The sequence below is a fragment of the Streptomyces sp. NPDC046887 genome (assembly GCF_040644755.1).
Classification (GTDB): domain Bacteria; phylum Actinomycetota; class Actinomycetes; order Streptomycetales; family Streptomycetaceae; genus Streptomyces; species Streptomyces lichenis.
On record NZ_JBEYXH010000009.1, the window covers coordinates 115,343 to 173,013 of the forward strand.

The 57,671-nt window shown below is 74.5% G+C and carries 43 protein-coding genes and 1 tRNA gene (2 of these 44 running past the window's edge); 16 read left to right on the plus strand and 28 right to left on the minus strand.

The genetic code is table 11. The features are described 5' to 3' along the window. Together ABZ945_RS12045 and ABZ945_RS12050 are read left to right on the plus strand one after the other, a co-directional pair. On the plus strand, positions 1–1,579 hold the 3' end of the coding sequence (locus ABZ945_RS12045) for a S8 family serine peptidase (RefSeq protein WP_361267303.1). Its footprint begins 1,769 nt before the window's first position; 1,579 of the gene's 3,348 nt are visible here — the last part of the coding sequence; the start codon falls outside the window, past its left edge; the stop codon is at positions 1,577–1,579. Positions 1,580–1,825: 246 nt separating this feature from the next. Next, on the plus strand, positions 1,826–2,845 hold the full coding sequence (locus ABZ945_RS12050) for an aspartate-semialdehyde dehydrogenase (protein ID WP_361267305.1): 1,020 nt from the start codon (positions 1,826–1,828) through the stop codon (positions 2,843–2,845). 120 nt (positions 2,846–2,965) lie between these two features. On the opposite strand, the gene ABZ945_RS12055 is transcribed toward ABZ945_RS12050, so the two are convergent. Continuing rightward, positions 2,966–3,196: a ribbon-helix-helix protein, CopG family gene (locus ABZ945_RS12055; RefSeq protein WP_361267307.1), complete on the minus strand. Its 231-nt coding sequence runs from the start codon at positions 3,194–3,196 to the stop codon at positions 2,966–2,968. Between the two features lie 220 nt (positions 3,197–3,416). Between ABZ945_RS12055 and pepN the strand changes: the two genes are divergently transcribed. Continuing rightward, on the plus strand, positions 3,417–5,984 hold the full coding sequence (gene pepN, locus ABZ945_RS12060) for an aminopeptidase N (RefSeq protein WP_361267309.1): 2,568 nt from the start codon (positions 3,417–3,419) through the stop codon (positions 5,982–5,984). A 203-nt stretch (positions 5,985–6,187) separates the two neighbouring features. On the opposite strand, the gene ABZ945_RS12065 is transcribed toward pepN, so the two are convergent. The 3 genes from ABZ945_RS12065 to ABZ945_RS12075 form a co-directional block, all read right to left on the minus strand. Then, positions 6,188–7,102 (minus strand): LysR substrate-binding domain-containing protein, encoded by a 915-nt coding sequence (locus ABZ945_RS12065; protein WP_361267311.1) that lies wholly within the window; start codon positions 7,100–7,102, stop codon positions 6,188–6,190. A 10-nt stretch (positions 7,103–7,112) separates the two neighbouring features. Next, complete coding sequence (locus tag ABZ945_RS12070; protein ID WP_361267468.1) at positions 7,113–8,099, minus strand: DMT family transporter; 987 nt, start codon at positions 8,097–8,099, stop codon at positions 7,113–7,115. 158 nt (positions 8,100–8,257) lie between these two features. Further along, the gene (locus ABZ945_RS12075) at positions 8,258–9,214 is read right to left on the minus strand and encodes an EamA family transporter (RefSeq protein ID WP_361267313.1); all 957 of its coding nucleotides are present in this window, start codon (positions 9,212–9,214) and stop codon (positions 8,258–8,260) included. A 117-nt stretch (positions 9,215–9,331) separates the two neighbouring features. Here ABZ945_RS12075 and ABZ945_RS12080 point away from each other — a divergent pair, with 117 nt between their 5' ends. Next, positions 9,332–9,886, plus strand: coding sequence for a MarR family transcriptional regulator (locus ABZ945_RS12080; protein ID WP_361267315.1), 555 nt, complete (start codon positions 9,332–9,334; stop codon positions 9,884–9,886). A gap of 119 nt (positions 9,887–10,005) precedes the next feature. Here the strand turns inward: ABZ945_RS12080 and ABZ945_RS12085 are convergent, their stop codons facing one another. Genes ABZ945_RS12085 through ABZ945_RS12095 form a run of 3 tightly spaced genes read right to left on the minus strand, consistent with a single transcriptional unit; the run spans position 10,006 to position 12,981 of the window. Next, positions 10,006–10,248, minus strand: a complete 243-nt coding sequence (locus ABZ945_RS12085) for a hypothetical protein (RefSeq protein ID WP_361267317.1) — start codon at positions 10,246–10,248, stop codon at positions 10,006–10,008. A gap of 20 nt (positions 10,249–10,268) precedes the next feature. Continuing rightward, the gene (gene malQ, locus ABZ945_RS12090; protein WP_361267319.1) at positions 10,269–12,638 is read right to left on the minus strand and encodes a 4-alpha-glucanotransferase; all 2,370 of its coding nucleotides are present in this window, start codon (positions 12,636–12,638) and stop codon (positions 10,269–10,271) included. A gap of 1 nt (position 12,639) precedes the next feature. Next, positions 12,640–12,981: a hypothetical protein gene (locus tag ABZ945_RS12095; RefSeq protein WP_361267321.1), complete on the minus strand. Its 342-nt coding sequence runs from the start codon at positions 12,979–12,981 to the stop codon at positions 12,640–12,642. Positions 12,982–14,071: 1,090 nt separating this feature from the next. Here ABZ945_RS12095 and ABZ945_RS12100 point away from each other — a divergent pair. Further along, the gene (locus tag ABZ945_RS12100) at positions 14,072–17,050 is read left to right on the plus strand and encodes a beta-N-acetylglucosaminidase domain-containing protein (protein ID WP_361267323.1); all 2,979 of its coding nucleotides are present in this window, start codon (positions 14,072–14,074) and stop codon (positions 17,048–17,050) included. A gap of 16 nt (positions 17,051–17,066) precedes the next feature. Here the strand turns inward: ABZ945_RS12100 and ABZ945_RS12105 are convergent, their stop codons facing one another. After that, complete coding sequence (locus ABZ945_RS12105) at positions 17,067–17,660, minus strand: HNH endonuclease (RefSeq protein WP_361267325.1); 594 nt, start codon at positions 17,658–17,660, stop codon at positions 17,067–17,069. A gap of 270 nt (positions 17,661–17,930) precedes the next feature. Between ABZ945_RS12105 and ABZ945_RS12110 the strand changes: the two genes are divergently transcribed. Beyond that, a complete protein-coding gene (locus tag ABZ945_RS12110) occupies positions 17,931–19,016 on the plus strand; it encodes a mechanosensitive ion channel family protein (RefSeq protein WP_361267327.1) in 1,086 nt (361 codons plus the stop codon). 83 nt (positions 19,017–19,099) lie between these two features. On the opposite strand, the gene ABZ945_RS12115 is transcribed toward ABZ945_RS12110, so the two are convergent. The 3 genes from ABZ945_RS12115 to ABZ945_RS12125 form a co-directional block, all read right to left on the minus strand. Next, a complete protein-coding gene (locus ABZ945_RS12115; protein ID WP_361267329.1) occupies positions 19,100–19,330 on the minus strand; it encodes a hypothetical protein in 231 nt (76 codons plus the stop codon). Between the two features lie 169 nt (positions 19,331–19,499). Beyond that, positions 19,500–19,862, minus strand: a complete 363-nt coding sequence (locus ABZ945_RS12120) for a hypothetical protein (protein ID WP_361267331.1) — start codon at positions 19,860–19,862, stop codon at positions 19,500–19,502. 34 nt (positions 19,863–19,896) lie between these two features. Continuing rightward, positions 19,897–20,154: a YrhB domain-containing protein gene (locus ABZ945_RS12125; protein ID WP_361267333.1), complete on the minus strand. Its 258-nt coding sequence runs from the start codon at positions 20,152–20,154 to the stop codon at positions 19,897–19,899. A gap of 427 nt (positions 20,155–20,581) precedes the next feature. On the opposite strand from ABZ945_RS12125, the gene ABZ945_RS12130 reads away from it, so the two are divergent. The 7 genes from ABZ945_RS12130 to ABZ945_RS12160 all read left to right on the plus strand — a co-directional run bounded on the left by ABZ945_RS12130 (position 20,582) and on the right by ABZ945_RS12160 (position 32,014). Further along, on the plus strand, positions 20,582–21,856 hold the full coding sequence (locus ABZ945_RS12130) for a hypothetical protein (RefSeq protein WP_361267470.1): 1,275 nt from the start codon (positions 20,582–20,584) through the stop codon (positions 21,854–21,856). A gap of 17 nt (positions 21,857–21,873) precedes the next feature. Then, positions 21,874–22,959, plus strand: coding sequence for a glutamate ABC transporter substrate-binding protein (locus ABZ945_RS12135; RefSeq protein ID WP_361267335.1), 1,086 nt, complete (start codon positions 21,874–21,876; stop codon positions 22,957–22,959). A 63-nt stretch (positions 22,960–23,022) separates the two neighbouring features. After that, positions 23,023–24,315, plus strand: a complete 1,293-nt coding sequence (locus ABZ945_RS12140) for a hypothetical protein (RefSeq protein WP_361267337.1) — start codon at positions 23,023–23,025, stop codon at positions 24,313–24,315. Beyond that, positions 24,312–27,074, plus strand: a complete 2,763-nt coding sequence (locus ABZ945_RS12145; RefSeq protein ID WP_361267339.1) for a tetratricopeptide repeat protein — start codon at positions 24,312–24,314, stop codon at positions 27,072–27,074. Before ABZ945_RS12140 ends, ABZ945_RS12145 begins: the two co-directional genes overlap by 4 nt. A 3-nt stretch (positions 27,075–27,077) precedes the next feature. Beyond that, positions 27,078–28,775, plus strand: coding sequence for a protein phosphatase 2C domain-containing protein (locus ABZ945_RS12150; RefSeq protein WP_361267341.1), 1,698 nt, complete (start codon positions 27,078–27,080; stop codon positions 28,773–28,775). Positions 28,776–28,895: 120 nt separating this feature from the next. Next, on the plus strand, positions 28,896–30,278 hold the full coding sequence (locus tag ABZ945_RS12155; RefSeq protein WP_361267343.1) for a VWA domain-containing protein: 1,383 nt from the start codon (positions 28,896–28,898) through the stop codon (positions 30,276–30,278). Between the two features lie 77 nt (positions 30,279–30,355). Further along, entirely contained in the window at positions 30,356–32,014 is a 1,659-nt protein-coding gene (locus ABZ945_RS12160) for an FHA domain-containing protein (RefSeq protein ID WP_361267345.1), read from the plus strand. Positions 32,015–32,135: 121 nt separating this feature from the next. On the opposite strand, the gene ABZ945_RS12165 is transcribed toward ABZ945_RS12160, so the two are convergent. Beyond that, a complete protein-coding gene (locus tag ABZ945_RS12165) occupies positions 32,136–33,218 on the minus strand; it encodes a methyltransferase domain-containing protein (RefSeq protein ID WP_361267347.1) in 1,083 nt (360 codons plus the stop codon). Positions 33,219–33,282: 64 nt separating this feature from the next. Beyond that, entirely contained in the window at positions 33,283–33,945 is a 663-nt protein-coding gene (locus tag ABZ945_RS12170) for a lysophospholipid acyltransferase family protein (RefSeq protein WP_361267349.1), read from the minus strand. Between the two features lie 485 nt (positions 33,946–34,430). Here ABZ945_RS12170 and ABZ945_RS12175 point away from each other — a divergent pair, with 485 nt between their 5' ends. After that, positions 34,431–34,835 carry a globin gene (locus ABZ945_RS12175; RefSeq protein ID WP_361267351.1) on the plus strand — a complete coding sequence of 135 codons (405 nt, stop codon included), beginning with the start codon at positions 34,431–34,433 and terminating at the stop codon, positions 34,833–34,835. Between the two features lie 10 nt (positions 34,836–34,845). Here the strand turns inward: ABZ945_RS12175 and ABZ945_RS12180 are convergent, their stop codons facing one another. From ABZ945_RS12180 to ABZ945_RS12210, 7 genes are all read right to left on the minus strand, one after another. After that, the gene (locus ABZ945_RS12180) at positions 34,846–35,517 is read right to left on the minus strand and encodes a hypothetical protein (RefSeq protein ID WP_361267353.1); all 672 of its coding nucleotides are present in this window, start codon (positions 35,515–35,517) and stop codon (positions 34,846–34,848) included. After that, entirely contained in the window at positions 35,514–35,948 is a 435-nt protein-coding gene (locus ABZ945_RS12185; protein WP_361267355.1) for a thioesterase family protein, read from the minus strand. Before ABZ945_RS12185 ends, ABZ945_RS12180 begins: the two co-directional genes overlap by 4 nt. A gap of 10 nt (positions 35,949–35,958) precedes the next feature. Beyond that, complete coding sequence (ettA, locus tag ABZ945_RS12190) at positions 35,959–37,623, minus strand: energy-dependent translational throttle protein EttA (protein WP_361267357.1); 1,665 nt, start codon at positions 37,621–37,623, stop codon at positions 35,959–35,961. A gap of 777 nt (positions 37,624–38,400) precedes the next feature. Next, positions 38,401–39,813, minus strand: a complete 1,413-nt coding sequence (locus ABZ945_RS12195; RefSeq protein ID WP_361267359.1) for a thioester domain-containing protein — start codon at positions 39,811–39,813, stop codon at positions 38,401–38,403. Positions 39,814–40,125: 312 nt separating this feature from the next. Continuing rightward, entirely contained in the window at positions 40,126–40,734 is a 609-nt protein-coding gene (locus ABZ945_RS12200) for a single-stranded DNA-binding protein (protein WP_361267472.1), read from the minus strand. Positions 40,735–40,929: 195 nt separating this feature from the next. Further along, positions 40,930–43,068, minus strand: coding sequence for a GTPase (locus tag ABZ945_RS12205; protein ID WP_361267361.1), 2,139 nt, complete (start codon positions 43,066–43,068; stop codon positions 40,930–40,932). Between the two features lie 5 nt (positions 43,069–43,073). Then, a complete protein-coding gene (locus ABZ945_RS12210; protein ID WP_361267474.1) occupies positions 43,074–44,711 on the minus strand; it encodes a dynamin family protein in 1,638 nt (545 codons plus the stop codon). Between the two features lie 443 nt (positions 44,712–45,154). Here ABZ945_RS12210 and ABZ945_RS12215 point away from each other — a divergent pair. Next, positions 45,155–45,227, plus strand: a tRNA-Arg gene (locus tag ABZ945_RS12215). 645 nt (positions 45,228–45,872) lie between these two features. Continuing rightward, positions 45,873–48,035, plus strand: coding sequence for an MMPL family transporter (locus ABZ945_RS12220; RefSeq protein ID WP_361267363.1), 2,163 nt, complete (start codon positions 45,873–45,875; stop codon positions 48,033–48,035). Positions 48,036–48,155: 120 nt separating this feature from the next. Here the strand turns inward: ABZ945_RS12220 and ABZ945_RS12225 are convergent, their stop codons facing one another. The 8 genes from ABZ945_RS12225 to ABZ945_RS12260 all read right to left on the minus strand — a co-directional run. Next, positions 48,156–50,120, minus strand: coding sequence for a GAF domain-containing protein (locus ABZ945_RS12225; protein WP_361267365.1), 1,965 nt, complete (start codon positions 50,118–50,120; stop codon positions 48,156–48,158). Between the two features lie 13 nt (positions 50,121–50,133). Then, entirely contained in the window at positions 50,134–51,528 is a 1,395-nt protein-coding gene (locus ABZ945_RS12230; RefSeq protein WP_361267367.1) for an MFS transporter, read from the minus strand. 145 nt (positions 51,529–51,673) lie between these two features. Further along, positions 51,674–52,417, minus strand: coding sequence for a 3-hydroxybutyrate dehydrogenase (locus tag ABZ945_RS12235; RefSeq protein WP_361267369.1), 744 nt, complete (start codon positions 52,415–52,417; stop codon positions 51,674–51,676). 150 nt (positions 52,418–52,567) lie between these two features. Then, positions 52,568–54,028 carry a tannase/feruloyl esterase family alpha/beta hydrolase gene (locus ABZ945_RS12240; RefSeq protein WP_361267371.1) on the minus strand — a complete coding sequence of 487 codons (1,461 nt, stop codon included), beginning with the start codon at positions 54,026–54,028 and terminating at the stop codon, positions 52,568–52,570. Positions 54,029–54,306: 278 nt separating this feature from the next. Continuing rightward, positions 54,307–54,942, minus strand: coding sequence for a class F sortase (locus ABZ945_RS12245; protein ID WP_361267373.1), 636 nt, complete (start codon positions 54,940–54,942; stop codon positions 54,307–54,309). A 271-nt stretch (positions 54,943–55,213) separates the two neighbouring features. Then, complete coding sequence (locus ABZ945_RS12250) at positions 55,214–55,921, minus strand: DUF4142 domain-containing protein (RefSeq protein WP_361267476.1); 708 nt, start codon at positions 55,919–55,921, stop codon at positions 55,214–55,216. A 195-nt stretch (positions 55,922–56,116) separates the two neighbouring features. Next, positions 56,117–56,578 carry an anthrone oxygenase family protein gene (locus ABZ945_RS12255; RefSeq protein ID WP_361267375.1) on the minus strand — a complete coding sequence of 154 codons (462 nt, stop codon included), beginning with the start codon at positions 56,576–56,578 and terminating at the stop codon, positions 56,117–56,119. A 178-nt stretch (positions 56,579–56,756) separates the two neighbouring features. After that, positions 56,757–57,671, minus strand: the 3' portion of a protein-coding gene (locus ABZ945_RS12260) for a von Willebrand factor type A domain-containing protein (RefSeq protein WP_361267377.1). The gene runs 675 nt beyond the window's last position; the window shows 915 of its 1,590 coding nt (coding positions 676–1,590); the start codon falls outside the window, past its right edge; the stop codon is at positions 56,757–56,759.

Consider the following 57,671-nt stretch of genomic DNA (forward strand, 5'->3'; position numbering starts at 1 on the left):
CGGGATGCTCCAGGGCACCTCGATGGCCTCGCCGCAGGCCGCCGGCGCGAGCGCGCTGCTGCTGTCCGCCGCCAAGCAGAAGAAGATCGACCTGCCGCCGGCCGACCTGCGCACCGCGCTGACCAGCACCGCGAAGAAGATCAACGGTGCCACCGCGCACGAGCAGGGCTCCGGTCTGATCAACATCGTGGGTGCCTGGAAGCAGATCCGCCAGGGCGCCACCCAGGTGCACGACTACGCGGTCAAGGCGCCGGTGGACACCGCCATCGACTTCGCGCTGAAGACCCCCGGCTTCGGCACCGGCCTGTACGACCGCGAGGGCGGGCTGAAGGTCAAGCAGCGCAAGGTGTACGACCTGGTCATCACCCGCACCGCCGGCCCCGACAAGCCGGTCCGGCACGAGCTGGACTGGAAGTACAACGACGGCACCTTCGAGCTGCCCGGCTCCGGCGCGGTCTCGCTGCCGCTGAACAAGCCGGTCACCGTGAAGGTCGCGGCCAAGCCCCTGTCGGCCGGGGTGCACAGCGCCATCCTGGAGGCGGACGACGTCAAGACGGTCGGCGTGGACAAGCAGATCCTCGCCACCGTGGTCGCCGCCAAGGAGCTGGCCAAGCCGTCGTACGCGGTGCACGAGCGCGGCTCGGTGCAGCGCAACGCCACCAAGAGCTACTTCGTGACCGTGCCGCAGGGCGCCAAGTCGCTGGAGGTCGCGCTCGGCGGGCTGACGGCGGGCTCGCAGACCCGCTTCATCTCGATCCACCCGTACGGCACGCCGGTGGAGTCCACCGCCTCCACGGCCTGCTACCCGAACTACGTCAACCCGGCCAACACCTGCCGCCCGGACCTGCGCTCGTACGCCAACCCGCAGCCCGGCGTCTGGGAGATCGAGGTCGAGGCGCGGCGCACCTCGCCGCACCTGGACAACCCGTACAAGCTGGACGCCACCGTGCTGGGCGCGGTCTTCGACCCGGCCGTGCAGACGGTCCCGGAGGCCAAGGTCGGCACCCCGGCGCCGGTGAGCTGGAAGCTGGACAACCAGTTCGCGGCGATCGACGGCCGGCTCAAGGGCGGCCCGCTGGGCTCCGCCAAGACCGCCACCCCGACCATCGCCAACCGCGCGCAGCAGGTGACCACGGTCACCGTGGGCGCGGGCGTGGACCGGCTGGACGTGGTGATCGGCAACACCTCCGACAAGGGCGCCGACCTGGACCTGAGCGTGAAGCGCAACGGTGTGGTGGTCGGTTCCTCGGCGGACGGTGACTCGGAGGAGGCCGTCTCGCTGGTGAAGCCCGCCGCGGGCACCTACGAGATCGTCGTGGACGGCTACGCGATCCCGTCCGGCTCCACCACCTACGACTACAAGGACGTGTTCTTCTCGTCCACGCTCGGCACGGTCAAGGTGGACGAGTCCAAGCCGGTGAAGCTGGCGAGCGGCGGCACCGCGCAGGCGTCCGCCGAGGTGCTGGTGAACGGCGCGGCCCCCGAGGGCCGGCAGTTCTTCGGCGAGGTCTCCCTGCTGACGGCCGGCGGCACCCCCGCGGGCAGCGGCAGCGTGGTGATCGGCAAGGTCACCCCGTAACCGCACATCCCGCAGCCGCGGAAGTACGGCAGTGAGGGCGGGCGTCCGACCGGGCGCCCGCCCTTCGCCGTCCCGGGAGCCGTTCCCGTCGCGGTTCCGGCCCGGTTCCGGTCCCCGAAGAGGTCCTTCTCACGTTGCGGACAATGCATTGGACAGAGCGGGTCCGGTGATACGCATCATGGAGACGGCACCAGGCCGCGAACCCAGCAGACCAGCACGACCAGCACATATGTACGGAGGAGTCCCGTGAAGGTAGGAATCGTCGGAGCGACCGGTCAGGTCGGCACGGTCATGCGCAGAATCCTCGCCGAGCGGGACTTCCCGGTCAGCGAGCTGCGGCTGTTCGCCTCCGCGCGCTCCGCGGGCAGCGAGCTGGACGGGGTCACCGTCGAGGACGCGGCCACCGCCGACTACACGGGCCTGGACATCGTGCTGTTCTCGGCCGGCGGGGCCACCTCCAAGGCGCTCGCCGAGAAGGTCGCCTCCCAGGGTGCCGTGGTGATCGACAACTCCTCCGCCTGGCGCCGGGACCCGGAGGTGCCGCTGGTCGTCTCCGAGGTGAACCCGCACGCGGTCAAGGACCGTCCCAAGGGGATCATCGCCAACCCGAACTGCACCACCATGGCCGCGATGCCGGTGCTGAAGCCGCTGCACCAGGAGGCGGGCCTCACCGCCCTGGTCGCCACCACCTACCAGGCCGTCTCCGGCTCCGGCCTGGCCGGCGTCGCCGAGCTGAACGACCAGGTCACCGCGGTGGCCGAGCGGGCGTCCGAGCTGACCCACGGCGGGGACGCCGTCCCGTTCCCCGAGCCCGGCGTCTACCGCCGCCCGATCGCCTTCAACGTGCTGCCGCTGGCCGGTGCCCTCGTGGACGACGGCTCGCACGAGACCGACGAGGAGCAGAAGCTCCGCAACGAGTCCCGCAAGATCCTGGAGATCCCCGAGCTGAAGGTCTCCGGCACCTGCGTCCGCGTCCCGGTCTTCTCCGGCCACTCCCTCCAGGTGAACCTCCGCTTCGAGCGCCCGATCAGCGTAGAGCGCGCCTCCGAGCTGCTGAAGGACGCCGAGGGCGTCGAGCTCTCCGAGATCCCCACCCCGCTCCAGGCCGCCGGCCAGGACGTCTCCTACGTGGGCCGCATCCGGGTGGACGAGACCGTCGACAACGGCCTGGCGCTCTTCCTCTCCGGCGACAACCTCCGCAAGGGCGCCGCGCTGAACGCGGTGCAGATCGCCGAGCTGGTCGCCGCCGAGCTGACCGGCCGCTGAGACCGGTGTGAAGGGGGCGGCCACCCGAGTCGGGCGGCCGCCCCCTTCGGCGTACGCGGGTACGGCCGTACGCCGCCGGGGCCGGGCGGCGGGTGCCCCTCCCCGCGTACGCGGGTGGCGTCAACGCGGCTCGTCGTCGATGCCGTCACCCGAGAACCGGTCCCGGAAGGCCGAGTCCGGACCGGCGTCCCATTCCGCGAACGCCGCGGTGTACGCGACGGCGAGCTCGGCCTCGCGTAGGCGGTCGATGGCCTCTCGGACGGCGGCCGAACGCGAGGTGACCGTGCGGGCGGCGTACCGGTCCAGGAAGGCGACGTCCTCCGCGGGGAGGCTCAGGTTGATCCTCTTCACGAGGCGAGAGTCTGCCAGCGCAGGCGCGTCCCGTCCGGCCTTTGGCGGTGGCGGCCCTCGGGGGCGGCCCCTGGGCAGGGCGGGCCACCCCCTTCGGCGTACACCGGTGGGCCCGGGGGCGGGTGCCGGGCGCGGGCCTGGGCGGTGGCCCACTGCGGCGGGGGCCGTCGTGGAAGGATGACCGCAGACCCCGCACAAGATCGCACAAGGAGATGACCGGGTGCCTGGCACGAACCTGACCCGTGAAGAGGCCCAGCGGCGCGCGCGGCTGCTGACCGTGGACTCGTACGAGATCGACCTGGATCTCAGTGGCGCGCAGGAGGACGCGGTCTACCGGTCGCGGACCACCGTGCGCTTCGACAGCGCCGAGGCCAACGCGGAGACCTTCATCGACCTGGTGGCCCCGGCCGTGCACCAGGTGGTGCTCAACGGCCACGACCTGGAGGTGGCCGCCGTCTTCCGGGACTCCCGGATCGCGCTGCGGCACCTGAAGGCGGGCGCCAACGAGCTGACCGTCGTCGCGGACTGCGCGTACACCAACACCGGTGAGGGCCTGCACAAGTTCACCGACCCGGTGGACGACCAGGTGTACCTGTACACGCAGTTCGAGGTACCGGACGCCCGGCGGGTGTTCGCCAGCTTCGAGCAGCCCGACCTGAAGGCGGCCTTCACCTTCACCGTGAAGGCCCCGGCCGGCTGGACCGTCATCTCCAACTCGCCCACCCCGGAGCCGTCCGCCGACGGCACCTGGGCCTTCGAGCCGACGCCGCGCATCTCCACGTACATCACCGCGCTGATCGCCGGGCCGTACCACAGCGTGCACAGCTCCTACGAGAAGGACGGCCAGACCGTCCCGCTGGGCATCTACTGCCGGCCCTCGCTCGCCGAGTTCCTGGACGCGGACGCCATCTTCGAGGTCACCCGGCAGGGCTTCGACTGGTTCCAGGAGAAGTTCGACTACGCCTACCCGTTCGCCAAGTACGACCAGCTCTTCGTGCCCGAGTTCAACGCGGGCGCCATGGAGAACGCGGGCGCGGTCACCATCCGCGACCAGTACGTCTTCCGCTCCAAGGTGACGGACGCGGCGTACGAGGTGCGGGCCGAGACCATCCTGCACGAGCTGGCCCACATGTGGTTCGGCGACCTGGTCACCATGGAGTGGTGGAACGACCTCTGGCTGAACGAGTCGTTCGCCACCTACACCTCCATCGCCTGCCAGGCCGCCGCGCCCGGCTCGCGCTGGCCGCACTCCTGGACCACCTTCGCCAACTCCATGAAGACCTGGGCGTACCGGCAGGATCAGCTGCCGTCCACCCACCCGATCATGGCGGAGATCAACGACCTGGACGACGTCCTGGTCAACTTCGACGGCATCACCTACGCCAAGGGCGCCTCGGTGCTCAAGCAGCTGGTGGCGTACGTCGGCCAGGACGAGTTCTTCACCGGCGTCCAGGCGTACTTCAAGCGCCACGCCTTCGGCAACACCCGCCTCGGCGACCTGCTGGGCGCCCTGGAGGAGACCTCCGGCCGCGATCTGAAGACCTGGTCCAGGGCGTGGCTGGAGACGGCCGGCATCAACATCCTGCGCCCGGAGATCGAGACGGATGAGGAGGGGATCATCACCTCCTTCGCGGTGCTCCAGGAGGCCCCGGCCCTCCCGGCCGGCGCCAAGGGCGAGCCCACCCTGCGCCCGCACCGGATCGCCATCGGCCTGTACGACCTGGACGAGGCCGGCGCCCTGGTCCGCACCGACCGGGTCGAGCTGGACGTCCAGGCCGCCGAGCGCACCCCGGTGGAGGCGCTGTCCGGCAAGCGCCGCCCGGCCGTCGTCCTGCTCAACGACGACGACCTGTCCTACGCCAAGGTCCGCCTGGACGAGGTGTCCCTGGCCAACGTCACCGAGCACTTGGGCGACTTCACCGAGTCGCTGCCGCGCGCCCTGTGCTGGGCCTCCGCCTGGGACATGACCCGCGACGGCGAACTGGCCACCCATGCCTACCTGGACCTGGTGCTGACCGGCATCACCAAGGAGTCCGACATCGGGGTGGTGCAGTCGCTGCACCGCCAGGTCAAGCTGGCCCTGGACCTCTACGCGGCGCCGGAGCGCCGGGACGCGGCCCTGGCCCGCTGGACCGAGGCCGCGCTGACCCATCTGCGGACCGCCGAGGCGGGCAGCGACCACCAGCTCGCCTGGGCCCGCGCCTTCGCCGCCACCGCCCGCACCCCGCAGCAGCTCGACCTGCTGACCGCGCTGCTGGAAGGCACCCAGACCATCGAGGGCCTGGCCGTGGACACCGAGCTGCGCTGGGCGTTCGTGGAGCGGCTGGCCGCCACCGGGGTCTACGACGAGGCGGAGATCGCCGCCGAGTACGAGCGGGACAAGACCGCGGCCGGTGAGCGGCACGCCGCCACCGCCCGGGCCGCCCGCCCGACCGAGGAGGCCAAGGCGGAGGCCTGGGCGTCGGTGGTGGAGTCCGACAAGCTGCCCAACGCCGTGCAGGAGGCGGTGATCGGCGGCTTCGTCCAGACCGACCAGCGCGAGCTGCTCGCCCCGTACGCGGAGCGCTTCTTCACCGCGGTCAAGGGTGTCTGGGAGTCCCGCTCGCACGAGATGGCCCAGCAGATCGCCATCGGGCTCTACCCCTCGCTCCAGGTCGCGCCGGAGACCCTGGAGGCGACGGACGCCTGGCTGGACTCCGCCGAGCCGACCGCGGCCCTGCGCCGCCTGGTGTCGGAGTCCCGCTCGGGCGTCGAGCGGGCCCTGAAGGCCCAGGCCGCGGACGCCTGACCCCTTATTGAGGGCTCGGTTCACCTCCGGGGCGCTTTGAGCGACTGTCGACGGTCACCGTGCTCGGTCGCTCGTACCTCGCTCCCTGCGCGCGGCTCTCTTTCGACAGCCGCGCGTCCCTTCGGCTCACTCGCCACTGGTAGGTGCCGTGAGAGTTTGGGCGCGCGTCCTCTGCCCGCTGTACGGGGCGGGGGCGCGCGCCCTCAGCGCGTACCGGCCGCCTCCCGTAGCGCGGCCAGCACCCGGGCGATGCCGGGGGCGTGTTCGGCGCCGCGCCGCACCGCCGCGACGACATGGCGGCGCGGCTGGTCGGCGTCCAGGACGCGCATCACGACCCCCGGGGCACCAGGGGTCGTGCGCTCGGCGGCGGCCATCCGGGGCACCAGGGCGACGCCCATCCCGGCCTCCACCATGGCCAGGATCGCGGTCCACCCGGCGGCCGAGTGGGCCTGCTCCGGGACGAAGCCGGCGGCCTCGCAGGCCGTGGTGGTGATCTCCGACCAGGGGCCGCTGCCGCCGAAGATCCACCGCTCACCGGAGAGGTCGGCCAGCCGCAGCCCGGGCGCGGCCGCCAGCGGGTGGGCGGCCGGCAGGGCCACGTCCAGCGGGTCGGCCAGCAGCGGCACCCGGTGGAAGCGGGGGTCCCGGGCGGTCGGGGCCTGGGCCGCCAGGGAGAGCGCGAGGTCCACCTCGCCGGCCGACAGCAGCGCGTACGCCTCGGCGGCCTCGGCCTCCCGCACCCGCACCTCCAGCCCCGGGTGGCCGGCCCGCAGCCGGACCACCGCGGGCACCACCAGGGCCGGGACCGCGGTGGAGAAGGCGCCCACCCGCACCTGGCCTCTCTCGCCCTCCAGATAGCCGGCGAGCGCCGCGTCAGCGCGCTCCAGCTGGGCGAAGACGTCCTCGGTGTGGCGGAGCACCAGCTGGGCGGCGTCGGTGAGCCGCACCCGGCGGCCGTGCGCCTCCAGCAGCCGCACCCCGAGCTGCTTGGCGAGGTTGGTGAGCTGCTGGGAGACGGCCGAGGGGGTCATCAGCAGGGCCTGCGCCGTCGCGGTGACCGTGCCGTGGTCCCGCAGCGCGCGGAGGATCTGGAGCTTGCGGATGTCCCACTCGGTCATGCCGGGCAACCTACCGGGGCCTGCCACCCGGGCCCGGTCCCCCTCCGGCCGCCGCCCGTCCCCTTCCGGCCGCCGTCCGTCCCCCTCCGGCCGCCGTCTGCCCTCCTCCGGCCGCCGTGCCGAGGACCACACCGCCCAGGATCAGCCCCAGGCAGAGCATCTCCCGTACGCCCATCGCCTCGCCCAGCAGCGCCCAGGACAGCAGCGCCACACAGACCGGCTGGAGGTAGTAGACGGCGCCCGCGCGGGCCGCGCCGACCAGGGCGATCGCCTTGTTCCAGGCGAAGAAGGCAAGCGCGGAGGAGAGGACCCCGACATAGACCAGTGGTCCGACCGTGCCGGTGGACGGGGTGAAGCCACCTTGGAGGGCGAGGCTGGCGGCATAGGCGGGCAGCAGCATCAGGGTGCCGAGGACGAAGGTGGCGAAGAGGAAGGCGAGGCCGCCGAGTTCGGCGGGGCGGCGCCTGAGCAGGGCGCTGTAGGAGGCGAAGCAGACGGCGGCCGCGCAGATCCACAGGTCCCCGGTGCCGAGTCCGCCGGCCCCGGCGGCGCCCGCGCCCGAGCCGACCAGGAGCAGCACCCCGGCGAAGGCGGTGAGCATACCGAGGGCGCGGCGCGGGCCGAGGCGGGCGCCGCCCAACCGTTCGTACAGCGCCATCAGCACCGGGGCGGCGGCCATCACCATGCCCATGGTGGCGGCCGGGGTGGTCAACCCGGCCTGGTTGACCAGGGTGTTGTAGACGGTGACGCCGAGCAGCGCGGCGGCGGTGGTGTACGGGAGGTGGCGCCGCAGCGCGTGCCGCTCGCGCCAGGCGGCGCGGGCGGCGAACGGGGCGAGGGCGATCAGGGCCACGATCCAGCGCCAGAAGGCGGCCTGGACGGGCGGCACGGTGTCGTGCAGGGCGCGCGAGGTGACGAAGCTGCCGGACCAGACGACGGTGGCCACGGCGGCGAGGAGCAGCCCGGGCCCGAGAGCGGCGGTCGTCCGCCGGGCCACCGGTCGCGGCCGCTCCCCGCCTCCCCGCTCCCCTGTCCGCCGGGGGAGCTGCTCCCCTATTCGCCGGGGGAGCTGCCTGGGGTGCTGCGGGGCGCGGACGCGGTCCTCGTCCAGGGTGGCCACGGTGGTCCTTCCTTGGGTGCCGGGGGTGTCGGGACCTACCGTGTCGCCGCCGCGCTCTTCACGTCCATCGAAACATTCTGACCGTTGTCTTCAGCATCGCTGAACGGTTGCGGCTGGGGGACGCGGCCGGGCACGGGGCGGGCGCCGGTGAGCTGGCCGAGCAGGGTGGCACCGAGGGCGATGACCATGCCGACCACCTGGACCGGGCCCAGGGCCTGACCGAGGGCGGCCCAGCCGATGACGGCGGCGGTGAGTGGGGAGAGCGGGCCGAGCAGGGTGACCGAGGTGGCGGGCAGCCGCTCCAGACCGCGGAACCAGAGCCAGTAGCCGACGGCGGTGTTGACGAGGGCGAGGTAGGCGTAGCCGGCCAGGTTGGTGCCGGTCAGGGCCGGAGGCGGACCCTCGACCAGGAGGGCGATCGGGGCGATGATCAGTCCGCCGGCGGTGAGCTGCCAGCCGGTGAAGGCGAGCGGACCGACGCCGGCCGGGCGCCCCCAGCGCTTGGCGAGGACGGTACCGGCGGACATCGCGAGCGAGGAAGCGAGCCCCGCGACCACGCCGACCAGGTCGAAGGCGGCTCCGGTCTTCAGCACCACCAGGCTCACCCCGAAGGCGGCGGCGATCGCGGCGAGCAGGGTGCGCGGGGTGGCCCGCTCGCCGAGCAGCAGGGCGGCGAGGCCGACGACGAACAGCGGCCCGACCGAGGTGACCACGGCGGCGACCCCGCCCGGCAGCCGGTACGCGGCGAGGAAGAGCAGCGGGAAGAAGGCGCCGATATTGAGGGCGCCCAGGGCCGCGGCCTTGCCCCACCAGGCCCCGCGCGGCAGCGTCCTGGTGAGCGCGAGCAGCGCCAGCCCGGCGGGCAGGGCGCGCATCAGCCCGGTGAACAGCGGCCGGTCCGGCGGCAGGAACTCGGTGGTCACGACATAGGTCGAGCCCCAGGACACGGGCGCGAGCGCGGTGATGGCGACGGTGACGGCCCTATGGGACATGATTCCCCCTCATTGGCTTAGCGGTAATTAGCTTACTACTAAGCTAGTTACTGACAAGAGACTTACCGGAAAGTGACTTACTTGCATGCCACGGGGAGGGGCGGCCAGACTGCCGCCATGAGCACCACTCCCGCATCCCCCGCCGGCGCCGACGCCGGTCACGGCCTCGACCCGGACACCGAGCCGGACCCGGTCGACGCGATCGTGGCCCAGTGGGCCGTGGTCCGCCCGGACCTCCAGACGGTGCCGATGGCGGTGTTCGGCCGGATCTTCCGGCTGGCGCACACCATGGGCGGGCGGATGGAGAAGGCGTATCTGGCCCATGGCATCGGCCGGGGGGAGTTCGACGTGCTGGGTACGCTGCGCCGCTCGGGTGAGCCGTACACCCTCTCCCCGCGCGAGCTGTCGGCCACGCTGATGCTGACCACCGGCGGGATGACCGGGCGGCTGGACAAGCTGGAGCGGGCCGGGCTGCTGAGCCGCAGCCCCGACCCGCACGACCGCCGCGGACTGCGGGTGACGCTCAGCGAGCGCGGCCGGGAGCTGGTGGACGAGGCGGTCGGCGCGGGCCTCGCGGCCCAGCGGGCGGCCCTCGCCTCGGCGCTGGACGAGCAGGAGGCGGCGCAGCTCTCGGCGCTGCTGCGCAAGCTGCTGAAGACCACCGGGTTCTGAGCCGCGGCCCCTCCGCAACGCACGACGGGCGCCGCCCGGTGGTCGAACCCACCGGGCGGCGCCCGTCAACGGCCTCTCAGCCGGCGGCCGTCAGACCGTCACACTGTTTCCGGCCTCGGTCAGACCTTCTTCGGCCGGTCCGTCGACCGGTCGAGCACCATCACCAGGCCGGCGATGACCGCGAACAGCACGATCGGGGCCAGCACGAACAGGCCGAGGGTGTCGAGCACGCTCAGGCCGGAGCCGGGGTCGTCGCCGTCGTCGCGGTGGAGCGCCGCGAACGCGGGGGACGACATGAGCAGCATCATCAGCGTCGTACCGGCCGCGACGGCGCCGGCGCGCAGGGCGTTCTTCTTGTCCACGGAGCAAAGTTAGCGAACGGCTACCGGCCCCGCGCGCCCGGGGGTGCCGTATCACCCGCCGGGCGGACCGCACCCGAGCCCCGGGGCGCGGCGGGCGGGATCGCGCCGGGCGCCTCGGACACCGTCGCCGCGGCCGTACCGGGCCCCGCCGACGCGGCCCCGGCCGCCGTACCGGACAGCTCCGAGACCGGCCCCGGGGAGCCGGGCACGGGGACGTCCGAGCCGCGGACCGCGTCCATCAGAGCCCGCAGCCGGGGCGAGGCGGCCAGCTCCTCCAGGGTGACCGGGCGGCCCTCGGCGTCGGCGATCGGCAGCCGCCAGTTCGGATACATGTCGCCCCAGGTGCCCGGGAGGTTCTGCGGGCGGCGGTCACCGACCCCGTCCGGCAGCCACACCCCGGTCATCCGGGCCGGGGTGCGGCGCAGAAAGGCGTACACGGCGCGGATCTCCGCCTCCTCGTCCCGCTCCGCCGCGCCCCCGGAGGTGGCGCCCCGCTCCCCCTCGGCGAGCAGCCCCAGCGCGTTGAGACAGCCCAGCCACTCGGCGACCTCGGCGGTGTCCTCGGCCTCCTCCTCGGCGAGCGGCCGGGTCAGCAGCCCCAGCCGGTGGCGCAGCGCGACATGGTCGCCGGACAGCCGGGCGGCGGTGGAGGGCAGATCGTGGGTGGTGGCGGTGGCCACGCAGTCGGCCCGCCAGGTCTCCGGGGGCAGCGGCGCCCCGCCGTTCTCCCAGTCCCGTTCGAACCAGAGCACCGAGGTGCCGAGGACGCCGCGCCTCTGCAGCGCCTCGCGGACGCCCGGCTCGACCGTGCCCAGGTCCTCGCCGATGACGACCGCGCCGGCCCGGTGCGCCTCCAGCACCAGGACGGCCAGCATGGCGTCGGCGTCGTAGCGGACATAGGTGCCCTCGGTGGGCGGGCGGCCCACCGGCACCCACCACAGCCGGAACAGCCCCATCACATGGTCGATCCGCAGCGCCCCGGCATGCCGGAGCATCCCGCGCAGCAGGTCCCGGTAGGGGGCGTAGCCGGAGGCGGCGAGCGCGTCGGGCCGCCAGGGCGGCAGCCCCCAGTCCTGGCCGCGCGCGTTGAACGCGTCCGGCGGGGCGCCCACCGACATCCCGGCGGCGAAGGCACCGGCCCGGGCCCAGGCGTCGGCGCCCTCCGGGTGCACCCCGACCGCCAGGTCGTGCACGATCCCGACGCCCATCCCGGACTCCCGGGCGGCGCGGGCGGCGGCGGCCAGTTGCTCGTCGGTGAGCCAGGCCAGCCGGCGGTGGAAGTCCAGCCGCTCGGCCAGCTCCCGCCGGGCCCGCTCGGTGCGCTCCGAGCGCGGGTCGCTCAGCCCCTCGGGCCACTGCTCGCGCTCGGCGCCGTACCGCTCGACCAGCGCGCACCAGGTGACATGGTCGTCCAGCTCCCGGCCGCCGGCCTCGGTGAAGGCGCGCAGCGCGGCAGCCCGGCCGGGGCCGAGCTCCACCCGGTGCAGCACCTCAAGCGCCTGCCGCTTGAGCACCCACACCGCGTCCCGGTCGATCAGCTCGCCCTTGCGCAGCACCTTCTCGCGCAGCTCGGCGGCCTTGGCGACGAGCGCGTCCAGCGCCGCCCGGTCCTCCCCCTCGACATAGCCGTACTCCGGCACGTCCTCGATCCGCAGATGCACCGGGTCGGGGAAGCGGCGGGAGGAGGGGCGGTACGGGGAGGGGTCGGTCGGCGTGCCGGGCACGGCCGCGTGCAACGGGTTGACCTGCACGAAGTCGGCGCCCAGGGTGCGCCCGGCCCAGCCGGTCAGCTCCACCAGGTCGCCGAGGTCGCCCATGCCCCAGGAGCGGGCGGAGAGCAGCGAGTACAGCTGCACCAGCAGCCCGTAGCCGCTCCGGGCGGGCTGCGGTACGCGGGCGGGGGCGACGATCAGGGTGGTGAGCGAGGCCCGGCCGTCCCGGGCGCGGGCCCGCAGCCGGTGCACCCCGAGCGGCAGCCGCTCCCAGCGCGGGGAGCCGGAGACCTCGTCGCCGTGCTCGGTGGTGACGGTCAGCTCGGTGCCCGGCGGCAGCGCGGCCAGCTCCTCGGGGAGCTCCGCCCCGCCCCCCGTCCGCGGCGCCCCCCGCCCGTCGGCGGAGGCGGTCCCGCCCGCGCGCTCGGCGACCCGGCTGCCCGACTCGGGCGGCGGCTGCTGCCGCCACACCACCAGGGTGGGCGGCAGCAGCCGCGCGGCCTGGGCGGCCTCGGCGGCGGCCAGCGACGCCTGGACGGCCTCGGGGGTGGCGGCGTCGACGTCCAGGGCGGCCAGCACCTCGGCCACCGTGTCGTCGGGGACCGGGACGGTGGTGCCAACGGAAGGGGAGTACGCGGTGGCGACACCGTGCAGCGCGGCGAGCCGGGCAAGGGTCAATTCAGGCTCCTGGGGACTCCGGTCCACCGGCCACGGCGTAGGCGGTCGGCTCGCTGGTCAGCGGGGTGGTCTCGGTGTACGCGGGCTCGCTGGTGAGGGGGGTGGCGTCGGCGAGCGGGGGCTCACTGGTGAGCGGGACCATCGGGGCGTGCGGGCCGGCCTCGGGGGCGGTGACGGCCTCGGGCATGGTCACGGCGGCGGCGCGAGCGCCGGGGGCGCGGTCGGGGTCCGGACCGGGGTGCGGGGTGTGGGCGGCGTGTCGTCGGGCACCCTGGTCCGGGACCTGTTTGGAAAGGGCCTGCTCGGACAGGGCGGAGAGCAGGAGCTGTGCGGACGCGGTCATGGTGGCCTCCGTTGTGGGGTGACGGTGGGACACAGCAGCCCTACCCCGTAGGCGGCGGACCATCCGTGGAACGTGGCGTCTGTCACAACGGCCACCGGGCCTCCGCCTCGCCGCCGCCATCCACCCCACCGTGGCCGCAGACCCACCACCCGACGGGCAAATGCGACAGACCAGACATGCGCATTGACACCCTCGGCGAGTCGGTGGTGGGCTCGCGAACTGGCGGGCCGCCAGGCCGGAGTCCCGGCCCGTGAACAGCCGGAGAACCGGCCGGAGATCCGGGTCGGTCCGGCCCTCGGCCACGCTACTCGCCGGATGACGAAAGACGAGGGGGACGCGCGTGGGGTTCGGGCGCATCGGACGCGGGCAGCGCACCGGACGGACGCGGCGCGCACCAGAGGCCGGGTCCGGCGTGGGGGATGGGTCGGCCGGCTCCGGCGTGGGGGATGGAGCGGCCGGGTCCGTTGTACGAGAGGGGTGGGCCAGGTCCGGGGAGCGGGCGGCGAGGTACGAGGTGGGCGGCGCCCACGGCGGCAGCCGGGACGTACCGGCGGAGCCTGGCGTACCGGCCGCGTCCCGCGCACGGGCGGCGGAGTACGGCGTACGCGCCTGGTCCGGCGTAAGCGACGCACACGGTGGAGCGGCCGGGTCCGGCCTACGAGGCGGGGCGCCCGCCCGGCAGCAGCCCGGGCCCACCGCCCCCGCCAGCCCCGGCATCGGCCCCAACTCCGGCCCGGAAGGCGCCCGGAGCACCCGGGACACGCGGCGCGCCGAAGGCGACCGGAGCACCCGGGACGCGGAAGACACCCCGGACCCGCGGCGCGCAGCCGGCACCCGGGACACGCGGCGCGCCGAAGGCGACCGGAGCACCCGGGACGCGGAAGACACCCCGGACCCGCGGCGCGCAGCCGGCACCCGGGACGCGCGGCGCGCGGAAGGCGACCGGAGCACCCAGGGCCCAAGGGGCGCCCGGGGCACTCGTGGCGCACAAGGCCCCGGGCGCGCGCGGCGCGCCCGGGGCTCCCGAGGCGTACCGCCCCTCCCCGCCGACCGCTTCGGGCCCCGCGCCCGCACCGCGGCCGCCGTCGCCGTGGCCGTCATCGGCGGGCTGCTGACCACCTCGCCCGTCGCCCCGGGCTCCTCCGGGGCCGACGCCTCACCGGACGGCACCTCGGCCGGCTCCGGCCCGGCCCGTACGGCGGCCCCGGTGGCCGCTGGCGGGCCCGCCGCCGGGGATCCGGCCGCGCAGGTGGTGCCCGCTCCCCCGGCCGCCACGACCGCGGACGCGCCGCCCGCCGTATGGCCGCGGCCGCAGTCGCTGCGGGCGGTGCCGGGGGCGGCCGTGCCGCTGGGCGGGCGGGTGGCCCTGGTGGTGGGCCGGGGCGCCGACCCGTACGCGGTGGCGGCGCTGGAGGAGGTGCTGCGGACGGCCGGGGTGCGGCGGGTGGACCGGGTCGCCGAGGAGGCCGGGGACCCGGCGAAGGCCGGCGACGGGCGCTCCCCGGTGGTGCTGCTCGGCGGGTCGAGCGCCTGGGTGGCGCTGCGCGCCCTGAAGGTGCCCGAGCGCGGCGACCTGCCGTCCGGCGGCTACCGGCTGGCCACCGGCAAGGTCGAGGGCCGGGGCACCGTCGCGGTGGACGGCACCGGCCCGGACGGCCTCTTCCACGCCGTACAGTCCCTGCGCCAGCTGCTCGGCGGGGGCGCGACCGTCCCCGGGGTCGCCGTGCGGGACTGGCCGGGCACGGCGGTGCGCGGGCTGACCGAGGGGTTCTACGGGCGGCCGTGGAGCCAGGCCGACCGGCTGGACCAGCTGGACTTCCTGGGCCGCACCAAGCAGAACCGGTACCTCTACGCGCCGGGCGACGACCCGTACCGCCAGACCCGCTGGCGCGAGCCGTACCCGGCGGCGCAGCGGGCCGCGTTCCGGGAGCTGGCCGAGCGGGCCCGGCGCAACCATGTCACCCTCGCCTGGTCGATGGCGCCCGCCCAGTCGATGTGCCTCTCCTCGGAGGCGGATCTGCGGGCGCTGCGGCGCAAGACGGAGGCGATGTACGCGCTCGGGGTGCGCGCCTTCCAGCTCCAGTTCGACGCCTCCAGCTACGACGAGTGGGCCTGCGCCAAGGACGCGGAGGTGTACGGGATGGGCCCGGAGGCCGCCGCCCGGGCGCACGCGCTGGTCGCCGGGGAACTGGCCCGCCATCTGGCGAACCGCCATCCGGACGCGGCGCCGCTGACGCTGGTGCCGACCGAGTACTACCAGGACGGGGCGACCGAGTACCGCACCGCGCTGTCGGCCGCGCTGGACGGCCGGGTGCAGGTGGCGTGGACCGGGGTGGGGGTGGTGCCCCGCACCATCACCGGGCGGGAGCTGTCGGTCGTACGGGAGGTGTTCGGGCACCCGCTGGTCACCCTGGACAACTACCCGGTCAACGACTACGCGCAGGACCGGCTCTTCCTGGGTCCGGTGACCGGGCGGCAGCCCGCGGTGGCCGCCGGGTCGGCCGCGCTGATGTCCAACGCCATGGAGCAGCCCGCGATCTCCCGTATCCCCCTCTTCACCGCCGCCGATTTCGCCTGGAACCCCAAGGGCTACCAGGCCGGCGCCTCCTGGGGCGCGGCGCTGGACGACCTGGCGGGCGGGGACGCCCGGGCCCGGGCCGCGCTGCACGCGCTGGCGGGCAACGGCGCCTCCTCGATCCTCGCCCCGGCCGCCGAGTCGGCGTATCTGCGTCCGCTGCTGGCCGACTTCTGGGACACCCGCGCCGACACCGCGGCCTCACCGGCGGTGCGGCGGACGGCGGAGGACCGGCTGCGGGCCGCGTTCGCGGAGATGCGCCAGGCGCCGGAGCACCTGGCAGGTGCGGCCGACGGGCGGCTGGCCCGGGAGGCGGCGCCCTGGCTGGAGCGGCTCTCCCGCTACGGCCGGGCCGGTGAGGCGGCGCTGGACATGCTCGGGGCGCAGGCCCGGGGCGACGGGGCGGCGGGCTGGCGGGCGTCGCTGGCCCTGGCGGAGCTGCGCCGGGTGCCGGGGGCGGACCGGGCCACGGTCGGCGCGGAGGTGCTGGACCCGTTCCTGGACCGGGTGGCCGCCGAGTCCGCCGCCTGGACCGGCGCCACCCGGGCGGAGCACGGGTCCTCGGGCGTTCCGGTGGACGCGGGCCGGCCGCTGGCGGCGGTCACCGCCACCGCGGAGCCGGGCACGGCCGGGGCGGTCGAGGCGTATGTCCCCGGCGAGGGCTGGCACCGGCTGGGCGCGCTCGACGCCGCCTCCGGCTGGACCCAGCTGGCGGCCCCGGCGGGGCTGCGCGCCGAGCGCCTCCGCGTCACGGGAGCGGATCTCCGTACCCTCACGCCCTGGTACGCGGACGGGCCGCCCGCCCGGCTGGAGCTGCCGCGCCCGGAGGCGGACGCGGTGATCGGCGGCGGCCCGCAGCGCTTCGACGCGGTGCTGCGGGCGCAGCGGCCCGGCGAGGTGCGCGGGGAGCTGACCGCGCGGGCGCCCCAGGGGATCACCGTGCGGGTGCCCCGTAGCACGACCGTTCCGCGCGGTACCGCGGCCGCCGTCCCGGTGGAGGTGACCGTGCCGGCCGGGACCCCGGTGGGGGCGTACCCGGTGGAGCTGGAGTTCGCCGGCCAGCGGCGCACCCTCACCGTCCGCGCCTTCCCGGCGACCGGCGGGCCCGATCTGGCCCGTACCGCCACCGCCTCCTCCTCGGGCGACGAGACACCGGACTTCCCGGCCTCGGCGGCGGCCGACGGCGACCGGGAGACGCGCTGGTCCTCGCCGCTGGAGCCGACCGCCTGGTGGCAGCTGGAGCTGGCCCGCCCCACCCATGTGGGACAGCTGGTGCTGCACTGGCAGGACGCCTACGCCAAGCGGTACCGGGTGCAGGTCTCCGCGGACGGCCGCGACTGGCGTACCGCGGCCGTGGTCCGCGGCGGCCGGGGCGGCACCGAGTCGGTGCGGCTGGACGCGCCGGACACCCGCTACGTCCGGCTGCGGCTGGACGAGCGGGGCACCGAGTTCGGCTACTCGCTGGTCGGCGTGGAGGCGTACGCCGTCCGGTGAGCCGCCGGCCCGGCCCTCAGGGGCTCACCGGGGTGCTGGCATGGGGGCTCACCGGGGTGGTGTGCGGCGTCGCGGAGAGCGCCCCGCTGTCGATCCTGGCCAGCGCGGCGTCCGCGCCATACGGCTGGAGGTACGGCAGCCAGCGCGGGTCGCGGTGGCCGGTGCCGATGATCCGCCAGGCCAGCCCGCTGGGCGGGGCGGGCTGCTGGTGCAGGCGCCAGCCCAGCTCGCGCAGCTGGCGGTCGGCCTTGACGTGGTTGCAGCGGCGGCAGGCGGCCACCACGTTGTCCCAGGCGTGCTGCCCGCCCCGGCTGCGCGGGACGACGTGGTCGACGCTGGTCGCGACGCCACCGCAGTACATGCAACGCCCGCCGTCGCGGGCGAAGAGGGCCTTGCGGGTCAGTGGAACGGGCCCCCGGTAGGGGACCCGTACGAACCGTTTGAGGCGGACCACGCTGGGTGCCGCCACGACACGGGTCGCACTGTGCAGGAAGGCGCCGGACTCCTCCAGGCTCACGGCCTTGTTCTCCAGGACGAGGACGAGCGCGCGGCGGAGCGGTACGACGCCGAGCGGCTCGTACGACGCGTTGAGGACCAGGACATGCGGCACGGATGCCTCCTTGTACGCCGGCGGCGCGTGGCTCGCGCCGGGACGATCTGCGTTCAGTCTCTCCTCAGGCCGGGTCGAAGCGCCACCACGTACCGGTAACGGCCGCCGAGTGTTTTCGACCACATCCCCGTATTCCCCAGGTCAGGACCTGGTGAGACGTACCTCTCCCCCGCTCGGGGCGCAGCGGGCCACCCTGTCCCCCGTTAGATTGTTTTGTCCGCCCCTCCCCCTCTTCCCGCCCCCTGCTGCCGCCTCCTGGAGGTCCCCACCGTGCTCTGGTCCGCCGCGAAGGCCGCCGACCCCACCGATCCGGCGTCGCCGCCCCCGGTGTCGTTCGACGAGGCCGCCCGGCACGCCAACGAGGCGGCCGGCTGGGTGGAGCAGAACTGGGCCACCTGGCTCAGCACCGGGCTGCGCATCCTGCTGATCCTGGCGGTGGCCGTCGTCCTCCGCCATCTGGTCCGGCGCGCGCTCACCAAGCTCATAGAACGGATGAACCGCAGCGCCCAGGCCGTACAGGGCTCCGCCCTCGGCGGGCTGCTGGTCAACGCCGAGCGCCGCCGGCAGCGGTCCGAGGCGATCGGCTCGGTGCTCCGCTCGGTGGCGTCCTTCCTGATCCTCGGCACCGCCGGGCTGATGGTCCTGGGCGCCTTCAACGTGAACCTGGCGCCGCTGCTGGCCTCCGCCGGTGTGGCGGGCGTCGCCATCGGCTTCGGCGCCCGCAACCTGGTCACCGACTTCCTCTCCGGCGTCTTCATGATCCTGGAGGACCAGTACGGCGTCGGCGACTCGGTCGACGCGGGCGTGGCCTCCGGCGAGGTGATCGAGGTCGGGCTGCGGGTGACCAAGCTGCGCGGCGACAACGGCGAGATCTGGTACGTCCGCAACGGCGAGATCAAGCGGATAGGCAACCTCAGCCAGGGCTGGTCCACCGCCACCGTCGACGTCACCGTCCACCCCGGCGAGGACCTGGACAAGGTCCGCCAGGTGATCTCCGAGGCCGGTGACACCCTCTCCAAGACGGAGCCCTGGAACGAGGCCCTGTGGGGCCCGGTGGAGGTCCTGGGCCTCACCGAGGTCCTGCTCGACTCCATGACCATCCGCACCTCCGCCAAGACCATGCCGGGCAAGTCCCTGAGCGTGGAGCGCGAGCTGCGCTGGCGCATCAAGCGCGCCTTCGACGAGGCCGGCATCCGCATCGTCGGCGGCCTCCCCGTCGCCGTCACCGACGACGCCCCCGCCGACCCCACCGCCGCCATGTCCGCGCCCTCCGCCTTCGCCAACACCTCCTCCCCCCAGTCCGTCGCCACCACCCCCCTGACCCCACCGGCCGGCCCGCCGAACCTGTCGAAGTAGCACGCACGAACGCGCGAGGCGCCCCCGCCAGGGATCCGGCGGGGGCGCCTTCGTACGGGGCCAGGGCCTGCGGCGGACCACGGTCAGACCGTCTCGCTGGCTCCCAGGTCGAGGCCGTGCTTCTTGAGGAGCCCCAGAGCCCTGTCATGGGAGTAGATCGCGGCCATCCGGGCCGGGGTGCGGCCGCCCGGGTCACTCCTCGCCGGATCCGCACCGTAGGCGAGCAGAATCGCCGTCATCACGGCGTGCATGTCCGTACCACTCTGCACGGCGGTGTCGCCCTCGACCTCGATGGCATGGACGAGCAGCGTCATACCCGAGCACGTTTCCTCGACATCAGCCCCACCGGACAGCAACCTGGTCAAAGTCTCGTAGTCGCTGCTTTCGACAGCCTGATGGGCAGGCGTCCATGGATTGACAGTCGCCACGCTGGTGCATTCCCCCTGCGAAGATCGGATGTTCTGAGGTCGGCAGGTGCCGCCCCTAGCACAGCAGTTCTTCCTCGAAGTAGCAGGATGGAGTTGCCGGAACCCCCGCATCCGACAGGGCACGAAGGATCGAGCGGAGAGACTCGACCACCTCGGAGGGCGCGGCTTCCTCTCGGGATGTGCATTCAAGGACGGTGCCGTACTCCAGAAAGTCGTCCCGCCGACCCGTTCGGTAGTCATTGTGTGCCACCCGCACGCTTACGGCGAGACCGACGAGCAGGCGCCCCTCTTCCTGAAAATCGCCGGCCCGCCTGATGCATGCTCTGACGAGATCGCCATCCTCATGGTCGGCATAGATGTCGCAGTCAGCGTAGACAGAATCGGAGAATGGCCGCGCCGAGTCACCGCCGGTCTGCACGGATGGACCGCTATACCCGTCACACTCGTGGCGGTTAACAGAAATCACCCCGCTCGGTGATATCGCTGAACCTCACCGCACCCGTCGCCATATCCACGATAATCGGCCAGCAATCCAGGAGCATGTCCTCCATCCGACGAGTCCGGAGAAACTCCACGGAGTTGTACGGGAGGACCAGCATCCCACCCCTCTCCCGCACGGCATCCGCATCGATCGCCATAGAGGGCTCGTCCGGCATCACACTTCGCTGCAGAAAGCCTTCAGCGATCTTGAAACCCTCGTGACGGTCCATCGATCAGCCCCTCGGTCCTTCCCTCGGTCATCCCTCAGCGGAGCGGAAGCAGCGCTGGCGTCGGTCAGGCTGACGTCTCAAGGTCGCCGGCCGCATCGGCTCTGTGGCAACCCTCTCCACCGCTGTCCCGCCCGACCCTCCCTCATCGCATGGCGAGTGTGCGCCACGGGGGCCGGATGGGGAACCGGGGGGTCCCAGGGCGCGTATTCACAGTGAGCACGAGGGCACGCAGCGCAGCGGAGGATGCGGGGGTTCCGTACAAGATCGTGCCAAGCCCCGTGTGCGGCCGGGCACATGCGGCCATACTGCGGTGGGCGACCGAGGGGGAGGTCAGGTGGTACACGCACCGGAGAGGACGGGCAGCGCGCCCGCGCCGCCGGCGGGCGGGGGCGCGGGGCGGTCCGACTGGGAGGCGGCGCTCGCGCGGCTGCGCGCGGCGGCGGTGACCGAGCCGGGGCGGCTGCGCGCGCTGGGCGCCGTACTGGCGCTGCTGCTGCTGGTGTTCGGCGCGGTCACCGCGCTGGAGGTCTCCGGGCGGGCGGCGGCGGCCGAGGACGTGGTGGACCGCAGCCAGCCGCTGAGCGCCGACGCGGCGGACATCTACCGCTCGCTGGCGGACGCCGACACCGCGGCGGCCGGCGGGTTCCTGGCCGGGCCGGAGGAGCCCGCCGAGGTGCGGGACCGGTACGAGAAGGACATCGCCACCGCCTCCCGGTTGCTGGTCAAGGCGGCCGCGGGGACGGGCGGTTCGGCCCGGTCGGCGGATGACCTGGCCCTGCTGGGCGAGCAGCTGCCGCGTTACACGGGGCTGGTGGAGCGGGCCAGGGCGGCGAACAGGCAGGGGCTGCCGCTGGGCGGCGCCTATCTGCGGTACGCCAACCAGCAGATGAGCACCAGGCTGCTGCCCGCCGCCGAGCGGATCTACCAGGCGGAGAGCGCCCGGCTGGGGCAGGACGACCGCTCGGCGCGGGCCTGGCCGCTGCTCTCGATAGCGGTCGGGCTGGTCGCCTTGGCCGCCCTGCTGTGGACGCAGCGCCGGATGTTCCTGCGGACCAACCGGGTGCTGAACCACGGGCTGCTGGCCGCCACCGCGGCGGCCCTGGTGCTGCTGCTCGCCCTGCTGGCCGGCCACGCCTACGCCCGGTCGATGCTGACCGAGGCCCGCGAGCAGGGCCAGGACTCGCTGACCGCGCTGAACGACGCCCGGATCAACTCGCTGAAGGCGCGCGCCAACGAGAACCTCGCGGTGGTCTCGCGGGGCGCGGTGCTCACCGCCGACGGCAAGAGCGACCAGTACGAGACGGAGTACACCGCCGGGATGGCCCGGCTCGGCGCGGCGCTGGAGAAGGCGGCCCGGCTCGCCGACGACGGCACGGGGTGGGCCTCGGTCACGGAGGCCCGGAGGACGGCCGAGGGGTGGCGCACGCGCCACAAGGAGGCGCGCACCGCGGACGACGCGGGCGACTACGAGGGCACGCTGGCCAAGGTCATCGGGGCGAGGAACTCCACCGGCGAGTCCTTCGACCAGGTGGACGCCGCGCTGGGGCGGGCGGTCGGGCATGAGCAGGGCGAGTTCACCCGGGCCGCGAGGAGGGCGGTCGCCTCGCTGGACTGGCTGCCCGGGGCGGCGGCCGGACTGGTGCTGATCGGCGCCGCCGGGACGATCATGGGTGTCAACCGCAGGCTGACGGAGTACCGGTGAGGGTGAGGGGAGGCACGATGGCGGACGGGGACGGCACCCAGGGCGAGGCTCCAGGGGCGCGCGGGACGGACGGTGCCCGGGGCGGGCCGCGGCCGCGCGGGCGGCGCCCGGGCCCGCGGCGGCTGCGCGGCTGGGGCGGGGTCGCGGCGATGGCGGCCGCCTGCGCGGTGACCGCCGCGCTGACCCTCGTACCGCTGGCGCACGGGGAGTTGGGTCCGGCGGCCGCCTCCGGGACGGCCGCCGCGGCGCCGGGCCGGGCGGCAGCGGAGGAGTGCCAGGACCCGGAGGCCTCGCTGCCGCCGTCCACCGCGGACGGCCCCTCGGTGAAGGCGATCAAGGCGCGCGGCAAGCTGGTCGTCGGCGTGGACCAGAACAGCTACCGCTGGGGGTACCGCGACCCGGCGACCCGGGAGCTCGAAGGGTTCGACATCGATCTGGCCCGGGCCATCGCCGAGGACATCCTCGGCGACCGGGACGCGGTGATCCTGCGGGCGATACCCACCAACCAGCGCATCGCCGCGCTGGAGAGCGGCCGGGTGGACCTGGTGGTGCGGACCATGACGATCAACTGCAAGCGGGCCGAGCAGGTGGCGTTCTCCACCGCCTACTTCCAGGCCGGGCAGCAGGTGCTGGCCCCGGCGAAGTCCGCCGTCACCGGGTACGACTCCTCGCTGAGGGGCAAGCGGGTCTGCTCGGCCGAGGGCTCCACGGCGTACGAGGCGCTGGAGCAGCAGTCGTTCGGCGCCGTCTTCAAGGACGAGCACGACGGCGGGGACGGCGACGAGGACGTGCTGACGGTGCCGAACCAGCTGGACTGCCTGGTGCGGCTCCAGCTTGGCGAGGTGGACGCGGTCGTCACCGACAACGCGCTGGCCGCCGGGCAGGCCGCGCAGGACCCGGCGGTGCGGCTCAAGGGCCGGCCGTTCACCACCGAGTTCTACGGTGTGGCCGCCAAGCTGGGCAACGACGACCTGGTGCGCCGGGTCAACCAGGTGCTGGTCGACTACCGCAAGGGCCCGTGGCAGCGGGCGTACGACAAGTGGCTGAGCGCGGTGCTGCCCGGCATAGCGGGACCGCCGGCGCCGAAGTACCGCAGCAGCTGACCGCAGGGCCGGATCCCCGGCCCGGGCACCGGGCTCGGCCCGGCCGACAGTGAGAGGTGATCGATGGGCGTCACGGGACCCCCCGGTCCGGTGATGGACCGGGACGAGGTGGACCGTGCGCTGGCGCGGCTGGCGGCGGAGCACAAGGCGGTCGAGGACTCGCTGCTGGCGCTCCAGGACCACGCGGGCCGCCGACTGCTGGAGGGCGCGGAGCTGACCGGCGCGACCAAGGACCGCTGGGCGGACACGGACCGGACGATCACCGCCCTGTGGGCGTACTTCGACGCCTACACCGCCGCCCTGCGCGAGGCCCGGGAGCTGCGGTCGCGGCGCCGCTGGTCGAGCCGCGAGGACCTGGTGGAGCTGACCGAGCGGCTGCGCGGCGAGAGCGTGGCGGTCTCCGGCACCGAGGTGTCCGCGCCCGGGGTCGCCGGGGGCGGCGGGCTGGTCGAGCGCTTCACCCTGGAGCGGCTGGTGGAGCGGATGAACGAGCTGTACGCCGCCTCGCTGGACACGGTGGTGTGCGCGGACGCGGTCTGGTCGGCACTGCCCGCCCGGATAGACCTGCTCGCCGCCGAGCTGGGCCGGACCCGTTCGCTGGCGCACTCGGTGGGGGTGCGGCCCGGGGAGCACCCCTCGGGGGACGACCTGGAGGCGATCACCCAGGAGCTGACGCTGCTGCGCTCCCAGGTGGTGACCGATCCGCTGGCGTTCTGGCGGCCGGCCGGCGGCAGTTCGGCGCCGGGCGGCGGCCGGCCGGACACCGAGCGGTACGACCGGGCGGCGCGGGCGCTGGAGGAGGTGCGCCGCGAGGTGGAGGCGGTGCTCCAGGTGCGCCAGGACTCCGAGGCGCGGCTGCTGCGGCTGCGGGATGTGCTGTCCCGCGCGGACCGCACGCTGGCCGAGGCCCGGACGGCGCGCGGCGAGGTGCTGGCCAAGATCGCCGCCTCGGAGGTGCCGGCGGTCAGCGGTCCGCCGACCGCGCTCCAGGAGCGGCTGGCGGCCGCCGCCGAGCACCGGCGGCACGCCCGCTGGAACCGCCTGTCCCCGCTGCTGGAGGCGCTGGAGCAGCAGGCCGAGGAGGAACTGCTGCGGGCCCGGGAGGAGTTGGCGGCGGTCACCGCGCCGCTGGCGGTCCGGGCCGAGCTGCGGGGGCGGCTGGACGCCTACCGGGCGAAGGTGGCCCGCCACGGACTGGCCGAGGACACGCTGCTGATCGAGCGGTACGACACCGCGCGCCGGATGCTGTGGAGCGCGCCGTGCGACCTGCGGGCCGCCGAGCAGGCGGTGCTGCGCTACCAGCGGGCGGCCGCGGAGGCCCTGGCCGGGCCGAGTGACCACAGGGGGACCAGATGACGACCACGTGCCAGCGCCCGGACTGCGAAGGCTCCTACGAGGACATGGGCGGCGGCGAGCTGTACTGCGACACCTGCGGGCTGGCCCCGGTGGTGTCGCCGGGCGGCCTGGTGCCCTCCTCGGCGACGGGGATCGCGGGCGGCGGAAGCCCCGTCGGCCGCTCGCCTTCCTCGGCCCCTTCCTCGGCCTCGGTGCGCTCCTCCCGTTCCTCCCGTTCGTCGCGGGCGTCCTCCCGCTCCTCCACCTCGCGGCGCTCGGTGTCCGGCCGGCTCTCCCGCTCGCCGGCCGGCGGTTCGAGCTCCACCCGCTCGGTGTCGGTGCGCAGTTCGGGCGCCTCCACCGGGCAGTCGGGGCGCAACCGGCTGGGCGCCGGGCTGGTGTCGGTGCCGGTGGTGCCGCGGCCCTCGCCCCGCTCGGTGGTGATGGCGGTCCCCGAGGTCCCCGAGCGCAAGCGGTTCTGCTCGCGCTCGGACTGCGGGGCGCCGGTGGGCCGGGCGCGCGGCGACCGGCCGGGCCGCACCGAGGGGTTCTGCACCAAGTGCGGCCACCCCTACTCCTTCGTGCCGAAGCTGCGGGCCGGGGACGTGGTGCACGGGCAGTACGAGGTGGTGGGCTGCCTGGCGCACGGCGGGCTCGGCTGGGTGTACCTGGCCATCGACCGCGCGGTGTCCAACCGCTGGGTGGTGCTCAAGGGCCTGCTGGACACCGGTGACCAGGACGCGATGGCGGCGGCGATCTCCGAGCGGCGGTTCCTCGCCGAGATCGAGCACGCCAACATCGTGGGCATCCTCAACTTCGTGGAGCACCTGGACCAGCGCACCGGCTCGCTGGACGGCTACATCGTCATGGAGTACGTCGGCGGCAAGTCGCTCAAGGACATCGCCAACGAGCGGCGGGGCCCGGACGGACGGCGCGATCCGCTGCCGGTGGAGCAGGCCTGCGCGTACGGCATCGAGGCCCTGGAGGCGCTGGGCCATCTGCACGGCCGCAACCTGCTGTACTGCGACTTCAAGGTGGACAACGCGATCCAGACCGAGGACCAGCTGAAGCTGATCGACATGGGCGCGGTACGGCGGATGGACGACGAGGAATCGGCCATCTTCGGCACGGTCGGCTACCAGGCCCCGGAGGTCGCCGAGGTCGGCCCGTCGGTCGCCTCCGACCTGTACACGGTGGCCCGCACGCTGGCGGTGCTGACCTTCGACTTCCAGGGGTACACCACGGTCTACGCGGACTCGCTGCCGGACCCGGACACCATCGAGGTGTTCCGCCGCTACGAGTCGTTCTACCGGCTGCTGGTGCGGGCCACCGATCCGGACCCGGCCCGCCGGTTCGCCTCCGCGCAGGAGATGGCCGAGCAGCTGACCGGGGTGCTCCGGGAGGTGGTGGCCGTCCAGACCGGGCAGCCCCGCCCCGCCCTCTCCACCCTCTTCGGCCCCGAGCTCCGGGTGACCGACACCACCCTCTTCGCCGAACCGGGCGGCGATGTGACCGAGTTGGGCGTACGCCCGGTGCCCCGGGGCGCCGGGCTGCTCCGCCGCGCCCGGGCCGCGTCCGGCGTGACCGGCTCGGGTACGCCCACGGCTCCGGCGGCGGCCCCCGCGGCCGTCCCCGCACCGGCCGCCGGGGCCGGAGCCCCCGCCGCCCTGGTCACCGCGGTGCACAGCGCGGGCGCCGTCCACTCCTCCGGCGCCGGTCAGCTGACCGCCGGGCCGACCCGCCAGGCGGCCGGGCGCCGTGTGCCGGCGGCGGCTGCTCCGGCCTCCCCCATCCCCGCCCCCCGTACCGCACCGGGCGCTGGGGCATCGCCCTCGCCGGCTGCCGGAACCCCGCTCCTCGGGGCGCTGGACGCCCGGGCCGCGGCGCTCGCCCTGCCCGTACCGCATGTCGATCCCGGCGACCCGAACGCCGGGTTCCTCGCCGGACTGCTGGCCTCCGCCCCGGCCGAGCTGACAGCCGCCCTGGGCACCGCGCCCGCCTCCTCGGTGGAGCTGCGGCTGCGGGAGCTGCGCGCCCGGCTCGACATGGGCGAGGCGGGGTCGGCGCTGCGGGGCCTGGAGAGCCTGGAGGCGGACCGCCCGGACGACTGGCGGGTCGTCTGGTACCGGGGCGTGACCGCCCTGGCCTCCGGTGACAACGAGACGGCGGCGCTCTCCTTCGACGCGCTGTACGACGCGTTCCCGGGTGAGCCCGCGCCCAAGCTGGCGCTCGCGGTCTGCGCCGAGCTGCTCGGCCAGCTGGACAACGCGGCGGAATACTACCGGCTGGTGTGGACGACCGATCCGAGCCATGTCAGCGCCGCGTTCGGGCTAGCCCGCGTCCAGTTGGCGGCCGGCGACCGGCAGGCGGCGGTACGCACCCTGGAGTCGGTGCCGGAGGCCTCCATCCACTACACGGCGGCCCGGGTGGCGGCGGTGCGGGCCCGGCTGCGGCACCGCTCGGGCGGTGAGCCGCTGCTGGACGACCTGACGGCGGCGGCCGGGGAGGTGGTGGCGCTGGAGCGGTTCGGGCTGGACGCGGTGCGCCGGGAGCAACTGGCCACCGAGGTACTGGGCAAGGCGCTGGACTGGGTACTCTCCGGTAGTCCCGGAGCGGGACGCGACCGCCGCCCACTGCTGGGCAGCGACCCGGACGAGCGCGGACTGCGCCTCGGCCTGGAGCGCTCCTACCGGGTGCTCGCCCGGCTGGCCCAGCGGGGCGAGGAGCGGATCGACTTGGTGGAGCGGGCGAACCGCGTCCGCCCCCGGACATGGGTGTGAGTGATGGCGCAGATGGACCGGCCCGTGGCCCTGTCGAAGTGCCCCGGCTGCGAGGAGCCGCTGGAGTCGGGCGACCTGTTCTGCGGCGCCTGCGGCTACGACCTGTCGGCCGTCCCCCCGCCACCCCGCAACCGCCCGACGACCGGCCAGAGCGGCCCGGAGGCGGTGGGTGGCTCGGGGGCGCCCCCGGAGGCTGCCGGTGGCCCGGCGGGGGACGGGGCCGTCGGCGACCGGTCGGTGCCGGGTGCCGGCGGTTCGGTGCCGGGTGGACCGGAGGGCGATGCTCCGGGGGTTGATCGACGGGTGCCGGGTGGACCGGTGGCCGGCACGGGATGGGGTACGGGGACGGTGGGCGGCCCGGGCCCCGGGCACACGCTGCCGGACACCGCGGGCCTGCGGTTCGACGACCGCGCTGGCGAGGGCGGCGACTTCGAGCTCCCGGCACCGCGCCCGGCCGAGGCGGGGCAGACGGAAGCCGGCGCACCGGAGGCCGGACACCCGCACGGCGCCGAGGCCCCGGGTGCCGCATCCGGACACGGGACCGACCCCGAAGCGGTCGCACCCTCGCGGGGCACCACCGACCAGGCCGGGGCCGGGCACCCGCAAGGCGCGGCGGGACATGGGACGGCCACGCCTCCGGAGGGCACCGCCTCACACGGCGGCACCCCCCCGCAGCCCACGTCAGGGCAGGAGCCCGAAGCAGGCGCGCCTCCGCAGGGCGCCGCCGTCCCCGACCCGCGCACCGTCGAGCACGCCCCGGCCGGAGAGGCCGCGGCGGCGCGGGTGTGTGTGGCGTGCCGGGCCGGGCGGGTGGACGCGGACGGGTACTGCGAGAACTGCGGGCACGCGCAGCCGAGCGAACGGGACCATATGGAGCGGACCCTGGACACGGTGGCCGCGGTGAGCGACCGCGGGTTGCGCCACCACCGCAACGAGGACTCCTTCGCGGTGGCCTCGGCGGTGCTGCCGGACGGCTCGCCCGCCACGGTCGCGATCGTCTGCGACGGGGTGTCCTCGGCGACCCGGCCCGACGAGGCCTCGGCCGCCGCCGCGGCCACCGCCTGCGAGTCGCTGACGGTGGCGCTCCCCCGGGGCGCCCACCCGCAGACCGCGATGCACGAGGCGATCGTGGCGGCCGCCAAGGCGGTCGACGCGCTCGCGGACGGCGGTGGCGACGGGGCCAGGGAGCACGAGCCGCACCGCCATCAGAACGCCCCGGCCTGCACCCTGGTGGGCGCGGTCGTCGCGGGCGGGCTGCTGGTGATCGGCTGGGTCGGGGACAGCCGCGCCTACTGGGTGCCGGACGACCGCAGCGCCCCGGCGGCCCGGCTCACCGAGGACGACTCCTGGGCCGCGCAGATGGTGGCCGCGGGCCTGATGGGCGAGGCCGAGGCGTACGCGGACGAGCGCGCCCACGCGATCACCGGCTGGCTCGGTGCCGACTCCTATGAACTCGACCCGCACACCGCCGCCTTCAAGCCGGACCGGCCCGGAGTGGTGGTGGTCTGCACGGATGGGCTGTGGAACTACGCGGAGGGGGCGGACGAGATGGCCCGGGTGCTGCCGGCCGACGCCACCGGGCGGCCGCTGCACAGCGCCCGGGTGCTGGTGGGCCACGCCCTGGACGGCGGCGGCCACGACAACGTAACGGTGGCGCTGCTGCCGTTCGCCGTGCCGCCCGCCGGGGCAGGATCGGCCTGACCCGCTCCCGTACCCCGATCGTCCCCGACACCCCCGGCCGGCATCGCCCCTCCCCCCGTACGCCCCAACCCCCCACCCTTTCCTTCCTGTTGTGTGCGTCAGTGCCGAGGAGCCGATCAGATGGCGAACTTCTCCAAGTCCAGCGTGCCGCGGTTCGCGGTGGAGGTGTACCAGAACGAGTACCTGCCGGAGGGCGGTCAGGAGGTCAACGCCATCGTCACGGTGACCTCCACCGGTGGCGGGACCAGCGGCGGCATACCGCTCACCGGTGCGGGCTCCTCGCCGGCGTCCCTGCCGGTGCCGGAGGCACGGGCACCGGGTGCCGCCGTGGTGATCATGGTGGACTGCTCGGGGTCGATGGACTACCCGCCGACCAAGATGCGCAACGCCCGCGACGCGACCGCCGCCGCCATCTCCACCCTGCGCGACGGCACGGCCTTCGCGGTGGTGGCCGGTACGCATGTGGCGCAGGAGGTGTACCCGGGCGGCGGAGGGCTCGCGGTGGCCGACGAGCGCACCCGCGGCGAGGCCCGGCAGGCGCTGCGCCGGCTCTCGGCGGGCGGCGGCACCGCGATCAGCACCTGGCTGAAGCTCACCGACCGGCTGCTGGGCGCCAGTGACGCCCCGATCCGGCACGCGATCCTGCTGACCGACGGACGCAACGAGCACGAGGGCGCCGACGAGCTGCGGGCCGCGCTGGACGCCTGCGACGGGCGCTTCACCTGCGACGCCCGCGGGGTGGGCACCGACTGGGAGGTCAAGGAGGTCACCCAAATCGCCTCGGCGCTGCTGGGCTCGGCGGACATCGTGGCCGATCCCGGCGACCTGGCGGCCGACTTCACGCGGATGATGGCGGACGCCATGGGCAAGGAGGTGGCGGACGTCGCCCTGCGGCTGTGGACCCCGGTGGGGACGGAGGTCCTCTTCGTCAAGCAGGTGGCGCCGGTGGTGGAGGACCTCACCGCCCGGCGCACCGGGGCGGGGCCGCGGGCCGGGGACTATCCGACCGGTTCCTGGGGCGACGAGTCCCGCGACTACCACGTGTGCGTACGGGTGCCGGTGGCCGGGCTCGGCCGGGAGATGCTGGCGGCCCGGGTCTCCCTGGTGCTCCCGGACCCGTCCGGCGCGGCCGGGGCGGCCGAGGTGCTGTCCCAGGGCCTGGTGCGGGCGGTGTGGACGGACGACATGGCCGCCTCCACCTCGATCAATCCGCAGTTGGCGCACTACACGGGCCAGGCGGAGCTGGCCGAGGTGATCCAGCAGGGACTGGACGCTCGCAAACTGGGCGATTTCGACGGAGCGACCGCGAAACTGGGCCGCGCGGTGCAGCTCGCGGCCGTCTCCGGGAACGGCGATACCGCCAAGCTGCTGGCGAAGGTGGTGGACGTGGTGGACGCGTCGACCGGTACTGTGCGACTCAAAGCGAAGGTTGCCGAAGCGGACGAGATGACACTCGAAACGCGATCGACCAAGACCGTTCGCGTCAAGAACACCAACCGGTAGCAAGCGATCCGGACGGCCCCCGGGCCGGACGAGGACACGGCCTGAAGGGCCGGACGAGGAGAGGGGGAAGCGCCGACATGCCGACCTGCCCGAACGGACACCAGTCGGGTTCCGACGACTGGTGCGAGGTCTGCGGCCACCGCATGACCGGGGCGGGCACGTCGCCTGCGGGTGCCGTTCCGCCGCCGCCTCCCCCGCCGCCGCCCGGCTACGGCTATCCGGGCCCGTCCACCGGCCCCGGAGCCCCCGACTCGGCTCCGCCACCGCCGCCGCCCTCTGCCGGTTACGGCTACCCGGGAGGCGGAGCCCCCGACCAGGCCCCGCCCCCGCCGCCGTCCGGCTACGGCTACCCCGGCCCCTCGGCCCCCGGCTCCACTCCCCCGCCGCCCGGCTACGGCTATCCGGGACCCTCGGGCCCCGGTGCGCCCGGCGGCCCCGGCACCCCGCCGCCGCCGTCGCCCCCGTCGCACGGCGGCTTCGGCGGTTTCGGCGGCGACCCGAACGCCACCGCCCAGGCGGAGCTGTGCCCGCAGTGCCGCACCCCGCGCGAGGCCATGGCCCCGTTCTGCGAGGAGTGCCGCTGGAACTTCATCACCGGCACGGCGACCTCGTACACGCCGATCGCCCCGGCCAACCGCCCGCCCGGCCCCCCGCCGGGCCGCACCGGTCCCGCCACCCCGCCGCCGCCCCCGTCCGGTTTCCCGCCGCCCGCGCAACCGCAGGCGCCGCGCCCGCCGGACCCGTACGAGTACCAGGGCTCGCGCCCCTCGCAGGTGAACCGCCCGGCCGAGCCGCTCGCGCCCGAGCCGTCCGCCCCGCAGGGCACCCGGCCGCCGGCCGCCGGCCACCAGGGCCCGCCCCCGCCGCCGCCCGTACCCCAGGGGTTCCAGCAGCCCGGCGCGCCGTCCGCGCCGGGGCGCCCGGCCGGGTCCACCGGCGGTGACGACTGGCTGCTGCCGCCGCCCTCGCAGCCGGGCCCGCCGCCGTCCCGCCCCGAGCCGCCGGCCGGATCCCGCCCGGAGCGGACCGAGCGCCCGGAGAGCCCGTTCGGCGCCCCCGGCACCCCGCCGCCCGCCCCGGGCCATGGCCAGGGTCCGGGCGCCAACGGCCCCCACACGCCCCCCGCACCGGCGGCCGGCACCGGCACGCACACCCCGCCGCCCACCGGTTTCCCTGCCCCCGGCCCGAACCCGCCACAGGGTCCACACGGCCCCCAGGGATCGCGCTTCCCAGACAGCCCGGCGTTCCCGGACTCCTCCGCCTTCCCGGACTCCTCCGGTTTCCCGAACCCGTCCGGCTTCCCGGAGGCCCCGCGCTTCCCGGACGCGCCCGCGACCTGGACCGCGGTGGTGGCGCCCGATCGGTCGTACTTCCTGGCCATGATGCAGCGCAGCGGCCCAGAGGCCTCCGGGCTGAACCTGCCGGCCTACTCGCCCGAGCAGCGGCTGGTGCTCACCGGCAACCAGATCAGCATCGGGCGCCGCCGCCACTCCACCGGCGAGTCCCCCGACATCGACCTGTCGGTGCCGCCGGAGGACCCGGGCGTCTCGCACCAGCACGCCGTACTGGTCTCCCAGCCGAACGGCACCTGGGCGGTGGTCGACCAGGGCTCCACCAACGGCACCACCCTCAACGGCGCCGAGGACCCGATACAGCCCTACACCCCCGTCCCGCTCAAGGACGGTGACCGGGTGCATGTGGGGGCCTGGACGACGATCACCATCGTCCGCGGCTGAGCCCGGCCGCCACGCCGCCACGCCCCCGGAAACGGAGCCAGGGCACCCGCGAGGGCCCGGGCGGGATCCCCTGGACCCCGCCCGGGCCCTCACCCGTCTCCGCCTACGCCTCCGTCTCCGCCTACGTACGTTCGCCGGTGTCCAGCGGCCAGGCGTACGGGCCCTCCGGGTCGTCCAGCCAGGCCCACTGGCGGCCGCCGCCCACGGTCAGGCCGAACCGCTCGCGCCGCGGGCGCTCCTCCTGGAGCCAGAGTGCGTACGCCTCCTCCGGGTCGAGGCTGCCCGCGGTCAGCGTGAGCAGGAAGCGGAACAGCTCGTTGTCGGTGGCGTACCGGGGCAGCCCGCCCGCGCGCACCGGGGGCGGCGGCGGGCTCTCGCCGCGCAGCGCCACGAAGTACGCGGAGGTGGGCAGGAACCGCCCCTCCGCGTAACCCTCGTCCCGTACCCGCAGCCGGATCAGCCCGGTGGACAGCGGCGCCAGGATCCGGGCGCCCGGCCGGCACTGCGGCAGCCAGCCGGGCGGCACCGAGGGCAAGGTGCAGGTGGCGATGACGCAGTCGAACGGGGCGCGCTCCGGGCAGCCGAGCGCGCCGTCGCCGGTGACCACGGCCGGGTGGTAGCCGGCGGCGTCCAGCCGCTCGCGGGCGGGGCCGGTGATGGCCTCGTCCAGGTCGATGGTGGTCACGTGGTCGTCGCCCAGCCGGTGGCTGAGCAGCGCCGCGTTGTAGCCGGTGCCGGTGCCGATCTCCAGCACGGTGTCCCCGTCCCGTACCTCCAGCGCCTGGAGCATCCCGGCCATCAGTGAGGGCTGGCTGGAGGAGGAGACCAGCTCCCCTTCCCGTACGTCGGTGGCGAGCGGCCGGTCCAGATAGGCGCCCTCCAGCCAGCGGGCCCGCTTGCCCGGGGCGGGGTCGTCGGCGCCGAGCCGCTCGTAACCGCCCAGGACACCGATGTGGTAGTACGGCACGAAAAGGTGCCGCGGCACGTCCTCGAAGGCGGCCCGCCAGGCCGGGTCCGGGAGGTCGCCCCCGGCGGCGATCTCCCGCACCAGCGCGTCCCGCGCCGCGGCGGCCGGCTCCGCGAACGGGTCGGCGGAGGGGGCGGCGGGCGGGGCGGCTCGGTGAGCGCCCGGCCGAGCGTCCGGCTGACCGGCCTGCTGAGGGTCCCGCCGACTGTCCCGCTGCGCATCCCGCGAAGTGCCCATACCTCCACTGTGCTGCGCCCGCGCCGACCCGGCGACCACGGGCCGCCCGCCTCCGCGCCGGGGGCTACGCGGCGAAGGCGGCGGGCTCGCCCAGCCGGCCGGCCGCCGTGCGCCAGGCGGCGGTGACCGCGCGGTGCGCCTGGCCGGTGCCGACGGGGCCGGTACCGGTCAGCCGCACCGGCGCCCCGATGTGGACGTGCAGGCAGGGGCGGCGTAGCGGCGCGGTGGCCAGCCCCGCGAGCTGCTTGGGCACGCTGCCGGAGGTGACCCGGCGGGCGCCGGCCTGGCCGACGGGGACGATCGGGGCCCCGGTGCGCAGGGCCAGCCGGGCCAGTCCGCTGCGGAAGGCGCCGGGCGCGGCCTCGGTGGCGTCCGGGCGCTCGGGGATGCCGCCCTCGGCGTAGATCAGCAGCAGCCGGCCGTCCCGCAGGGCCTCGGCGGCGAGGTCCAGCGAGTGCGCCGCGCGGGGGTCGCCGCGATGGACGGGCACATGGCCCTCCCGGGCGAGGGCGCGGCCGAGCACCGGCACCCGCCACAGTCCGGCGGTGGCCATCACCACCGGCCGGGCGCCCAGGCGGTGCAGCGCGGCAAGCACCACGGCCGGGTCGGCGAGCGAGGTGTGGTTGGCGGCGAGGATGCTCCCCGGCCGAAGCTCCGCGCCCGGGTCCGAGGTGACGGTGAGCCGTCCGAAGGCAGGCACCAGCAGGTCGGCGAGGCGGCTGAGCATGGTTCTCCCCCTGGTCGAGGCCCGCGAGCCGGGGCCGTCGGCTTTCATCGGCGATGCGGTCAGACCCCGGTGGCGGGGCGGTCGGGCCCCGATGGCGGGGTGGTCGGGTTCCTGGTGGCGGGGTGGTCGGGCCCCGGTCGCGGCGCCGTCGAGCACCGGTAGCGGTGCAGTCAGGCCCCGGTGGCGGGGACGGTCAGGCTCCGGTGACGGGGCAGTCAGGGTCCGGTGACAGGGCAGCCAGGCCCCGGTGAATGGGTGGTCGGCCCCGGACACGGGCGCAGTCAGGTCCCGGTCACGGGGAGGGTCAGGCCCCGGTGGTGGGGCGTCGGTGATCCCCATCCTCGGCGCGCGGCGCGGGGCGCGGCCTGAGTGCGCGTACTCATCCCGCTGCCTCACATCGCTCATTCCGCTCGTCCCGTTTTGGGCCGGAGTGGGCGGGACCTAGGGCCGGGGACCTCCGCCGGGCCGTCTGAGACGATGGAGGCGTGAATGAGATTCCGCGCGGCACGCTTCAGGAGCAGACCTTCTACGAGCAGGTGGGCGGCGAGGAGACCTTCCGCCGACTCGTCCGCCGGTTCTACGAGGGGGTCGCGGAGGACCCGCTGCTGCGGCCGATGTACCCGGAGGAGGACCTCGGCCCGGCCGAGGAGCGGCTGGTGCTCTTCCTGATGCAGTACTGGGGCGGGCCCCGCACCTACAGCGACAACCGAGGCCACCCGCGGCTGCGGATGCGGCACGCCCCGTTCACCGTGGACCGAGCCGCACATGACGCCTGGCTGAAGCACATGCGGGCGGCCGTGGACGAGCTGGGGCTGTCCGAGGAGCACGAGCGGACGCTCTGGAACTACCTCACCTACGCCGCCGCGTCGATGGTCAACACCCCCGACTGACCGGCTCCCGTCACCCCGGCCGCTGGACCGCGGTGACGGTCAGGCCGGTGCCGGCGCCCGCGGTGCGGACGGCGATCGAGCCGTACGGGGTGCGCAGCCGCAGCCAGGAGCCGGTGGCCAGCAGGGCGACGGGGACCTCGTGCGGGGGCAGGAAGCCGAGTGACTGGGCGGCGTGCACGGCGCGCAGCGGCAGCCCGGTGGTCCCGATGGTGCGCGACCAGATCTCCCGGCCGATGCGGTCCCGCTCGGCGCGGGTGCGCCGCTCCTCGGGCAGTCCGCCGGCCCGGGCGCGGAACTCGCCGACCGCCGCGGTGACCGAGGAGCGCAGCCCGGCCACCCGGGGCAGCCCGGGCACCTCGCGCCAGCCGCCGCGCGGCGGCAGCACCCCGGCCCACGGCGGGCCGGTGACGGGCCCGGGGAGGACCGCCTTGCCCTCGGACTCGGTGATGCCGTCGAGGAGTTGGCCCGCCGAGACGGTCACGTCCAGCGGAGTGTCGTCCAGCAGCGCGGCCGTGCGGATGGCCAGCACCTCGAAGGACGGGGGCCGTCCGAAGACGGCGAGCGCGCCGCCCCCCGCCTGGAGGCGGACGGCGGCGGCCCGGTCGTAGTGGAGCAGCCGGGCCAGGAAGGCGGCGAGATCGTCCGCCTCCCTGGCGTCGGCGAAGTGCAGCGGCGCCGTCATGCCGCGGCGGCCTCCCCGTGCATCCCGTCGTCCACGTACTCCTGGAGGAACTCCCGCTCCTCGGCGCTGATGCGGCGCGGCCGCTGAGCCGTCAGGTCGAAGGGCACGACGACCGTGGAGGCGCGTACGTACACGGTCTCCGGGTCCTTGATCTCGTACGCGATGGTGAGCGAGGCCGCGCCGATCTTGGTGACCCAGGATTCGACGGTCACCGGCTCGTGCCGGTGCACCAGGGGCCGGACATAGTCGATCTCGTGCCGGGCCACCACGGACCCGCCGGAGAACGAGGGGGAGCCGTCGCCCGGCGCCAGCCGGAACATGAAGTCGATCCGGGCCTCCTCCAGATAGCGGAGGAAGACCACGTTGTTGACGTGCCCGAAGGCGTCCATGTCCGACCAGCGCAACGGGCACCGGTAGATGTGTCGAGCCACGGCTACTGCCTCAGCCCCGGGTGAGCTTCTTGTAGGTGGCGCGGTGCGGACGGGCCGCGTCCGCACCGAGTCGCTCGATCTTGTTCTTCTCGTAGGACTCGAAGTTGCCCTCGAACCAGAACCACTTGGACTCGCCCTCGTACGCCAGGATGTGGGTGGCGACCCGGTCGAGGAACCAGCGGTCGTGGGAGACCACCACGGCGCAGCCGGGGAAGTCCAGCAGCGCGTTCTCCAGCGAGGACAGGGTCTCGACGTCGAGGTCGTTGGTGGGCTCGTCGAGGAGCAGCAGGTTGCCGCCCTGCTTGAGGGTGAGCGCCAGGTTGAGGCGGTTGCGCTCACCGCCGGAGAGCACCCCGGCCGGCTTCTGCTGGTCCGGGCCCTTGAAGCCGAACGCCGAGACATAGGCGCGGGACGGCATCTCGACCTGGCCGACGTTGATGTAGTCCAGCTCGTCGGAGACGACGGCCCACAGCGTCTTCTTGGGGTCGATGTTGGAGCGGCTCTGGTCGACGTAGCTGATCTTGACCGTGTCGCCGACCTTGATGGAGCCGGAGTCGGCCTCCTCCAGGCCCTGGATCATCTTGAACAGCGTGGTCTTGCCGGCGCCGTTGGGGCCGATCACGCCGACGATGCCGTTGCGCGGGAGGGTGAAGCTGAGGTCGTCGATGAGGACCTTGTCGCCGAAGGCCTTGCTGAGGTTCTCCACCTCGACCACGACGCTGCCCAGGCGGGGGCCCGGCGGAATCTGGATCTCCTCGAAGTCCAGCTTCCGCATCTTGTCCGCCTCGGCGGCCATCTCCTCGTAACGGGCGAGACGGGCCTTGGACTTGGCCTGGCGGCCCTTCGCGTTGGACCGGACCCACTCCAGCTCTTCCTTGAGCCGCTTGGCGCGCTTGGCGTCCTTCTGGCCCTCGACCTTCAGCCGGGCCTGCTTGGACTCCAGGTAGGTGGAGTAGTTGCCCTCGTAGCCGATGGCGCGGCCGCGGTCGAGCTCCAGGATCCAGCCGGCCACGTTGTCCAGGAAGTACCGGTCGTGGGTGATGGCGACGACGGTGCCGTCGTACTTGGCGAGGTGCTGCTCCAGCCACTGCACGGACTCGGCGTCCAGGTGGTTGGTGGGCTCGTCGAGAAGGAGCAGGTCGGGGGCCTCCAGCAGCAGCTTGCAGAGCGCGACGCGGCGCTTCTCGCCACCGGAGAGGTTGTTGACCGGCCAGTCGCCGGGCGGGCAGCCCAGGGCGTCCATGGCCTGCTCCAGCTGGGCGTCGAGGTCCCAGGCGTTGGCGTGGTCCAGGTCCTCCTGGAGCTTGCCCATCTCCTCCATGAGGGCGTCGGTGTAGTTGGTCGCCATCTCCTCGGCGATCTGGTTGAACCGGTCCAGCTTGCCCTTGACCTCGGACACGCCCTCTTGGACGTTCTCCAGGACGGTCTTGCTCTCGTCGAGCGGCGGCTCCTGGAGGAGGATGCCGACGCTGTAGCCGGGCGAGAGGAACGCGTCGCCGTTGGACGGCTGCTCCAGACCGGCCATGATCTTGAGCACGGTGGACTTACCGGCGCCGTTCGGGCCGACCACACCGATCTTCGCGCCGGGCAGGAAGCTCAGCGTCACGTCATCGAGGATGACCTTGTCGCCGTGCGCCTTGCGCGTCTTGCGCATCGTGTAGATGTACTCAGCCAAGAGAAACCGTCCGGCAATCCGAGAGTGGGCAGATACACCCATCTTGCCGTACCCCGCCCCCGCGACGGAAACCAGTAGTTCGGCGGCGCGTGGGGGCCCTCCGGGCCCGGAGGCGGGAGGGCGCGGCGCCCGCCCGGCCCCCGTGGCCCGGTGACGAGCGGCCCCTGGGGCGCGGCGGTACGGCGACCGTCCACCCCCGGGGCGCGGAGCCGCGGGGCCGCAGGGGCGCGCCCCCTCCGGCGGCGGTGACCCGACGACCCCCCAACCCGGGGCACGAAGCGACCGTCCGGCCCCGGGGGCGCGGCGACCGCCCGGGGTGCGGGAACCCCGGGGGCGCGGTGACCGCCCGGGGTGCGGGGCCCGTCCGGCTACCGGTGCACGGGGCGCGACGGCCTTCCGCCTCGCGGGCACCCGGGCGACCCGGTAACCGCCCGACCTGAGCCCAGGTGCGCGGGGCGCGGCGACCTCAGGCCGGCCGTGCGCGGGGCGACCGTCCGCCCGCCGGGGTGGGGAAGCCCGTCCGGGCACCCGAGGCTCAGGGCGCCGCGACAGTCCGCCCCCGGGGGCGCGGCGACCGCCCGGGGTGCGGGGCCCGTCCGGCTGCCGGTGCACGGGGCGCGGGGACCGGCCTGCTCGCGGGCACGGGGCCGCCCGGGTCTCGGTCCGGGGCGCGGGGCGGCGCGGTAACCGCCCGGCCTGAGCCCAGGTGCGCGGGGCGTGGCGATCGTCGAGCCGTCGCACGCGGGGCGACCGTCCGGTCCCCGGGGGCCGGGGCCGTCAGTCGTCTGTCGGGGGCGCCTGCGCGGCGGCGGCTTCCGGGGCGGTGTCCTTCCTGCCGCGGACCAGGAGCAGCGCGCCGCCGCCCAGGACCAGCAGGGCCAGGGCGATGCCGGCGATCATCGGGGTGTTCGCCGAGGCGCCGGTCTCGGCGAGGTCGGGGCCGTCGTCCGACTGCGCGGCCGCCCCGCCCTGGGCGCCGGGCGTGGGGGAGGCGTCCGAGGGGAGCGGGCTGGGCTGCCCGCCCTGCTGGGTGGTGAGCGCGGCCACGGCGGCGCTGCCGGTGGTGCGGCAGTCGAGCAGGCCGTGGAAGGTACGGGTGAAGCCGTCCGTGCCGCTGACGGTGACCTCGTACGGCTGGTCCTCGGCCACCGGGACGGCGACCGTCCGGGTCTCGCCGGGCTGGAGCACGTACTCCTCCCCGGCCAGGACGTAGCTGAAGGGGGCGTCGCCCCGGTTGGCGGCGGTGACGTCGAGGCCCCGCTCGGCGCAGTTCTTCCGGGCGGTGAGCACCGGGAGGGCGCCCGACCGGGTCCAGGAGGCGGTCGCGCTCGCGGCGACGGTCGACTCGCTGGAGCCGGCCAGGACCTGCGTCTGGGTACGGGTGGCCCCGGTGAACACCCGGCCGACCGGCACCGGGGTGGTGGCCTGGAGGCTCAGGGTCGCGGAGCCGTCCGCGGCGCCCGGCGGGACGTCGAGGTAGAGGCGGCTGCCGTTCGCCGCGGTGGTCACGGGCTTGCCCGCCTGGTCGGTGACCCGCACCCCGCCCACCGCCTCGCCGGACAGGGCCACCGGGACCCGCTCGGCGCTGGTCCGCACGGTGAAGGGCCCGACCCGGCTGCCGGCCGGGCCGGAGGCGGCCTCGGGCGAGAGGCTGAGCGAGGGGCCCGGCTCGGGGAGGTTCCGGGCCTCCTTCTCCAGCCAGTCGGCGAGCTTCTCGGCGGCCGGGTCTGCGGCCTCCACCCGGGCGTCGTCCGAGTGCCGCCAGATGGCGACCTGGGTGCCGGCGGCCGCGGTCTGAGGGCTGAGCGGCCCGCTCTTCGCCCTCCTGGCCAGCCCGGCGAGGTCGTCGACCCGGGGGTAGGAGTGCTGGAGGATCCACCGGATCCGGCCGGCGTCCCGGTTGACCGCCAGCGAGGACTGCCCCCAGGACGTCTCCAGATAGCGGGCCTTGTCCTGGGTGGGGTTGTGCAGGTCCACGCAGTACGTCTTGAGGGTGCCGCCGCCGTCGACGGCCATCTCGAACAGCCCGGCCGGGATCTCGCGCCTCTCGCCGCCGATGTGCAGCACGGCGGTGTCGTACGCGGTCAGCCCGTTCAGGGTCGCCGCCGCGCCGCCCTGGTGCGGGGGCGTGTCGTCCGCCGCGGCCGGGGTAGCGGCTGCCAGAGCGCCCGCGGCCACCAGCCCGGACACCACGACCGCGGTGGCGGAGCGGACGGATCGAACCGTCCACCACCTCGGTGCCGAGTGCGCAGCAAACACAGACTTCCCCTCCGGGCGAGACGCCTTCGCGCTTGGTCGCGTGGGGATGACGACTCGCCAGCCGACTCAAGTGCCCCCGTGAGTACTCGAAGATCCTATGGAGACGGCACTGCGCAATCCCCTGTCATCTCATCAGATAACCATTCCGAATCGGAATCGTTATCGCGGAGAGCGTGACACCCGGCCGGTCCGTGCCGGATCTTCACATGCCGCCTCACACCGTGCCGCCGGACTGACGGGCCGTCACGACACCGGTTCGGCTTGTCGCCGCCGGGTCGCCGCCCGCGCCCTTGCCCCGGTGTCCGGCGCCGGTCCGGGGGTTCCGGCCCTCGCATCCGCCATCTCCGCCATCTCCGGAGCGGCCGGGGCGGCCGGGGCTGCCGGGGCTGCCGGTACCGGCGGCGGGTCGGTAGCCCAGGGGTCGTCCGCCACCGCCGGGCCTTCAGCCGCTGCCCGGGTGGTGGCCTCCGGCGGCGTCCCGCCCACACGCTCATGGGCCTTCACCCGCCGGAAGGCGGAGGTCCCCCGGGTGAGGTCGTGGCCCACGGCCAGGGCCTCGACGTCCACGAAGGTCCGCCGCCGCCCCTCCCACTCCTCCTCACGCACCCTCAGCCGGCCGTGCACCACCAGCGGGTCGCCCACCGAGACCGAGGCGGCGAGGTTCGCCCCGAGTGCCCGCCAGGCCTGAACCGAGTAGAAGCTGGTGGGCCCGTCCACCCAGACCGCCTTCTCCCGGTCGTAGCGGCGGGCGGTGGCGGCGAACCGGAACTTGGCGAACCCGCCCGTCGCGGTGTCCCGGTACTCGACGGCGGTCGCCACGTTCCCCACCACCGTCACCATCGTTTCGTTCAGCATGCGGCGTTCCTCTCTCCTGCGACGCGTCCCCTGCGCCGCGTCTCCTGCGATGCGCCGATGTCCCTTGGCGCATCGGTCCGCGATCGGTTACGGAACGTCATGCTGGCGGAATCGTCGGAACTCCGCTGGGGGCTGTGGACGGGCCGGTGGACTGTGGACAACCGGGTCATCCGGGAGTGGGCGGGGCCGCCGTCACCGCCCCGTACCGCCGCCTTCCAGGGGTTCCGGCACGCTGCCGTCCGCCGCGGCCGACGGCTCGTCCCACACCGAGCGGGCCGGGCGGGCCGGACGCGCGGAATGGGCCCGTCCGGCGCCGATCACCCGGCGCATCCCGGCGGCATACCGCAACCGCCCGGACACCCTCTCGCCGCCGGCCGCCGCCGTACGCGTCCCGGCACCGCCGCTCTCCTCCGGATCGTCACCGAGGGAGGCGCCGGCCGGCGGCCCCGTCCACACCGGGGCCGTACCGATCCGGGCTTCGGCGCCCGGCTGAAGGGCAGGCACCGGCGCGGACGTACCGCTGCCATAGGCCCCGGCGCCGGCCGTCGGCCGCCCCGGCGCGGTCGCCGGGAGCGGGCGGAAGGAGGAGCCGGAGGAGAGGGGCGGGCCGCCGATCCGGCCGCGGGAGACCGCGGCGTACTGCTCCCGCACCTCCCGGTAGCGCGAGAGCTCGGCGGTGATCGGGTCCAGCACCCGGGCCCGGCCGCAGGCCGCGGCGGCGTCGCGCAGCCGGCGCTCGGTCTCCTGCCCGTAGCGGCGGGCCGGGCCCCGGGCGGCGGCCACGCAGGCCCACTCGACCAGCGGGCCGCCGAGGATGCCGCCCAGCATGATCAGCGCGGGGGCGAGGATGCCGGGCTCCAGGACGCCGACGATCTGGCCGACCAGCCACAGCGCCCCGTAGAACTGCAGCAGTGTCATCGCGCACTGGGCGAGGACCGCGGCGGGCCACCAGGTGGGGCGGGGCGGGCGGCCGCCGGCCGGGGCCGCGCCGGTCTCGGCGGCCAGCTGGTCCAGCGCCTCCGGCAGCCCCTCGGCCCCGCGCAGCGCCGCCTCGCGCACCGCCTGCGCCCAGGGCCGCGGCAGCCCCCGGGAGGCGTCGTCGGCGAGCAGCCGTACCGCCTGCTCGACCCGCTGGCGGGCCGTCAGCTCGTCCTCGGCCGGGGGCCCGGGCTCCTGTTCGCCGGCGCCGGGGGTGCGCAGCCGCTGGCCCCAGCGCCACAGCCGCAGCCAGGGGGTGCCGCAGGCCTTACCGGCGTTGCGGCGCCAGGAGCGTTCGGCGGCCTCGCCGGCGGCCTGCGCCCCGACGGCGACCGCGAGCCGGGCGGCGAAGTCCTCCCGGGCCCGTTCGCCGAGCCCGGTGCCGCCCTCGGCGACGTACACCGGGCGCAGCCGGGCGGCGGCCGCGTCCACGTCGGCGGAGAGCCGGCGCTCGGCGGCCCGGCTGCCCTGGACGAAGGCGGCAAGCAGTTCGCGCAGTTCGGGCATGCCCTCGCCGGTGAGGGCGGAGACGGCGAGCACGGTGGCGCCGGGTTCGCCGTGCTCGCCGAGGGCCATGCCGTCCTCGTCCAGGAGCCGGCGCAGATCGTCCAGGACCTGGTGGGCGGCGTCGCCGGGCAGCCGGTCGATCTGGTTGAGGACGACGAAGGAGACGTCGGCGTGGCCGGCCAGCGGGCGCAGATAGCGCTCGTGCAGGGCGGCGTCGGCGTACTTCTCCGGGTCGACCACCCAGATCACCGCGTCGACCAGGCCGAGGACCCGGTCGACCTGGCGGCGGTGGGCGGTGACGGCGGAGTCGTGGTCGGGCAGGTCGATCAGGACCAGGCCCTGGAACTGCTCGTCGCCGGCGCCGCCGGCCAGGGGGCGCAGCCGCAGCCGGCCGGGGATGGCGAGCCGGTCGAGCAGTCCGGCGGCGCCCTCGGACCAGCTGCAGGCGATCGGGTGGGAGGTGGTGGGGCGGCGCAGCCCGGTCTCGGAGACCGGCACCCGGGCGAGGGCGTTGATCAGGGTGGACTTGCCGCTTCCGGTGGGTCCGGCGATGGCGACGACGGTGTGCCGGGCGGAGAGCCGCTGGCGGGCCGCCGCCTCGTCCAGGACCCGGCCGGCCTCGGCGAGGGTGTCGCCGTCCAGCCGGGCCCGGGACAGTCCGACGAGCTCGCGCAGGGCGTCCAGGCGGGCGCGCAGGGTGCCGGCGTAGGGCTCCCCGATCGGTACATGGGGTTCGCCCGCGGCCTCCGGGCCGGTACCGGGTGGCAGGTGCTGCTCCTGGGCGGCGCGGCGGGCGATCAGCCCGTCGTCCCAGCGTTCGCCCCAGCGTTCCTCAACGGCGCTCACCGCCGTCACCTCTCCTTCTGCAGCAGGGACAGCGCGGCGATGAGTCCGGCCTGTGCTTCGGGGCCGACACGGAAGGCGCGCAGCGGGGTCAGCCGGCGTTCGCGCTCCTCGGCCAGGACGCGGTCGATGGAGGTCTCGACCAGTGCGCCGCCCTTGTCACGCAGCCGCAGGGCGCCCTTGGCGCCGAGGAGTTCGGCGAGCCGGTCGCCGGCGCCCCGGGCCCGGCGGCCGCCGAGCAGTGCGGCGGCGAGCAGCGCGGCGGCGGTGTCGGCGTCGGGGGTGGCGCCGGCCGGCCGGTCCAGGCTGCGTACCTCCTCCTCGGCCAGCTCCTCCAGGACGCGGCGCCAGCGGCGTACCGCCATGCCGATCCGCTCGGTGCTCTCCCGGTCGGGGGCGGGGCCGTCGGTGCCGTCGGGGCCACGCAGCGCGGCGGCGGCCGGTTCGCGGCGCCAGCCGTCGCGGACCTCGTCGTCGGCGGCGGCGACCGCGCACTGGAGCAGGGCGGTGAGCGATTCGGCGAGGGAGTCGAGCAGTTCGGCGGCGGTGGAGTCGCGGGGGTAGCCGCGCCAGCGGGTGCGGGCGTCACCGGCCAGCACGGCGCCGCGCTTCAGCTCGCGCCGGACGCGTTCGCGCTGCTCGGCGTAGGCGGCCTGGACGGTGTCGGTGAGGCGTACGGCGGCGGCGTACTGGGCGGCGACGGCGCCGGCCAGCTCCGGCAGACGAGCGCCGAGCGAGTCGATGACCCCGCCGGCGGTACGGCCGGCGGCCTGCTGGCGGGCGGCGGGATCCTGTACGTGGTGGGTGAGCCAGCCCCGTAGCGCGGCGACCGCGGTGTCGGGCAGCAGCCCGGTGCCGCCCGCGGTGGACTCGGGCAGCTCGGGGATGGTGAAGCGGGGTACGTCGCCGAGTCCGGCGCGGATGAGCAGCGCCTCGTACTGCCGGGAGACGTCGGCGATCACCTGGTGCGGCACCCGGTCGAGGACGGTGATCAGGGTGGCCTTGTACTCCTTGGCGGTACGGAGCAGATGCCAGGGCACGGCGTCGGCGTACCGGGAGGCGGTGGTGACCATCACCCAGACGTCGGCGGCGCAGATGAGTTCGGCGGCCAGTTCGCGACCGCTGACGACCAGCGAGTCGATGTCGGGGGCGTCCAGCAGGGCGAGGCCGCGCGGGACGGTGAGGGCGGTCTCCACTCTCAGGTCCCGCTCCCCCGCCGCCGGCCGCTCGTCGGTTTCGCCGCCGCCCTCCCGCTCCTCCGGGTCCTCCCGGTCCAGCGGCCGCCAGACCCGGGTGAGCTGCGGCAGGACCCGCATCCCGGCGAACCAGTGGTGGTCGTCGGGGTGGCAGACCAGCACCGGCGTACGGGTGGTGGGCCGCAATACCCCGGCCTCGCTGACCCGCCGTCCCACCAGGGAGTTGACGAGGGTGGACTTCCCGGCTCCGGTGGACCCGCCGATGACGGCCAGCAGCGGCGCGTCGGGGTCCCTCAGCCGGGGCACCAGGTAGTCGTCGAGCTGGGCCAGCAGCTCGGCTCTGGTCTGGCGGGCCCGTGGGGCGCCCGGAAGCGGAAGCGGAAGACGCACGGCGGCGACACGGTCGCGCAGGGCGGAGAGTGCGTCGATGAGCTGAGGCCGTACGTCCAAGGTCACCACATGCGAAGAATGCCCAATTTACGGACCTTTTTGAAGCGTATACCCCCTCTGCGCGCCGACCAGAACCACCGACCCCGCACGGGCCCCTCTTCCGCCGTACATCGGAGACACGCCTGGTAGGCGCGCGATGGGCGGCCGATGGGCACCCGGCAAACGGCGTCGAGCGCGCCACCGCGCACCGGACAGGCGGGCCGCCACGGGCACCGGCCGGGCGGCCCGGCGGAATAACGACTACACAACACCCCGCCCGGAAGGGGCGAAAAGCGCTGCGCGGATCGCACCTGCCTGCGATTATCAGGTTCGCTTCACCGAACCTCCACATCGCGCGACACCGGTGAAGCGGCCGGGTCATGGCGCACGGAGCCCTATCCTTGACCCCGGCGAGGTCACGGACCACCCACCACCAGGGGCTCCAGGCCGCAAGGCCACCACCGGCCCCCGTAGCTCAGTGGATAGAGCAGGCGCCTTCTAAGCGCTTGGCCGCAGGTTCGAGTCCTGCCGGGGGCGCACACACGGCGAGACCCTCCTCCGGGAGGGTCTTTCGTCATCCGGCGGTCAGGGCGACCGCGGCGAAGACCGCACCACCCGCCCTTGGTGTGGGCCGGGGACACACGGTCACCGCAGACGCATGCGACCCCGGCAGGCCGCCCCGCCCGGGACGCGGGTTCACACCACCGCGGGTGGGCCTCCACACGGCGGCATGGGAGTCGCAGCCGACCGGATCCAGATCCCGGCGGCATGGGAGCCGCAGCCGGCCGGACCCGGATTCCGGCGGCTGCCGGGCATGTCCGCAAGAGGACACCGGAAAAGCGGGAACGCTCGGACGGCGGCAGCGGTTCCGATGGAATTGTCAACTACCTGCCAGGGCCAGCCTCTTTTATGACGAGCACTCATCAGCATGACGGAGACTCGGCATGCGGATTCGATCCGGACGCGTGCGGCCCTCCACCATCTCCCAGGCGGATACCGGTCCTCCACCGCACGGCGGAGGACCGGTCAGACCGCGGGGTGATTTCCGCGGGGCCGCATGGTGCGGTGAGAGCCCCGCTCCTAACCTGCCAGGTGCTGGACGGCGAACGGACACGGAACACGGATGCCGCCTTCCTGAACGGGTCGAGCCGGCAGCAGAGATGAACTTCCCAAAGGAGCGTCATGTTCGGACGGATAGGACGGTTCTCCGTCAACCGGCCATGGCTGACCATCGTGGCCTGGATTGTCGCGGCGGTCGCCCTGGCCGGACTGGCCCCGGAACTCAAGTCAAGCACGGACCAAGCCGACTTCCTCCCCTCCCACTACGAGTCGGTGCAGGTCGGCAAACTCCAGGAAAGCGCCTTTCCCCAGCAGGAGAGCGCGGCAGCCATCATCGTCTATCAGCGGGCAGACGGCGGGAAGCTGACCGACGCCGACCGAGCGGCCGTCGCCAAGACCACCGAAGATCTCCAAGCCAAGAAGTTCGAGACCTTCAAGAACGTGGCGACGTCGCCCGAGGCGGTTTCGAAGGACGGCAAGCTGGCGCTGGCGAGCGTCTTTTCCACGAACAAGAACTTCGGGGACGAAGCCACCCTGGAATCGATCAAGAAGCTGCGCACCGACGGTAAGGAACTGCTTCAGGGCAGCGCGCTGACCATGGGCGTCACCGGACCGGCGGCGACGAATCTGGACGCCAGGGAGTCGGGAGGCGACACCGACGGGATGATCATGATGGCCACCGTGCTTCTGATCATCGTGCTGCTCGGCGCCATCTTCCGCAGTCCGCTGATCGCCCTGCTGCCGGTACTGATGATCATTCTGATGTTCATCATGGCCCAAGGCTTGATAGCGACCGCGGGGAGCCTCTTCGGCCTGGAGGCCGACAGCAGCGTGTCCGCGATCCTCATCGTGGTCCTGTTCGGTGTCGGTACCGACTACATACTCTTCCTGCTGTTCCGCTATCGCGAGCACCTGCGGAACGGGCAGGAGCCGAAGCAGGCACTGATCGACGCTGTCTCCCGCGTCGGCGAGACCATCGCCTCCGCCGCCGGCGCGGTGATCGTCGCCTTCCTGGCCCTGGTGCTCTCCACCATGGGCAACATGCGGACGATGGGCCCTTCGCTGGCGATCTCCGTCGGTGTGACGCTTGTCGCCGCTCTCACCCTGGTACCGGCGGTCTTCTCCCTTCTGGGCACCAAGGCCTTCTGGCCGTCCAAGGCATGGCAGCGTGCTCCGAAGAACCGGCTGGCAGGCGGAGTCGGCACCATGGTCGCGCGGCGTCCTGCCGTGGTCGCCGCGGCCTCCGGCGCGGTGCTGGTCGTTCTGGCCCTGGGCGCGTTCGGTTTCAAGTCCGAGTTCGACTCCGAGAGCTCACTGCCGAAGGACCTGGAGTCCGTGCAGGCGATGGCGGACGTGCAGACCAGCTTCTCCGCCGGTGAGGCGGACCCCAGCCTAGTGTACCTCCGGTCCGAGGACGGCGAGAAGCTCGACAAGGCCGCCCTGGACACCTTCCGCCAGGCGATCGCCAAGGCCGAAGGGGTCAGCGACGTCTCTCCGGCGACGGTGAACCCGAACGGGGACGTCGCGCAGTACACCATGGTGCTGAAGCACCGGCCGGCGTCCGAGCAGGCCGTCGACCTGGTCTCCGGCCCTCTGCGTGACACGGTGCACGACGAGGCGCCCGAGGGCACGAAGGCTCTGGTGGGTGGCTCCACCGCCGTCCTCGCCGACATCCAGACCGCGGTGAACCACGACTACAAGGTGGTCTTCCCCGCCGCCGGGCTCGCCATCATGATCATCCTCGGTCTGCTGCTGCGCAGCGTGGTCGCACCGGTGTATCTGATGATCGCGGTCGGCCTGGGCTTCACCGCGACCCTCGGTTCGACCGTATGGCTCTTCCAGGACCTCAAGGGCGAGAACGGCCTGCTGTTCATGCTGCCGATCATCGTGTACCTGTTCGTCGTCGCCATCGGCACCGACTACAACATCCTCATGGTGGCGCGCCTGCGCGAAGAGGTGAGCCGTGGGAAGTCCCCAGCCGAGGCGGCGCGGCTCGCGGTCACCCAGTCCGCACCGACGATCGGTTCCGCGGCCGTCATTCTGGCGGGCACCTTCGGCGTCCTGGTGCTGGCCGACAACTCCATGCTCCAGCAGATGGGATTCGCAGTCGCGTTCGGCATCCTGCTGACGGCGTTCATCATGGCCCTGCTGCTGGTGCCCACGGTGACCGCCCTCCTCGGCGACAAGGCCTGGTGGCCCAACCGCGGCACCCGATCGGACGATCCCGCCCCGGACCGGCCCGCCGCACCGGACTCCCAGCACACGGTCGAGTCCGCCGGCGTGTGACCGCGGTTCCGCGCCGATGACCGGACGCCGGCCCTCCCCGACACCGTGGGGAGGGCCGGCGTCTTCGGGTGGCGACCGACGGCATTCGAGGACCGGCTCCGCGCGAAGAGCGGTCCGCCCTCAGCCCGCCGGCTGAGCGCCTCGGCGGGCGAGGTGGTGCAGGCGCAGGGCCAGGTGGATCTCCAGAGCCCTGGCCGGGGAGTTCCAGTCGGGGCCGAGGAGTCGGGCGACCCGGTCGAGACGCTGGACCACGGTGTTGACGTGGACGTGGAGGGCGTCCTTGGCCTTGGCGAGGCTGGCGCCGTGGCGGTGGTAGGCGTCCAGGGTGCGGAGGAGTTCGGTGCCGCGCTGGGCGTCGTAGCGGAGGACGGGGCCGAGGACCCGGTCCACATAGCCGGTGAGGTCGGCCCGGTCGCCGAGGAGCACGCCGAGGAAGCCCAGTTCGGAGAGGCTGGCGCCGTCGCCGGTGCGGCCGAGGGCCTCCAGGGCCTCCAGGCAGCGGCGCGCCTCGTCGTAGGTGCCGGGCAGGTGCTCCGTACCGGTGCCCGGGCCCGCCGCGCCGACGGTGACGGGCAGGGAGAGGGCGCGGCCGAGGTCCTGGGCCAGGTCGTGGGCGAGCGGGCCGGGTTCGGTGGTGGGGGCGAGCAGCACGGTGTGCCCGTCGCGGACGCCCGCGAGGCCGCCGAGGGCACGGGCGTGGCGGGCCGCCTCGGCCAGCAGCCGGGAGCGCGGGGCGGGCTCGCAGCCGAGGACCAGCACGGCGTGCGGGGTGGCGAGGTTGATGTCCAGTCTCCTGGCCCGTAGCGCCAGCCCGCCGGTGTCGCGGGGGCCGTCCGGCTGGCGGCCGGTGAGCAGGTCGTCCAGGAGCTCTCCGCGTACCCGGTTCTCGGCCTCGGCCACCGACCGCCGCAGCAGGAGCAGCAGCGCGGTGACCAGGGCGGCTCGTTCGAACAGGCGCCGGTCGGCGGCGGTGAGGTCGGCCCGGCCGGTGAGCATCAGGCTGCCGAGCGGTTCGGGGCCGGCGAGCACGGCGCACACCCAGGTCCCCTCGACGGGGACGGCCCGCCCACCGGCGCGCGAGGCGTCGAGCCCCTGCTCGGGCGGGGTGGCGGGGCCGGTGCCGACCCGGGCCAGTTCGGTGCCGTCGGGGTCGTGGATCGCCAGTCCGCCGTCCAGCAGGGCGGCGATCTCGCGGGCGACCTCGTCCACCCCGCCGCCGCGCAGGACGAGGTCGGTGAGCCGATCATGGGCGTCGGCCGCGCGGTGCAGGGCCTCGCTGTGGGCACGGGCCCGCTCGTTGGCCGCGTTCAGGCTGACCAGCGCGGAACGGGTCTCCTCAAGCAGCCGGGCCCCGTCGATGGCGACCGCGGCGTGGTCGGCGAGCGAGGAGAGCAGGGCGATGGTGTCGGGGGTGAAGTCCCGGGGCGCGCGGTCGGCGGCGAACAGGACGCCGATGACACGTCCGCCGACCCGCAGGGGGACCCCGAGGATGCCGCGCAGCCCCTCCTCGGCGACCCCCTCGTCGATGGCTCCGGTGTGCTTGAAGCGGCGGTCGGTGCGGTAGTCGGCGCTGGCGTAGGGGCGGGCCGTCTGGGCGACCAGCCCGCCGAGCCCCTCCCCCATGCCCAGGCGCAACTGCTGGAACGTGGCGGAGACCGAGCCGGAGGTGACCCGCATATAGGTGTCCCCGGCCTGGGGGTCGTTGAGGGTGAGGTAGGAGATGTCGGCGCCGAGCAGGGTGCGGGCCCGGTGCACGATCGCTCGCAGTACGGCGTCCAGGTCGCGCAGTGCGGCCAGGTCGCCGGCGGTGTCGAAGAGGGCGGCCAGCTCGGCTTCGCGTCTGCGGTGCTGCGTCAGCGTGCGGGAGATGTCCAGCGCGGTCCGGGTGGCCTCGTCCACGGCGCGCTGCTCGCGCGGGCCGGCACCGGCGGCCCGGACCCGGTCGGCGGGCCGGGCCAGCCGCTCGGCCGGGGCGTCGGCGGCGAGCAGGTCGAGCAGTTCCCGTAGCGCCGCCACCGACGCCGGGGCGGCGGGGGTCGGACCAGGCCCGCGAGCGGGCTCGGGTCGGGGCTCGGTGGCGGCCATGGTGGTCCTCCGTTCAGGGCTGCTTGCGGCCGGCGGCCGACGCCGGCCGCGGGAGTGGGGTGGCGGCCGGGGCGGTGGGCCGGGCCAGGTCGCGGCCGCGGGTCTCCTTGATGACGGCGACGGTGATCGTGGTGACCACCGCGGCGGCGCTGAGGTACAGCGCGATGGGGGTGCCGGAGCCATGGTCCCGCAGCAGTTCCACCGCGATGATCGGGGCGAGCGCACCGGCGACGATGGAGGCGAGCTGGGAGCCCATGGAGGCGCCCGAGTAGCGGACCCGGGTGTCGAACATCTCGGAGATGAACGCGGCCTGCGGCCCGTACATCGCGCCGTGCAGCAGCAGCCCCACGGTGACCGCCAGGGTGATCACGGCGAACGACCCCGAGTCCACCAGCGCGAAGAACGCGAACGCCCACACCGCCATGCCGACCGAGCCGATCAGGGTGACGGGGCGGCGGCCGATCCGGTCGGAGAGCGCGCCCCAGAGCGGGATGGTGGCGAAGTGCACGGCGGAGCCGATCAGTACGGCGTTGAGCGCGGTGCTCTTCGGCAGGCCGAGGTGGGTGGTGACGTACACCAGGAGGAAGGAGGTCAGGATGTAGTACGAGATGTTCTCGCCGAACCGGGTGCCGATGGCGCCCAGCACCTCGCGCCAGCTGCGCCGGAACACCTCCACCACCGGGGCCTGGTCCTTGACGCCGCGGGCCGCGTCGGCCTCCGCCTTGGCCTGGGCGGCCAGGAAGACCGGGGACTCGGAGACCGAGACCCGGATCCACAGCCCGATGACGACCAGGACGCCGGAGAGCAGGAACGGGACGCGCCAGCCCCAGGCGAGGAACGCCTCCTCGGACTGGACGGCGGCGAGGAGGGCGAGGACGCCGGTGGCCAGGAGGTTGCCGCCGGGGGCGCCGGCCTGCGGCCAGGAGGCCCAGAAACCGCGGTGCTTGTCGCCCCCGTGCTCGGAGACGATCAGCACGGCCCCGCCCCACTCGCCGCCGAGGGCGAATCCCTGGATCAGCCGCAGCACGGTGAGCAGGATCGGGGCGCCGACGCCGATGGAGTCGTAGGTGGGCAGCAGACCCATCGCGAAGGTGGCGCCACCCATCATCAGCAGGCTGAGCACCAGCAGCTTCTTACGGCCGATCCGATCGCCGAAGTGCCCGAAGACGACACCGCCGAGCGGCCGGGCGGCAAACCCGATCGCGTAGGTGACAAAGGCGATCAGGGTGCCGACCAGGGGATCGCTGGTGGGGAAGAAGAGGGTGTTGAAGACCAGGGCGGCGGCCGAGCCGTAGAGGAAGAAGTCGTACCACTCGACGGTGGTGCCGATCAGGCTCGCGGTGACGATCCGGGCGATACCGCCGGGGCGGCGCTCGTCCGGCCGGGCGGTGGAGGTGGTGTCGGTCATGGATTCACCGGTTCTCGGGTACGGGGGCGGCTTACGGAACGGGGACGGGGCGGGCTTACCGGCAGGGCTTACGGGGATCGGCAGGTGTACGGGGCGGGGGTGGCGGGTTCGTCGGGAGCGGGGCCCAAGGCGCTTGGGAAAGGCGTCAGTTGGCTCCCCAGCCGCCATCGAGCGGCAGGGAGGCGCCCGTGATGGAGCTGCTGTGCTCGGCGCAGAGCCAGAGCGCGGCCGCGGCGACCTCCTCGGGCTCCAGGAGGCGCTTGACGGGTGAGCGGGTCAGCAGGACCTCGGTCAGCACGTCCTGCCGGCTGATGCCATGGGCGGCGGCCTGGTCGCGGAGCTGGTTCTCCACCAGGGGCGTACGGACATAGCCCGGGTTGACGCAGTTGCTGGTCACCCCGTGCGGGGCGCCCTCGATGGCCGCCACCTTGCTCAACCCCTCCAGGGCGTGCTTGGCGGCGACATAGGCCGCCTTGTAGGCGCTGGCCCGCAGGCCGTGCACGCTGGAGATGTTGACGACCCGGCCCCACCCCCGCGCGTACATATGCGGCAGGGTGCGGCGCAGCAGCAGGAACGGTGCGGTGACCATCACCTGCTGGATCAGTGCGAACCGCTCGGGCGGGAACTCGGTGAGCGGCGCCACGTGCTGGAGGCCGGCGTTGTTGACCAGGATGTCCACGGCGGTCGGCAAGCGGTCGATCGCGGCCGGGTCGGCCAGGTCGACGGTGTGCGCCTCTCCCCCGACCTCGGCGGCGACCGCCTCGGCCGCCTCGGCGTCCCGGTCGACCACGTGCACCAGGGCGCCCGCCGCCGCGAACGCCGCCGCACACGCCCGGCCGATACCGCCCGCGCCGCCGGTGACCAGGGCGACCCGGGAGCTCAGGTCCATACCCGCGCCCGGGGGCGCCGGGCGGGGGCCGGGGAGAGGTAGTTCGCTCGTCATGGCCGGAAACAGTAGGGACACCGCGCCGCCGTACCTATGGGTGCGGACGACACAATGACCGCCGGTTCGATGGTGTTCCGGCACAGGGACGGGTCGTCAGCCGTCCAGACGGCAGTGGGCGAGCAGGGCGGCCGGATCGGCGGCGGCCGGCCGTTCGACGGTGTGACTCGCGGGCGGGCGGAGTCCGGCACCCAGCCAGGCCTCCAGGGCGGTGAACGCCGAACGGTGGCAGGGCAGGAGCGGGCGCAGCCGGTCCGGGAAGGCGTCCACCAGGGCGTCGGTATGGGTGCCGCCCTCGATGCGGTAGGAGCGGTGCAGCGCCCCGCGGTCCTGCTGCCGCACCATCCGGGCGTACACATCGGAGTCCTTGCCGATGGGCAGCAGCACGTCGAGGGTGCCGTGGAGGGTGATCAGCGGTCTGCCGATACGGCCGGTGAGCCCGATGCGGCCGACCGCCCGGCGGACCTCGGCGGGCCGGGCCGCGTAGGCGTAGTCCGCGTCGCAGCCGGGCCGTCCTCCGCCCGGGGCGCAGTACGGGGTGCCGGCCTCCAGTGGACCGTCGTACTCCGGGTCGAGCTCCTCGCGGTACAGCCGCTGGGTGAGGTCCCAGTAGACCTGGTGGTGGTACGGCCAGAGGAACTCCGAGCCGCGCGGGAAACCCGCCCGGTGCAGGGCGGCACGGGCCCGTCCGGCGTCCGGCCCGCCCGCCGCGTACGCCGGGTAGTGCCGGAGGGCCGCCGGCAGGAAGGTCAGCAGGTGGGGGCCCTCCTCCCGCCACAGGGTGCCCTCCCAGTCGACTCCCCCGTCGTACAGCTCGGGATGGTTCTCCAGCTGCCAGCGCACCAGATAGCCGCCGTTGGAGATGCCGGTGGCGAGCGTACGGGCGGGGGGCCGCCGGTAGCGCTGGGCGATGACCGCCCGGGCGGCCCGGGTGAGTTCGGTGAGGCGGGTGTTCCACTCGGCGATGGCGTCGCCGGGCCGGGCGCCGTCGCGGTGGAAGGCGGTGCCGGTGTTGCCCTTGTCGGTGGCGGCGTAGGCGTAGCCCCGGGCCAGTACCCAGTCGGCGATGGCCCGGTCGTTGGCGTACTGCTCGCGGTTGCCGGGGGTGCCGGCGACGACCAGGCCGCCGTTCCAGCGGTCCGGCAGCCGGATGGTGAACTGGGCGTCATGCGCCCAGCCGTGGTTGGTGTTGGTGGTGGAGGTGTCGGGGAAGTAGCCGTCGATCTGGATGCCGGGCACTCCGCGGGGGACGGGCAGGTCCTTGGGGGTCAGCCCGGCCCAGTCGGCGGGGTCGGTGTGCCCGGAGGCGATGGTTCCGGCCGTGGTCAGCTCATCCAGGCAGTCCGTCCGCTGATGCGCCGCGCCCGGCACCCTCAACCGGTCCTGGCGGTCGCAGTGCCGGTTGGCGGAAGCGGGGGCCATGGGGGCGGGGACGGGAGCGGGCTGGGCGGTGGCGGATGCGGGGAGCAGGGCCGCGGCGGCGGCCAGGGTGAGGGCGGCGCCGAGGAAGGCGGTCCGTCGTCTCGGGCCCGGTACGGCAGCGGGGAGCGGATCCATGGTGAACCTCCGGCTGGATGCGGTACGAGGGTGGGGCGGCGGTTCTCCGAGGCAGCGGCGGCGGCATGGCGGCTCCGCCGGTGTCATACGGACCCGGGGCGTTGTCCAGCCCCCTACGCTCCCTCCCCTCTCCGCCAGGTCCGGGCGCTCGCTGCCGAGCCCCGCTGCCATCGACGCACCGACCCTAGGAACGGGTGAGGACCGACCGGTATGGCTGCCGTCGACACTGTTCGCGCGAGCGGGACGTGGCTCGCCACCAACCGTGGACCGGGGCGGGGTTACGGGCCAGGGGCCGGCTCGGCGTACAGCAGCAGGTTGTCCGCGTAGGTGTGCGCGACCGGGTCGAAGGCGCCGGTGCAGGTGACCAGGACGAGCCGGGGGGTGCCGGTGGAGCCGAACAGGTCGCGGGGCAGCGCGGAGCCGGGGTGGGAGCGGCGGGCGGTCACCCGGTAGTGGTGGCGGGTGCCGTCGGCCGTGGTGACCTGGGCCCGGGCCCCGATCGGCACGGCGTGCAACCGCTGGAAGGGCCCCGCCCCTTCGGCCGCCGAGTCGAGATGGCCCGCGAGCAGCACCGTGCCGTGGGGTGTGCCGGGCAGCGCGCCGAGGGCCCACCAGCCCAGGCGCCGAGGGGAGTCGGGGACCGCCATGGCGCCCTGGCGGTCGGCGGTGACCGCGTCGACCGGTACGGCGGGCAGATGGCCCGGGACGGTGAGCGCGACCGGCGGCGAGTGGACGGCGGCGGGCGGACCGGGCGCCGCCATGGCCCGTACGGGCAGGGAGCCGGCGTCCGGAGGGACGGGGACGGCGACCGGCAGGGGGCACAGCAGGGCGGCGGCCGCCACGGCGAAGGAGGCGGTGCCGAGGCGCAGCAGCCGGCGCTCACGCCGTAGCGCCCGGGTGGCGGGCCCGCTCATCGGCCGGGGGCGCCCGGCGGACCAGTCGGCTGCGGTGCCGCCGGTGCCACGGAGATGGATCCGCCGGCCTCGCCGGGTCAGGCGGCCCGGAGCGAAACCGGCGAGCGGGACCGCCGGACCGGACCGGGTGGCCGGGCCGGAGCGCGCTGGTCCCCCTATGAGGTACCGGGGTATGAGCGTTCGGGGGGTGCGTAGTCGCATGGCTGGTCCCTGACCGGTCGGTGGCCCGGCCCCGTCAGCCGGTCGGCGGGGTGGGCGGGGGCGCACGCGCTCAGCGGTTGTCGTTGCGGCGCAGACGGGCGGCGGCCCAGAACGCGCCGGCCGCGACCACGAGGCCACCGACCGCCAGGACCGGCACGGCGACCGCGACCGGCACACCGGCGGCCAGGGTCGCGGACTGCCCGCCCGCTCCGGCGTGGATCGCCTTGGGGCCGGTGGTGTAGTGGCAGGTGCCGCCCCGGACCATGTCCAGATGGGAGGCGACGATCGGACGCACCGCCTTGGCCGCCGCGATGACCTGGGCGTTCTTCCCCTTGGCGATCTGGGTGTCGATACGGTCGAGGGTCTTCTCGTGCGCACCGGCGAGCGCGGTGAGCCAGGCCGCGTCGTATCCGGCCTTCCCGTGCTCGGCCATCAGTCCGGCGAGCAGCGCCTGCTGTTCGGCGGTCGGCGCCGGTGGCAGGTCCACGCCCAGCTTCTCGGCCAGCGCCTTGGTGCTGGCGTCCATCCGGGTGTGGTCCCGTACCAGGGCCGCTCCGGTCTCCCGTACACACGGGGAGACCGCGTGCTTCCGGCCGTCCTCACCCGCCGCGATCTCGGTGAGGTGGCCCTGGTGGGAGGCGCGTACGAAGGCCTCGTCCAGGACGGGCGCGGCGGAGCCCTCGGAGGAGGGCCCGGCGGCGGAGGCGGGGGCGGCTGCCAGGCCGCTGAGCGCGAGGCAGGTGAGGGCCGTAGCCGCTGCCCAGCGGTGGGTGCGCATCACGTGGGGGTCCGTTCTCGTCGGTCGGTCGTCCGGTGCGGACCCTCGGATTCGCAAGGGTCCTACCGACCATCCGGACACGGCGCGACCGGCTCCGCCACCGGCCGTACTGCAAACAGCGCAGGAGTGCGCGGAGGACGGAGGCGGAAGACAGAGGACGGAGGTGGAAGACGGCTCGGCCGACGGATCGGCCGGTCAGACCACCGCGGCTGCCACCAGCAGGGCGAAGGCGGCTGTGATCAGCAGCGTACGTATGCGGTGGAGGGTGTTCCACCGGGACTCGAACGCGGCCCGGGCCGGACCGGACGGGCTGCCGGACGCGGCGGCCAGGGCGTTGTTCAGCGGGACGTTCCCCGCGATGGTGACCAGGTGGTTGGCCACCGCGCCGACCAGCCCGGCGACCACCAGCCAGGTCTGACCCGCCGACCGCCCGTCCACCGGTATCGCGAGGGCGAGTGCCGGGAAGACCACCGCACCGGCGAACACGGCCAGGAAGACCGGCCGCGGCATGAACTCGTTGACCCGGCGCATGGCGGTGACGAACTGGTCGTCGTCCAGCCGGGCGAACGCGGGCATCACCCCGGTCTGGAAGATCAGCATGAAGCCCGCGTACAACCCGGTGGCGACGACGGCGAGTCCCAGCAGCAGATTCGGCATGTCCCAGATCATGGCAGCCGGCACTGACAACCGGCCGCCGAATTAAGTTCCCTCCGGACAGCGACCCGCGTTCCGGACCGCCGGATCCGCCCTGGGCGGTGAGGGTCGCCCAGGTGCGGGGCCCGCACAGGGCACCGACCGTCCCCCACAGACCCCGCCGGTCCTCATACCGGCCGCCTCACCCCCGCAGCCCGTTCGCCCGGCGGACGGAGTCCGCGAGTTCGGCGACCACCTTGGACTCGGTCGTGCGGGCCAGGCCGTCCGCCAGGTCGGCCAGTTCGCCCGGGCCGGGGGCGCCGGGGAGTTCGCCGCCGCGCAGCGAGTCGCCGAAGTAGCCCGCCGCCGCGGCGACCCGGAGGCCCGGCGTGGTCTCGGCGCTCCAGAGCGCGGGGGCGAGCGCCTTGGCGTCCAGCGCGCCGGACCGTTCGCGCGGGGCGCGTGTGGCGGGGTCGAGCCAGCGGACGGTGGCCTCGGCGAGCCGGCCCGTGTCGGCGCCGGGGCGGGTGCGGACCGCGTACAGGGCCGTGACCTGGTGGCCGGGGCCCACCTCGCCGCCGTCCACCCGATCGTCGCGGAAGTCCTCGTCGGCGACCTTACGGTTCTCGTACCCGACGAGGCGGAACTCCTCGACGCGGTCGGGGTCGAAGGCGACCTGTGCCTTGGCGTCCCTGGCCCGCAGCTCCACATGGGCCGGGAGCTGGTCGACGAAGACCTTGCGGGCCTGCTCCGGAGTGGAGACATAGGTGGTGTGGCCGTCGCCCCTGTCGGCGAGCTGCTCCATCAGCGCGTCGCCGTACTCGCTGCCGACGCCGACGCCGAAGAGGGTGATGCCGTACTCGCGCCGGTCGCCCGCGATGCGCTCCAGGATGGCCTGGGCGTCGGTCTCACCGGTGTTGGCGAGCGCGTCGGACAGCAACACGACCCGGTTGGTGGCTCCCGCGCGGTGGCCGGCCACGGCGGTGTCGTAGCCGGTGCGCACCCCGGCCGCGACATTGGTGGACGCGGAGACCTCCAGGCCGGATACGGTCTCCCGGACACGCCCGCGGTTGCCCTTCAGCGGGGTCATCGGCAGCCGGACCTCGGCCTGGTCGCT

Excerpts from the sequence above, each read along its gene's own strand:
- ABZ945_RS12065 (WP_361267311.1), bottom strand. The coding sequence starts at position 7,102 with ATGACCGAGTGGGACATCCGCAAGCTCCAGATCCTCCGCGCGCTGCGG.
- ABZ945_RS12075 (WP_361267313.1), bottom strand. The coding sequence starts at position 9,214 with ATGTCCCATAGGGCCGTCACCGTCGCCATCACCGCGCTCGCGCCCGTG.
- ABZ945_RS12080 (WP_361267315.1), top strand. The coding sequence starts at position 9,332 with ATGAGCACCACTCCCGCATCCCCCGCCGGCGCCGACGCCGGTCACGGC.
- ABZ945_RS12095 (WP_361267321.1), bottom strand. The coding sequence starts at position 12,981 with ATGACCGCGTCCGCACAGCTCCTGCTCTCCGCCCTGTCCGAGCAGGCC.
- ABZ945_RS12115 (WP_361267329.1), bottom strand. The coding sequence starts at position 19,330 with ATGACGCTGCTCGTCCATGCCATCGAGGTCGAGGGCGACACCGCCGTG.
- ABZ945_RS12125 (WP_361267333.1), bottom strand. The coding sequence starts at position 20,154 with ATGGACCGTCACGAGGGTTTCAAGATCGCTGAAGGCTTTCTGCAGCGA.
- ABZ945_RS12135 (WP_361267335.1), top strand. The coding sequence starts at position 21,874 with ATGGCGGACGGGGACGGCACCCAGGGCGAGGCTCCAGGGGCGCGCGGG.
- ABZ945_RS12140 (WP_361267337.1), top strand. The coding sequence starts at position 23,023 with ATGGGCGTCACGGGACCCCCCGGTCCGGTGATGGACCGGGACGAGGTG.
- ABZ945_RS12145 (WP_361267339.1), top strand. The coding sequence starts at position 24,312 with ATGACGACCACGTGCCAGCGCCCGGACTGCGAAGGCTCCTACGAGGAC.
- ABZ945_RS12150 (WP_361267341.1), top strand. The coding sequence starts at position 27,078 with ATGGCGCAGATGGACCGGCCCGTGGCCCTGTCGAAGTGCCCCGGCTGC.
- ABZ945_RS12155 (WP_361267343.1), top strand. The coding sequence starts at position 28,896 with ATGGCGAACTTCTCCAAGTCCAGCGTGCCGCGGTTCGCGGTGGAGGTG.
- ABZ945_RS12160 (WP_361267345.1), top strand. The coding sequence starts at position 30,356 with ATGCCGACCTGCCCGAACGGACACCAGTCGGGTTCCGACGACTGGTGC.
- ABZ945_RS12165 (WP_361267347.1), bottom strand. The coding sequence starts at position 33,218 with ATGGGCACTTCGCGGGATGCGCAGCGGGACAGTCGGCGGGACCCTCAG.
- ABZ945_RS12170 (WP_361267349.1), bottom strand. The coding sequence starts at position 33,945 with ATGCTCAGCCGCCTCGCCGACCTGCTGGTGCCTGCCTTCGGACGGCTC.
- ABZ945_RS12180 (WP_361267353.1), bottom strand. The coding sequence starts at position 35,517 with ATGACGGCGCCGCTGCACTTCGCCGACGCCAGGGAGGCGGACGATCTC.
- ABZ945_RS12220 (WP_361267363.1), top strand. The coding sequence starts at position 45,873 with ATGTTCGGACGGATAGGACGGTTCTCCGTCAACCGGCCATGGCTGACC.
- ABZ945_RS12225 (WP_361267365.1), bottom strand. The coding sequence starts at position 50,120 with ATGGCCGCCACCGAGCCCCGACCCGAGCCCGCTCGCGGGCCTGGTCCG.
- ABZ945_RS12230 (WP_361267367.1), bottom strand. The coding sequence starts at position 51,528 with ATGACCGACACCACCTCCACCGCCCGGCCGGACGAGCGCCGCCCCGGC.
- ABZ945_RS12235 (WP_361267369.1), bottom strand. The coding sequence starts at position 52,417 with ATGGACCTGAGCTCCCGGGTCGCCCTGGTCACCGGCGGCGCGGGCGGT.
- ABZ945_RS12240 (WP_361267371.1), bottom strand. The coding sequence starts at position 54,028 with ATGGATCCGCTCCCCGCTGCCGTACCGGGCCCGAGACGACGGACCGCC.
- ABZ945_RS12245 (WP_361267373.1), bottom strand. The coding sequence starts at position 54,942 with ATGAGCGGGCCCGCCACCCGGGCGCTACGGCGTGAGCGCCGGCTGCTG.
- ABZ945_RS12250 (WP_361267476.1), bottom strand. The coding sequence starts at position 55,921 with ATGCGCACCCACCGCTGGGCAGCGGCTACGGCCCTCACCTGCCTCGCG.
- ABZ945_RS12255 (WP_361267375.1), bottom strand. The coding sequence starts at position 56,578 with ATGCCGAATCTGCTGCTGGGACTCGCCGTCGTCGCCACCGGGTTGTAC.